Source organism: Rhodococcus sp. MS13, from assembly GCF_013277835.1.
Classification (GTDB): domain Bacteria; phylum Actinomycetota; class Actinomycetes; order Mycobacteriales; family Mycobacteriaceae; genus Rhodococcus_F; species Rhodococcus_F erythropolis.
Genome location: NZ_VBTL01000011.1, coordinates 453,883 through 509,622, shown reverse-complemented (window position 1 = coordinate 509,622; position 55,740 = coordinate 453,883). Strand labels below are relative to the sequence as shown.

Below are 55,740 nucleotides of genomic sequence, written 5' to 3'. Positions count from 1 at the left end.
GACGGCCGCGATGTTGCCCAGCAGCAGCCACATTCCCTCCAACTCCGGTTGCGCCGAAGCCAGATTGGTGAACGAGACCATGATGACGGCAAAGCCGATTCCGGCCATGAGCCCACCGAACAGCGCGCCGGTGACGTATCCGATTCCCGCGACGACGGTCAGCATGAGCAGCGAGAGGCTGACCATGATGGCAAAGCTCTCGCCCGAGACCGAACCCATCGCGCTCGACATCAGAATGCCGCCGAGACCGGCGATCCCCGAAGAGATCATGAAGACGCTCAGCTTGAGCCGAACCAGGCTCTGGCCGAGCATGGCCGAACCGGCCGGGCTGTCCTTCATCGCAGCGAGACGGCGCCCGTAGCCGCTGTTACGCAACGCGATGACGCCGACGCCGAGTACCGAGAACAGCGCGGTCACGGTCATCAGGAACACCGTCTCGTTGCTCAGATCGAGCGGGCCGATCTTCAGCGGAGGGAGAGCGATGTTGCCGTCTTTGAACAGCGAATACTTCATGCCGAACATCTCGTGTTCGGTGGTGTCGCGAAGGACCATGTTGGAGAGGAACACTCCGAATGCCATGGTCGCAAGCGCGAGATACAGCCCTCGAAGTCGCAGCGCCGGCAGGGCGACGAGGCCACCGATCACTGCGGTGACGAGGACTCCGACGACGATGCCCCACAGGTTGAGGTGCGCAGCCAACCCGGAACCTGAGATCCCGAAGTGGAAGGCCACGATGGTCGCGATAGCGCCGAAAGATACCGGCGCCAAGTTCAATTCACCCGCGTAGCCGGTGAGGAGTGTGAGCGAGAGTGCGATGATCGCGAAAGTCATTCCGATGGTCAGTGTCGTGACCGCCGACGTCACCATCAGCAGACGGATCAGGTACACGATGACGATCAGTGCCACGCCCCAGACGACGGCCTTGCGTACGCTCGGAACGTGGTACCGCTCGCGAGTGCGAGTGACCGCGCCGCGCAGGCGGTCCTGAGGTAGGACGATGAGTACGACGAACAGCGCGATCATCGGCAGGGAGACACGGAAATTCGACGTCCAACTCCAACTGGTCGGGAAGTACGCCAATACGTACGTACCGGCAAGCCCGAGAACCACGGCGCCGACAAACGTGCGTGGGATGCTGCGCAACCGGCCGAACATGGCCGCGGCAAACGCGTCGATCACCAAGAGCGTCAACATGTTCGCCTCGAGTGTGCCGCCACTGATCGGGGTGATCAGGATGCCGGCCAGGACTGCGAGCGTCGAACCCATCGCCCAGGACAGTGCCGCGAGACGCTCCGGATTGTGGCCGTTGAGGCGCAGTAGTTCCGGATCGTCGACGACGCCGCGCATCGCAACACCGGCACGGGTGCGCGTGAAAAGAATACGCAGACCGACGGCGATAGCGATCGCAACGAGGATGCAGATCAGCTCGTGGTAGCGGATGCTCGCGCCGAACACCGTGATCTTGGACTGGTCACCGAAGAACATCTGCATCGTTCGGGCGGTCTCGGGATGCCAGAACCAGTGAGAAATCGAGAGCATTCCGAGCAGGATCGATACCGTCACAACGATTTTGGTGACCTCGGCGGTATCGCGTAGCCCCTTCATGATCAGGACGTAGAGGCCGAGACCCATCAGCGGACCGACCAGGACCAACGAGATCAGCAAGGCAACGACAGTGGGAAGTTCCCAGCCGTAGCGCAACTGCCAGTAGATGAACGCACCGAGCATTGCCTGTGCACCGTGCGCGAAGTTGAAGATTCCTGACGTGTTGTACGTGAGCACCAGCCCGGAGGCAGCGATCGCGTAGACCGATCCCAGGACCAGGCCCAGGATCGTGAAAGTGACAAAAGTGTTCATGGCTGAACCCTCGTTAGGGACTCGGGCGGCGGTTGGCGCTCGCCGCCCGAGTCGGAAGAATCAGGACTGCGGCTTGATGACGTTGGCGTTCTGGTACTTCGTCGAGACGCGGTCAGCGCCGAGCTCGGTTCCCCAGGTGCTCTTGTCGGTCGCGACGAGATACTTGGGGTCGCACTTGAATTCGCCCGCGGTGGACGGGAAGGCCTGCGAGTAGGTACTGCCCTTCAGCGAGGTCATGAGTCCGCAGGTGGCCGGCATGTTCTTGCCGGGATCGGTGGCGGCATGCAATCCGCCGCCGTCCCACTCGTGAATGTTCGAGAGTTCGTCGACCATGCACTGACGCGTCAGATCGCTGCCGCACTCGTCCGCGGCGGCCGCCCACAGCAGGAACGACGACGCCGCCTGCATACCGAGAAGCGCAGTCTTGCCACCTTGCTCGGAGACAAGATCGACGTACTTCTTCACTGCGGGCACCTTGTCCGCGTTCTCGAGCATCTGGAAGGTCATGCCCGCGTTGAGGTTGTCGAGCAGTCCGGTGTCCTTGTTCCAATCGGAGACGGTCGCGCCGTACCAGGTGGCTTCACCGAAGAAGATGGGATCGATCCCGACCTGATCGAGGGCCTTCACGAAGTTCAGCTCCGACGGGCTTGCCGATCGTGACGTCCAGATACCCTTCGCACCGCACTCCTTGTACTTCTCGGCAAACGGCACGTAGCTCGATTCGCCCTCGTAGTTGAGTGTGACGCCGCAATCCTTGAGCTTGAAGCCCGCTGCCTCGGCGATCGAACGAATCTTCGTGGTGGAGCTGATGATCGTGGGCATCGTGCTGTTGACGACGTCGAAGTCGTTCACCAGATCGGGATGCATCTCGGCCATCTGGAACCACTGCGACCCGTTCGCGTAGTCGACGGGGAACGGAACTCCCTGGAACGTCATGGGTCCGTTCGCGGCGTCCGGTGAGACGGTGAAGCCTGGCACGGACACCAGGTTGCACGCGACACGCGTCTGCTCGGCGGTCTGATCCATCGCGAAGCCGTAGCCGACCATCATGAACTGACTCGCGCACGCTTCCTGCATGACCGAGTTGGCCTGCGTCATCGCGGCGTCGTAGTCGGTACCGACAACCTTGCGGCCGTTGATACCGCCTTGATCGTTGCACCACGAGATGAGCGCGTTCACCGCATCGCTCATTTCCTTGTTCAACCCGGGAGACTTCACGTACCCGCGGTCGTCACCGAACCCGATCTTGATCTCGGTGTCGCTGACGCCTTGATCGGTTGCGCCGGTGGCATCGCCTTCGCCACACGGCGAATCGAGGGTGCCGAACTTCGCGTCGGATGTGCTCGACGCAAGATCGGCGCTGGCGCCTGATCCGCCGACAGCGACGGCGTAGGGATCGTCACCACGATTCGATGTGCAGGCTGATGCCAGAACGGCGGTCGCTGCGAGTGCCACGATCAGCTTCGTGGACTTGTTGGGCTTCACGGTCGGAGCTCTCCTTCTCACTGACAGACACCGAGATACAGAGGTGAAACCCCTGTTCCGGTGCGCTCGGTGCCCGTAGGTAATCAGCGTTTAAAACGGTCCGAATGTGCCTTCCCGGTGAGTGAGACCAAAAAGTGAGGTCCCACACAGGGTTCGGATTTCGTGGCGCTGAACACATCGCGAACGGCAGCGCCGCAGCCCACGCGCGGGGACGTACTCCACGGAGGCCCTGTTCGCATCCCGTTCGCTGTACTTTTACGCGTTCGATACGCACAATTCACGTTGTGACCGCAGAGCTCGTAATCCTCCTGGTGGTAGTTGTCACCGCCCTCGCGTTCGATTTCACGAATGGTTTTCACGACACGGGTAACGCAATGGCTACCTCCATCGCGACCGGTGCACTCAAGCCCAAAGTTGCGGTCACACTTTCCGCGATCCTGAACCTGGTCGGTGCGTTCCTGTCCGTCGAGGTCGCCGCGACGGTAGCCAAAGGTGTCGTCAACCTGGGCGCCGTCAGTGGGCAGGATCTGCTGCTGATCGTGTTCGCCGGTCTTGTCGGCGGAATCATCTGGAACCTGGCGACCTGGCTGCTCGGATTGCCGTCGAGCTCCTCGCACGCGCTGTTCGGCGGATTGATCGGCGCCGCGATCGCCTCCATCGGTATGGGCGGAGTCGAGTGGGGCGGAGTGCTGACCAAGGTCGTCGTCCCCGCAATCCTCGCGCCGGTCGTCGCTGCTCTGGTCGCGGGCGTCGGCACCAAGCTCGTGTACCGCATCACCGCATCCGTCAAGGAAGACGAGCGCGAGCGCGGTTTCCGTTTCGGCCAGATCGGCACCGCCTCCCTGATCTCACTTGCACACGGCACCAATGACGCCCAGAAGACGATGGGCGTCATCTTTTTGGCCCTGGTCGCTCACGGCACCATCACCGCCGAGACCGAGATGCCGTTCTGGGTGAAGTTCACCTGTGCCGTCGCGATCGCCCTCGGCACCTACCTCGGCGGTTGGCGCATCATCCGCACCCTGGGCAAGGGTCTTGTCGAGATTGCCGCGCCGCAGGGTCTGGCAGCCGAAGCGTCGTCCGCCGCCATCATCCTCACGTCGAGCCACCTCGGACTCCCCCTCTCGACCACCCACGTCGCCACCGGATCGATCCTCGGTACCGGTATCGGTCGCAAGGGCGCCGAGGTCCGTTGGGGTGTCGCCGGCCGGATGGCCGCAGCCTGGCTGATCACATTGCCGTCGGCTGCCGTCGTCGGAGCTATCTGCTGGGCTCTTGCGCATCTGGTCGGCGGACTCGCCGGCGTGCTCGTCGTCTTCGCCGCGCTCATCGCCTTCGCGATCTTCATGTACATACGCTCGCGTAAGGAACCCGTGGACGCGGCGAACGTCACCGCCGAATGGGACGAGAATTCAGATGCGGCAATTGCCGAGATCCCGGCAGCCGAACCCACGCCGACCACCGAAGCCACCCGCAACTCCTGAAAGGGGCGCAAGAGAATGCATCTACTCACCGATACCCTCGATTCGCTCTGGCAGGTAGTGGCAGTAGGACTGCTCTTCGGAGCGGGACTGCCGGCGATCTTCGCATTCGGCCTCAAGTCGCTGAGCCTGCCGAATCCCGACGGCACCGAAGGACCGACCACCCTGGGTAAAATGGGTGCGTACCTCTGTTTTGCGATCGTGCTCGTCACGATCTTCGCCGGAATTCTGTTGTTGATGAAGAACTTCTTGGCCAGCACGTTCGGAATCCACGTCTTCTGAGTGGTCGTCGCGGCACACCACTGAAACCACCGAAACGAAAATGAGGCCGAGGATTTGAGCAAGTATTCATTGCGCAGCGTGCTCGACTGGCTACGCGCCGGGTACCCCGAGGGCATCCCGGACAAGGATCATTTCGCCCTGCTCGCGGTTCTCCGTCGACGTCTGACCGACGAGGAGATCGAGCAGGTCGTTTCGATGTCCATCGAGTCCGCGCACGAGGTACCGGACCGCCACGTCGACTACGACACGATTCGCGCCATCATCGAGGGGATCCTCAACGAGGAGCCGTCCGAGGACGACGTCGATCGTGTCACCGAAAGACTGCGCGCAGGTGGGTGGCCGGTTATCGAAGACGTGGACGCCGACAACGAAGTTCGAGATGTGAGCTGACGTCATGGCTCTTCCGCCCTTCCTCACGTCGATAGTCGGCTGGTTGCGGGCCGGCTATCCCAATGGCGTCCCCGAACAGGACTACATCCCGCTCTTCGCACTCCTCACTCGCAGACTCTCCGAGGCCGAGGTCGACGCCGTCGCCGACGCGTTGATCGAGGAAGGCGATCTGCCCATCGAGAAGACCGACATCCAGGTCCTCATCACGAAGATCACCAACGAGATGCCTCTCGAAACCGACGTCGACCGCGTGCGAAACCATCTGGCTGACGGTGGTTGGCCCCTTGCCGGGCCGGACATCCGGTGAACGTTCTTCGCACACTCGCGGTTCCGCAGGGCGAGGCGGCTTTCGAGGTATTGCCTGCCGTCGCGCAGATCCTGGGCGGCGAGCACGACGCCGTACTCCCCGTCCCGGCTGCCGACGCACGCGAGACGGCCCGACTGAGCGACGCTCTGCACCCCGATCAGCCCATCGACGACGGCGTCTCGCTGGTAGTCGCCACGTCGGGAACCACGGGAACGCCGAAGGGCGCGATGCTCGGTGCTGATGCCCTGCGGGCCAGCGGCGACGCGACCCACGAACGCCTCGGCGGCACAGGATCCTGGTTGCTCGTTCTCCCTCCGCACCACATCGCCGGTATGCAGGTTCTGCTGCGCAGTGTTCTCGCCGGAACGCAACCGGTGATCGTCGACGTCAGTGCGGGTTTCGACCCCGCAGCGCTTCCTGGCGCCGTGGCCGCGATGAGCGGACCGCGCCGCTACACCTCCTTGGTGCCGACGCAGTTGGTCAAGGCGCTCGGTGATCGCGCCGCGGTCGAGGCGTTGGCTTCACTCGACGCGGTTCTGCTCGGCGGCGCTGCGACTCCCGCGCCGGTACTCGCGCAGGCAACCGAAGCGGGCATCACCGTCGTCCGCACCTACGGGATGAGTGAAACCTCCGGCGGTTGCGTCTACGACGGAATCCCGTTGTCCGGAGCGCAGATTCGTATCGACGACGGGCGAGTGCTGCTGGGCGGACCGATGCTCGCGTCCGGGTACCGGGGGCTTCCCGACCACCCCGCTTTCGCCGAGCCCGGTTGGTTCCGGACCGACGACGCCGGAGCTGTGGTCGACGGAGTCCTGCGCATCAGCGGCCGGTTGGACGAGGCAATCTCCACCGGCGGGCTGACCGTCGTACCGCAGGTGGTCGAGGCCGCGTTGGCCGATCACCCGGCCGTTCGCGAGTGCGCGGTGATCGGCATCGAGGACCAGCGGCTGGGGCAGCGGGTGGTGGCCGTGGTCGTACCCGAGGGCGAAGCTCCCACGCTCGATGAACTACGCGCACATGCTCAGCGGACACTCGACGTCACCGCGGCGCCGCGCGAGCTGTTCGTCGTGGACGCACTGCCGCTCCGGGGGCCGGGCAAGCTCGACCGCGCCGCCCTGGTGGCTCGGTTCAGCTAGCAGCCGCAGCACGATTGTTCAGCCGCAGGCCTGATCAGCGCCGCGGCTGCACAATCAGCGCGCGGCTCCGCGGAGGCAAGCCCGCTCGAACCTTTCGCGGACACGTTCGAAGTCGCGAAGATCCGCCCATACCCACCGGAACACCTCGAACCCCGCGTCCCGGATCGCGTCCTCCCGCAGTTTCTCGCGCTCTACCGCCCTCCCCGGATTGTCGCCGCGATACTTGACCATCCCGTCGAACTCGCCCACCACACCGTGCTCTTTCCAGAAGAAATCGACTCTCCCGATGAACCGGCCACCGTGACGGATCTCGTGCTGCAGGGTCGGCATCGGCCAACCGTCGTCGCGCATGCGTACCCGGCTGATGGACTCCCCCGGACTCTCGGCACCTGGTTCGATGAACGTCGCCGCCACTCGAGCGCGACTCATTCCCAGCCGTCCGCGCGCATGATCGAGCGAAGCGTCGACGTTCTCACGCCTCATCCCACGTCGCAGGGCGCAATCACCGATCACCACGGCGGTCTCGAACGGCGTCGTCCGTGCGAGGTCGACGAACGTTCGCGCAAGCGACGTGGTTGCGACGCCGTCGATCAGCACGACCTCCTCGGCCGGGACCACTGCCGGATGAAGATGCAAGGTTTGACTCTTCCGCCCACCCGAGCACCGGTTACGCGTCATGTGCACGGTGCCCAATCGCAATCCGCCGCAATCCAATCCGTGCATGACCGCTGCCGAAGCGTGGCTCACGATTGCGCCTGGTCCACAGCTTTCGGTGGCTACCATGACAGCGCAGCGGTGGCGTGCTCTCGCATCGAGTTCGCGGAAGTGATCGGCGCGCATGTAGATCCCCGCTGCGATTCGGTGCAGCTCGCCGCGCCTGACCGCTCGCTGCAACTGCGCGTCGCTGGTGCCGTCGCGGTGAGCCTGTGCCCGCGTGAGAATCTCCATGCAGCGAGCGTGATGCCGCCGCGCCCGCACACCGACAAGCAAGATCCGTCTGGGGATTGTTTGCCGGTTGTGCAGCACCGACCTCGCGCGCTGTGCAAGTAACCGCAAGTTCCACGCAAGGTCCATGCAAGATCGATCTGCCAAGCTTCATCCCATGAACCACACAGCTTCGCCTCTTGCCATCGAGGCCGACGGACTCGTCAAGAAGTTCGGCGAGCACCGCGCGGTCGACGGCGTCAGCCTCACCGTCCCCACCGGCTCGGTGTTCGGCGTCCTCGGGCCGAACGGCGCCGGCAAGACCACCACTGTCCGCATGCTCGCCACCCTCCTTCGCCCCGACGGCGGTGAGGCGCGCATCTTCGGTCACGACGTCAGCCGTGAACCCACCGCGGTCCGCTCCCTGATCGGCGTCACCGGGCAGTACGCCTCCGTCGACGAGGATCTGACCGCGACCGAGAACCTCGTGATCTTCTCCCGGTTGCTCGGCCTGAGCCGCCGCGATGCGCGCACCAAGTCCCTCGAACTCCTCGAGGAGTTCGATCTGGTCGAGGCCGCAACCAAGCCGCTGAAGAACTTCTCCGGTGGTATGCGTCGGCGCCTGGATCTGGCGGCCAGCCTGATCGCTCGCCCGCCGCTGCTGTTCCTCGACGAGCCCACCACCGGACTGGATCCGCGCACCCGCGCCCAGATGTGGGTGACCATCCGGCGACTCGTCGCCGAGGGCTCGACGGTGTTGCTCACCACGCAGTACCTCGACGAGGCCGATCAGTTGGCCGATCGCATCGCAGTGATCGACCGAGGTCGCGTGATCGCGAACGGCACCGCCGACGAACTCAAGGCTTCGGTAGGGATCTCCTCCCTCCAGCTCAAGTTGGTCGACCGTGACCGAACCGAGGAAGCTCGCTCGCTCATCGCGGCTGCGCTGAGCGTCGAGGTGGGTGTCACCCCCGAAGTCGGGCGGATCACCGCACCACTGAGCGACCCGTCGATCACTGCGGACCTGTTGATCCGTCTGCGTGAGCAAGGAATTGCCGTCGACGAGATCAACGTACAGAAACCCAGCCTGGACGAAGTGTTCCTGACCATTACCGGGCACCAGCCCGAAGACGGTGGACGCAACGACGCCCAGTCCGACAACGACTCCGATCGGAGCGTCGCATGACAACCACCCTCACAAAACCCCGGTCGCCGATAGCCCAGCCGGATGCCGCACCCCGCCGCATCAGCCTGCAGCAGAGCTTCGCGAACACGTTCACGATGGCGTACCGCGGAATTCTCAAGATCAAGCACAACCCCGAGCAACTGTTCGACGTCGTCATCCAGCCGATCATCTTCACGTTGATGTTCACGTACATCTTCGGCGGCGCGATCGCCGGTGACGTGACGGCATATCTGCCGACGATCATCCCCGGCATCCTCGTCCAGACCGTCATCACCGGTTCCATCGTCACGGGCACTCAGCTTCGTGAGGACATGGACAAGGGCGTGTTCGACCGCTTCAAGTCCCTTCCCATCGCTCGTATCGCCCCGCTGTCCGGCGCATTGCTCGCCGACGTCGTGCGCTACGGCATCGCAACGACCATCACGTTCATCGTCGGTTTCGCGATGGGATACCGCCCCGCAGGCGGCGTGGTCGGCATTCTGTCTGCCGCGATCCTGGTCATGGTGTGCGCGTTCTCCATCAGCTGGATCTTCGCTCTCATGGGCGTGCTGATGAACAAAGCGTCCACGGTGCAGGGTGTTTCGATGCTCGTGCTGTTCCCGCTGACGTTCCTGTCGAATGCGTTCGTCGATCCTGCCACCATGCCGAGTTGGCTTCAGAAGTTCGTGAACGTCAATCCGGTCTCACACTTGGTGACCGCGGTTCGCGAGCTGGCCAACGACGGTCACTTCGGTATCCACGTCGTGTGGTCGTTGGTCGGCGCCGCGGTGATCGTTGCCGTCATGGCGCCCCTGACCGTCCGGATGTACATGCGCAAGACATAAGTCCCGCAACATCGTCCAGCTCTAATCCAGCACCGGTCCGCGAAGCGCAGCCAACACTGCTTCGCGGACCGCTCTGCGTGAGTAGCCCGACACCTTCTCGGTTTCCACAGACCACCTGTCGACTCCCACCACACCGACAGCGAAGTCGGAGAGACGCGCATGGTGGAGCGAGACGAAGTCCTGTCTCCCCGGCATTTTCAACGACAGAGCCATCAGTTCGACCCCTCGATCGATGTTGCCCGTGACAAGATCGAACGACCCGATCGCCGACGCCAAGGAACCCGCGAGCGGCAGGTCCGCATAACCCTTGGGATCGAACTTGAGAGCACTCGAATCCTTCATCTGCAGAACACGACTTGCCACGAGTTCATGTCGGCCGTGAACGACGTGAGCACACACGGCCGCAGCACCGAGCAGAACGACGAAGGGATCACCGAAGATGTTCTCGATCGCAGAGCCCAACAACTCCAGTGCTTCTCGATACCTGGCCAAGCCTTCTTCGACTCTGCCGTCCGCGAGATCCGCCTCGGCGATGCTCGCCATCAGCGCCGCGCGCCGTTGATCGGTTTCGATGGCACCGGTCCCACCCGAGTGCGCCAAGGCCGGACGTGCCCGATCGAGAAGTGTTCGCCCGCCGGCGGTGTCACCGGATGCGATCATTGCTCCGGCTTGAAAGCAGATGAGCTGCATCGCCTCGTCACGTGCACCGAGGCGTTCCATCGACGCCGCCGCAATCGCGTAGAACTCGATGGCTTCGCCATATCGCGCGGATTGGCTGTGGACCGACCCGACATGCTGGGCCGCCATCGCCAGGCCCCACTCGTCACCGGCATTGGTCGCGTAATCGAACAACGCTTCCCCGTCCAGCAAAGCGCCCCGCAGATCCCCGATGTTCTCGCGCATATTCGAACGCGCGGACAGCGCAGCCATTCGGGTCTCGGGGTCGGAACTGCGAACGCCTTCCGCAACCAAACGCGCAAGTCTGTGGTTGGCGATCCCACTCGTGGTCAGCTTGATCAGAAATGCGAACAACGGACCGAGATCATCGCGCTCACGCAACAGCTTTCGAAGACGAACCCGCGCGCGGGCATGGTTTCGATCGGTCTCCGCGAAAAACAGATGCATCGCCACCAGAATGAACGTCGCGCCCACCAATTCTGCATTTACATCGCGTAGATCGTTGTCCGCGGTCGCCCCGACGATCTTCGACGCCCAGTTCGAGACTTCCGAATTCGATCCTCGTACGGCCCACAGAATCGCGAGGACGGGAAAGACGTTGGCTACGGTCACCGCGTCGCCGCGCTCGACAGCCCAGCGAAGAACCGCGAGAAGGTTGTCGTGCTCGGCGTCGAGGTCGGCAATCAGGCGCAACTGATCCGTGCGTGCACGCACGACGGCGTCCTCTGCGATCGCGATTGCCCAGACATCCAGGCGCCGGATCACTTCCGGCCCCTCTCCGGACGCGGCGAGCTGCTCCTCGCCGTATTCACGGACCGTCTCGAGCATGTAGTACCGAAGCTCACCCTGACCGTCGCTGACGGAAAGAAGTGACTGATTGACCAGCGCTTCGACGGCGCCGGCCACATCGGTCAACTCGCCCCACCCGGCAACGGCCTGCGCCGAGGAAAGCGTGAAACCTGCCGGGAATCGGCACAACCGACGCAACGCAATCTGATCACCGCTGCCCAACAGATTCCAGCTCCAGTCGATCACTGCGTGCAGAGTTCGATGCCGATCTGGAGACGTCGGATCATCGGAGCGCAACAATGCGAACCGATCTCGCAGTCTCGAACCGATTTCGTCGACGCTCATCGTGCGGACCCGGGCAGCCGCGAGCTCGATCGCCAACGGGAGTCCGTCGAGCGTCGTACACAGCTTGACGACCGCATCGACGTCCAGATGAACGGACGGCCGCACCGCACGGGCTCTCGCCGAGAAGAGTTCGACTGCCGAGCCGGTTCCGTCGTCGATCGCCAACGGCGGCAACGGGTACACCGCCTCGGCACTGATCATGAGCGGCGAACGACTGGTGGTCAGTACCGTCAGCTGACGACCGGCCGCGATCATCTCGGCCACGATCTCCGAACACGCGCCGATCACGTGCTCGCAATTGTCGAGGATGAGCAACATCGGACCGGCGGACAACGCCTCTTTGAGTCGCTCTCGCGCCGAATGCGTCCGGCCGACGGTCAATTTGCCTGGCGCCAGATCGGATTCGCTGATTCCGAGGGTGCCGCCGATGGCCGCGATGACATCTTCACTGCTGCGCAACGACGCCAACTCCACGAGTACCACCGCGACGCCAGGCTGGTTCACGGATCCGCGCAGGCCCAATTCGTGTGCGAGACGGGTTTTTCCGGCGCCACCGGGTCCGAGAATGGTGACCACACGTGAGCGAGCCAGCAAGGATTCGATCTGGTCGATGTCGCTGTCGCGACCGAGCAAGGTGTTGGGGGCAGCGCGTAGACCGATCGCCCGTGCAGCTCGCGGTGTTGCCGCAGGTGCCCCGAGAAGTTCCGCGTTCAGAGCCACCAGTGCGGGTGACGGATCAGCGCCCAGGCGATTGGCGAGGTGGTTGCGGAACTCCGCGAATACTTCGAGTGCCTCGTTGACTCGGCCGGCTCCGGCGAGCGCACGCATCAACGCTTCGGCCGCTGTGTCGTCGAACGGGCTTGCCAGATGGCGTCCGCGCACCAGTGGAATGGCGGCCGCGTACTCCCCCAACGTGAGCAACGCGTCGATCTGCACCGTCTCCAGTTCGTCGTACACGCGGCCTGCGTCGAGCGCCAGACGATCTGCGACGTCGCCGACCACGTCGCTCCCGGGGGTACCGCGCCACAGGCGCAGCGCCGCGGTCGTGACGGCGAGTGCCTCGGACGCGTCGGCGCCGCCGGCGCGCAGACGACGGGCGGCGTCCGCTGCCCGCGCCAGGTCGACACGCTCCCGAGCGAGAGTGAGCCGGTATCCGGCCGCCGTGACTTCGAGCGCCCCGTCCGGAAGTGCAGATCGCAGGCGCGAGACCTGAGTGTGGAGGGCGTTCATCGGTGAGCGCGGCGGCTCCAGCCCCCAGACGTCGTCGATCAGGCTCTGCGCGGTACGGGGCTCACCCGGATTGCGAGCCAGCGCAACCAGCAGAGTTCGAGCTCGCGGACCCGGCAACGGAACCAGACGATCGCCCACTTTGGTCGAAATGGGTCCGAGCAAGGCAATGTCTGCCGGGTCTTCGCCCGACTGCGCGTACCTGGCGCGCTCACTCACGTCTCGAGTCATGTGCTGATCCACCGCGTTCGATCGTATTGCACAGTGCAAAGATCGTTGTATGGCAACAGCTGCTCAATGGATCGAAGGCGCGAGGCCGCGCACACTCCCGAACGCGATTGCGCCCGTGCTGGTCGGCACCGGAGCCGCGGCGTCCCTGGACCTCGCAGTGTGGTGGAAGGCGCTCCTGGCACTGATCGTCTCCTTGGCCTTGATCGTCGGGGTGAATTTCGCGAACGACTACTCCGACGGAATCCGCGGAACGGACGACGACCGCGTCGGGCCACTGCGCTTGGTCGGATCGAAGTTGGTCAGTCCCGGAGCTGTGAAGGCCGCGGCGATCAGCTGCTTCACCGTTGCCGCGGTAGCCGGGTTCGTTCTGGCGGCGACCACAGCCTGGTGGCTGGTTGCGGTCGGCGTGTTCTGCATCATCGGTGCCTGGTTCTACACCGGCGGCAAGAAGCCGTACGGATACAGCGGGTTCGGCGAGATCGCCGTGTTCATCTTCTTCGGACTGATTGCAGTGCTGGGAACTCAGTTCGTACAGGCCGAGCGGGTGGATCTGGCCGGGCTGGCCGGCGCGATTGCCATCGGTTCGTTCTCGAGCGCGGTGCTCGTTGCCAACAATCTTCGAGACATCCCGACCGACACCGAGTCCGGAAAGATCACTCTCGCAGTCCGGCTCGGCGACGCCAGGACCCGCACGCTGCACGTGATCCTGCTGGCCGTCCCGTTCGTCGCGACCCTGCTGCTGATCCTGCGTACTCCGTGGGCATTGCTCGGATTGCTGGCGTTGCCACTGGCAATCCGAGCCAACGCCCCACTGCGTTCGGGCGGGCAGGGTATGGCCCTGATCCCCGCGTTGCGCGACACCGGACTCGCCATGCTCGTCTGGGGTGCCGCGACCGCAGTTGCGCTCAGTCTCGCCTGAAAGTCGACGGACTCAACGGTTGTCCGGGACGAACGCGCTGAGCAGGAAGTTCACGATCGAGATGATCAGCGCGCCCCAGACTGCCGTCCAGAAGCCGTCGACCGTCAAGCCGTAGGACGTTCCGGACGAGATCCACGCCGTCAGCATCAGCATGAGGGCGTTGATCACGAGCGTGAACAATCCGAGAGTCAGGATGAGCAGCGGTAGCGAGAGAAGCTGCACTACCGGCTTGATGAACGCGTTGACCACCGTGAAGATCAAAGCGATCACCGCGATCACGAGAACCGTGCCCCAGGTGCCGTTGTCGTGGTTGGCGATCGTGATGCCGGTGACCCACGCCGACGCCAGCCAGATGGCTATGCCGTTGATGATGAGACGTGCCAGAAATGTCATGTCTGAATGCTGGCACATCCCGCCCCGTGCATGCGGAGCCGTGCCGAATCTAGGCGGCGCGATTCATCTTCGCTTCCAAGCGCTCACGGATCACCGACATCGTGACCTGCGTTTCGAGGGCCTGACGGGTAGGCCCGTCGGCGACACGCAGGATGCCGAGCAGGATGTGTTCGGCACCGATTCGATTGTCCTTGTGCGCGAGCGCTTCACGAAGCGAGAGTTCCAACACCTTCTTGGAGTCCTTCTCGAATCGTGAACGAGGAAACCCGAATCGGCCTTTCCGCGAAGTATCGACACCGTCCGGCACGGGCGTCTCGTCCAGCACACCTTCACCGAACGACTGCTCGAGACTCTCTCGAACCGCATCGAGATCGATCCCGATCGACTTGAGTATCTCGGCGTCGTCGTCGAGATTGTTCGAGTCAGCGCCTTTCGAGTCACCGCCCTTCTTGCCGGCGCCGGCACGGCGGATCGCGTCGAGGGAGACGCCCGACTCGGTGAGCACCTCGGTGGCGATGCCCCGATCAGAGGTGAGCAGCGCGGTCAGAAGTTCCATCGGCGTGACCGGACCGGATCCGGCGACAGCATCGACAACGACGCCTCGAGCCTGTGCGGAGAACCTTTCGAACATGGCAATTACCTGCCCTTCTCGCGCAGTGAACGCAGCATCGATTCCGACTGCGCGGACGCGTATTTCTTGTGGACGGCTTGACGGCTGACCTCGAGAGCTTCCGCGATCGCCTGCCAGGACCATCCGTGACGGCGCGCATTGGCGACCTGAATGGCCTCGAGTTTTTCGAGCAGACGACGCAGCGCTCGAACAGCACGCAATCCCTCGGTGGGATCCGGGCTGCCGGCGGCAGCAGCGAGAGAGGTTGCTTCGGTCATGATGTCAATTTAGGTTGACAACCGGAATCTGTCAACCAAAATTGACAGGCGCGTCTAGTATCCGGCGACGGCTCCGTTCACTGCCACCTGCAAGTCGGCCTGCACAGTTCGGGCGATATCCATCGGCTTGTCCGGAAGTTCGGTCACCGGCATTCCGACAAAGACACTCGCAGCCTTGACGTCGCCGGCCACCGGACCGTAATTGATGCCGATCGACACCAGGGCCGGTGAGCATCCCAACTTCTCGGCGCGCGCGACGATGTGGCCGATTCCGCTGTTGACGTGCTGCAGCCGCGTCGGATCTTCGGTGTTGCACGTCCCTTCCGGGAAAATCGCCAGACAATCCCCGTTGCCCAGCCGCTCGGCCGCGACGTCCATCATCACTCGGCCGGCATCCGAAACTGCACGGAGGCCGTAGTTCTTGCTGCGAAAAACCGGGATGCTGCCCATCATGTCGACCTTCTTGCGCTGTGAAGGATCAACGAAGAGTTCGTCTTTGGCGAGGACCCGGGTCCGTCCGATCACTCGACGCAACGGAGTCCGCCACGCGGTCGCGGCGAGCGTGAACTGGTCGCTCTCGGTCAGATGATTGACTGCCACGACCAACTGCGTCTTGCGTTCCAGCAGAGTCTTCAGCGCGGCTTCCGCACCCGGCGCGTACTTCACTCGCGGGCGGTACTTCAGCGCCAATGCGGCATAAGCGAGCTTCGCCACGAATCGGTTCTGCTGATGACTGCGGTAGTACTCGTACACAGCCTCGTAATTGTCGAGTGAAACTTCAGGATTGCCCATGATCCGCCCTCGCTGGAGAAGTGCCCCTTGACCAAACGATACACAACCTACGGTTGCGTAGGTTTGGGTTACAGAAGGCGTAGCGCTGGGAGAAACTCCGCTCTCGAGGTAAAACGGTTTCTGTGATCCGCTCGGCCATATCCACCGACCTACCCGCACTGCAACAGATCGAGATCGCCGCGGGCGAACCGTTCCGAGACATCGGGATGGACGCCATCGCAGACGATCCACCGCCGACGCTCGACGAGTTGAACGATTTTCTCGCAGCCGAGCACATCTGGGTTCAGACCGACGCAAACGACGTACCCGTTGCGTATGCGCTCGTCGAGATCGTGGACGGCGGTGCACATATCGAACAGGTCTCCGTTCACCCCGATCATGCCCGCAAAGGCCTCGGAGCTCAGCTGATCGACGCCGTCACCGAATGGGCGGCGGACCATCACCACGATCTCGTGACTCTGACGACGTTCGTCGACGTTCCGTGGAACGCGCCGTACTACGAGCGCCTCGGGTTCGTGCGCCTGGCCGAGAACACGCTCTCCCCCGGCCTGATACGCATCAGAACAGACGAGCAGTCGTCCGGGTTGGACGCCTGGCCACGCGTGACGATGAGCCGCCCGTCACACGGTCCGGCGCCGGCGATTCAGGAACTGACCGTCCACGCACCCGAACGTACGAACTCGTCCAGCACTGCCGTCGGACCGAGCAGGTCGATCCCTTCCGACGCCACCCATTCGTCGTTGTAGTACGTCCCCGAGTAACGCTCTCCGCCGTCACACAGCAGCGTGACGACGCTGCCGCTGCGCCCGGCTGCCATCATCTCGGCAATCAACGCAAAAGCTCCCCACAGGTTCGTCCCCGTCGAGCCACCTACTTTGCGCCCCAGGGCTGTGCTGGCGTGCCGGGCGGCCGCGATCGAGCCTGCGTCCGGCACCTTGATCATTCGGTCGACCACCTGACCGACAAACGACGGTTCGACGCGCGGACGGCCGATGCCCTCGATCCGGGAACCCCGTGTACCGACGATCGACGGATCGCTCGCTCGCCACGCGTCGAAGAACACGGAGTGCTCCGGATCTACCACGCACAGCCCCGTGTCGAATTTCCGATAGCGAAGAAAGCGGCCGATCGTGGCGCCGGTTCCGCCCGTCCCGGCTCCGACGACCACCCAGTCGGGAATCGGATGTTCCTCGTGCTCGAGCTGAGTGAAGATCGATTCGGCGATGTTGTTGTTTCCACGCCAGTCCGTCGCGCGCTCGGCGTGGGTGAACTGGTCCATGTAGTGACCGTTCAACTCACTCGCGAGCCGATGCGATTCCGAGTAGATCGAGGACGGATCGCTCACGAAATGACAACGTCCGCCCTGCGCCTCGATCAGTGCGATCTTGGCGGGACTCGTGCTCGCGGGCATCACCGCGACAAAATCCAGGCCGAGCAACTTCGCGAAATACGCCTCGCTGACAGCCGTCGAACCTGACGACGCTTCGATGACGGTGGTCTCTTCGGTAACCCAGCCGTTGCAGATCGCGTAGAGGAAAAGCGACCGTGCGAGTCGATGCTTGAGACTTCCCGTGATGTGGGTCGACTCGTCCTTCAGATAGAGCTGGACGGTCCAGTTACTCGGCAGCGGATAGCGCAGTAGGTGAGTGTCCGCGCTGCGTTGCGCGTCGGCTTCGATCAGCCGCACCGCGTTGTCGACCCACTGGCGCGAGGTCCGACGGTCGACGTCGAGCGACTCCGTGGTCACCGCCCGTCTCCGCGCAGCTTGGAGCGAAGATCGTCACGATCGGACCGACGCTGGGCGTCGACCGCCGCGATGCCCGCATTGACACGCTTGCGCAGTTTCGCGAAGAGCAGCAGCGACAGCGGCAGCGCGATCAGAACTGCGAACAGTGCCGCGACGATCAGGGGAACGTCGGTGCCGGCGAGCTTTCCGCCACCGATGATGACGGCACCGATCACGACGACAAGCAGCAGCCGAGCGACCGAGTACAGCACCACGTCGCGGGCCAGTTGACCCTTGGTCACCGGCCCGGCAGCCGACTTTGCTTGCCCAGAGTTTGCGGAGGGTTTACTGGCCTGGACCGGCTCAGAAGGAACATTTTCGGGGTTTTCAGACAACTGACTCACCCTCTCAGGTTACCCATTCCGAATACGGGTGGGACTGAGCCCGCTATATCCATTTTGTCCTTTACTTAAACATTACTTTATCTTGAAAGATCGACTACCCGGCTATATCTGTGCAAACATTGCGCTACCACTCAGAAAACGGTCGAATGTGAGCGAAGGACTTCGAAACAAACTCGACGCAGGTTTTTGGCAACTGGTCGACACAACGGTTCGGAACCAAAGTTCGGAATCACTGCTCGGTTCGGAATCACTGTTCGTCAAACGTTCGACATCAACATGGAGGACCTCACAATGAGCGCACCAACCTTCAATACCGCCGCAGACGCACTCATGACGCCCGGACAGGTAGCGGCATTGTTTCATGTCGATCCCAAGACCGTGACCCGCTGGGCACACGCCGGACGACTGGGCTCGCTTCGCACACCAGGAGGACATCGTCGATTCCGTGAGACCGAGGTCATGCAGCTTCTGCGCTCGCTGACCACCGAAGCGGACAACAACTGAGCAACTTCAGCTCACGTCGAAGTACATGTAGTACCCGACAGATCTTGCAGGACCCGACAGATACAGCACTAGCGCACTGAGCCGAAACGCTTGTCCGCACCACTTCTGGTGAAGCGGGCCGGAGACTGAGTAGGCTCGACTTCAGTTCCCTGAGGAGGTGCGCCGTGTTGTATCTGTTGGCGTTGGTGGGTTTAGTGACATTGATCGTTCTGATGTGGAAGGCGTTCGGGCCCGATCCGTCGACGCGTACCCCGGTGAGCGGCGTACGCGGGCCGGACGACGATCCCGAATTCCTGTGGAATGTGAACCAGCAAACACGACGCAAGCGCACGGAAGGGCCGGACGTACCGCCGACTGACACGTCGACGTAGCGTCCGGGCTCACCCGGCTATCCGATTACCGCCCCGGCAACGCGAACGGGGAGGCCGGAAAGTCCTGCGCAACCACCGCAGCCAACTCCAGCACCGCTTCCCGAGTACCTGGACGCAGCCGGTCCAGATCGATTTCGGCGCCCTCTTCCAAATGCGGATCGAACGGAATCAGTCTCACCGCTCGACAGCGCTGCTCGAAATGCTCGACGACCCGGGGTAGATCAACCTTGCCCGAGCGAGGCCGTACCGCGTTGATGACGGCTACGGACGTGGCGACCAGCCTGCTGTAACCGTGAGCGTCGAGCCAATCAAGTGTTGCGGAGGCGCTACGTGCACCGTCGACGGATCCGGAACTGACGACGATCAACGAATCTGCACCTTCGAGAATGGCCTGCATCGCCGAGTGCATCAATCCGGTGCCGCAGTCGGTCAGAACTATGCTGTAGAACTTCTCGAGCATGTCGACCGTGCGCGTGTAGTCCCCGCCGCTGAAGGCCTCTGAAACTGCTGGATCGCTGTCGGAGGCAAGCACTTCGAGACGGTGGCGATTCTGCGATGTGTAGCCACGGACGTCGCTGTACTTCTCGATGCTGTTCTCGTCGCGCAGCAGGTTTCGCACTGTTGCCGGAGTCTCGAGCGGGATCTTCTGGCTCAGCGTTCCCCGGTCGGGGTTTGCATCGACGGCGACGACGCGATCGCCGCGGATCGAGCCGAACATCGACCCCAGTGTCGCAGTGGTCGTGGTTTTTCCGACGCCACCTTTGAGACTGAGCACCGCAACCTTGTAGCAGCCCTGAAGCGGCTGGTTGATCTGGCGCGTCAACTCGACGAGGTGCTGCTCCTTTGCACCGTTTCCGAGGTTCACCGATCGGCCGGACAACGTGTACAGCGCCTTGCGCCAGCCACCCACCGGGGCAGGCCGGACAGGCCGCTTGACGAGGAGCGCAGCCGAGAGATCTTGCGCAGTCATCGGGAGAGCCGACTCGAAGCGACTGTCCGGAGCCGAGTTGAATCCGGTCTGCGGCATCGGAGCGCGAGTAGGTGGCGCTGTCGGCGGGGCCATCGGCATGGCCAACCCATTCGGCACGGCCTGACCATTTTGCAGGGCGTGGCCGTTCTGCACCGGCGCAGCGCCGGGGTGCCCGAACTGCCGAATCACGGGATTGGGCGGATGCACGCCGGGCGCAAAAGGCGCCTGCGGGTGCTGGAGCGGTCTCGCGGATCCATGCGCGGTCGGACTGGGCTGCGAATTCTGGACAGGCTGCGGATTCTGGACAGGCAGCGGATTCTGGACAGGCTGCGAATTCTGGACAGGCTGCGGAGCTCCAGTTCGCGAATCCGGAACCGACCCTGCACGATTCGTAGGTTCGTAGGTCTGCATCGGCATCGCGGGCGAGGTCGAGAACTGGCCGTTGATCGGGCCGGGCTGTGCTGCCGGATACTGGATGACCGGCGTCTTGGGACCTGGTACCGGCGCCGCTGGGGTCGTCGTCGGCGGCGGAGCGGCAGGTGCACTGGGCGCCTGGCCGGCGACTTGCTGGAGCGGGCCGGAGTCGACCGGGGCCACGAAGAGACTGCGAACATCACTGGGAACCGAGTCGGATGACGGCTCGGGCGCGGATGTGCGCAGCTCGCGCCGCGTCGGCTCGGCAGGACGCACCGGCTCCCACAATCCTGCTCCGGCGTCTTCGATCTTGTCGGCCATCTCGCAGTTCCCCCTCGTCGATCCCGCAGCTACCAGACAGCTAGTAGTTCACCAAGCTGCATCGTAGCTGGCGCCGCCCCTGACTTACCCACCGGTAATACCTACAGACCGGTCGGCAGCCACCCACGGTACCTCGAGAGGATCAGTTGAGTCCCGCGTAGGAGTGCAAGCCGGACACGACCATGTTGATGATGAAGAGATTGAACAGCATCGCAACGAATCCGGCGATGTTGATCCAGGCAGCCTTCGTCTCCCGCCAACCAGACGTTGCCCTCGCATGCAGGTAGGCCGCGTAGATCACCCAGGCGATGAAGGACATCGTCTCTTTGGGGTCCCAACCCCAGAAGCGTCCCCATGCAGCTTCCGCCCAGATCGCACCGAGGATCACACCTGCGCCGAACAGCGGAAATGCGATGATCGTGCTCTTGTATGCCAAGCGGTCGAGCGTCTGGGCGTCCGGCAGTCGCTCCGCGATCCGGCCGCCGATGCTCGTGCCTTCGTCACCGGGCGGGAACTTCAGTCGCAACAGGAACAGGAGGCTGGCGATACCGCCGATCATGAAGATGCCGGAGCCGACGCTGACGATCGTCACGTGAATCGGCAGCCAGTACGAGCGCAGCGCCGGAACCACGGGAGCCGCGTCGGCGTAGAGAACCGTGCCGGCGAGGAACATCAAGATCAGAACCGGTACCAGCAGGAAGACCCACATCGGACGGTACGCCGGCTTGATCAGCAGGACGTGCCCGACCAGCAACGACGCCGCACACGCCATCGCCACGAATTCGTACATGTTGCCGAGTGGGAATCGTTCCGTCGCAAATCCGCGGAGCACGATCGACGCGATGATCAGTACTGTTCCGACAACCAAGACAGCTCGGCCCATTCCGCCGAATCGCTCCGAGAGCGACTTGGTCGGAGTCTCCGCGACCCGGCCAGGCACGGACGCGTCGACTCCACCGGCAGAGACCAGTTCCTTGTCCTGAACCGCCTTTGCTCTGGCCGACGCGTACTGCACGATGAGCAGCACAAACGCCAGCACGAGCACGGTGAAGGCGGACTTGAAGGCCCAGTCGCTGTACTGCGCGAGTGTCTCGTTGGTTGTCATCGGGCATTCTCCTGCGCGTGCGGTTGGTTCACCGCGGTGGTCGGATTGCTTTTCAGCAAGCGGTCGGCGAGGCGGTCGAACTCGTCGCCCCAGCCTGCGTGGTCGGTGCGGGCAAGCCCACCAAGTTCTACTACAGTACGTCGTTCGTCATCTGGATAGATACGTGCCCAGACGCGGCGACGCTTGATCACGAGCGAGACGAGTAGCCCCGCCATCATCGTCAACGCTGAAACCAGTACCCACACCTGAGCGGGATCGTGGGAGACCTGCAGGTTGACGAAGTCGACGGCACCATCGAATCGCACCTGAGTTCCGTCGGCAAGCGTCGCGCTCTCACCCGGGAACAGATTGACTCGATCCTGCTTGACCAGCCGGCCCTGATTGATCAGTTCGGTGTTGAGTTCGAACAGCGATTGCGGGTTACCGGTATCGAGTCCGGTATCACCCTTGTAGATGTCGATGGCGACTGCCGGATCGTTCATCGCCGGGTAACTCGACGACAGCAGGTTGCCGTGGAACAGCGCTGTGGGCGCGAACAATCCTTCGATGGCAATCTGGTTCTTCCGGCGCTCGTCCGTATCGGGATACATGCCGCCCGGCGGGTCGAAACGCATCGCGCCACTACTCAGGAACGTCGTGGCGTCGTCCGGACGCCACTGGAGCGTCTCGGTGCGGGTCTCACCGTTCGGGAACGTGACGGTGAATGTCGGCGCGTATCCGTGTCCCTGCAGGTACACACGATCGCCGGCGATCCGCAGCGGGTGGTTCACCTGGATGGTCGTGTCCCGCCAGGTATCGGACTCGAGGTCGTCGCCTGCCTGGTACGAGATGTCCGAGGTGAACATCTCGGCCTGACCGGTCTCGAGGTAGTCGGCCTGGAAATTCTTCACACGGACACACAGCGGGGTCATGCCGGTGCCGTCGAGGCTCAGGCCCGCGACGAACGAGTCGAACACTGCCGGCGAAGTCGTGCAGAATCCGGGGCCGTCGTTGGCGATGACGATGCGGTTGCCCTCGTAGCCGAACAACTTGCCCGCGGCGATCGCGATCAACAACCCGACCAGGGACAGGTGGAACACGAGGTTGCCGAATTCGCGGAGGTATCCCTTCTCCGCCGAGATGGTGATCTCGCCTTCGCGTCGTGATTTCGTATCGCCGCGACGCGTTTCGACGCGCCACCCACGCAGTTCTTTCGACACCCGGGCAGCAAGTTCGTCGGGAGTCTCGCCGTCGACGACGCTCTTGGTGTGGTGCGGCAGGCGAGCAAGATTGCGCGGCGCATTCACCGGACGGGTGCGCAGCGCCTTCGCGTGCTCCACGCAACGCGGCAGGATGCAGCCGACCAGCGAGATGAAGAGCAAAGCGTAGATCGCGGTGAACCAGAAGCTGCTGAACACGTCGAACAGTTCGAGGCGGTCCATCCACGGACCGAGCGTCGGACGCGCGGCGATGTAGTCGGCGACCTTGCCCTCGTTGAGGGTTCGCTGTGGCAGCAGGGCACCGGGGATCGCAGCGAGTGCGAGGAGGAACAGCAGAACCAGTGCGGTCCGCATCGAGGTGAGCCCGCGCCAGGTGTTGCGCCCGAGTGCAACGACTCGACCGATCACCGACTGCTTCGGCAGCACGGGTGTCGGGTTGTCGTTATTGTCGTCAGCTGTCATATCGGCAGCGTCACCTCCGAGATAAATGCGTCGCGAACCCAGCCGACGAACTGGTCCCACGCGCCTGTGACGAGGGCGATTCCCACTGCCACCAACATGATTCCGCCGAAAATTTGAATGGTGCGTGCATTACGACGCAACCAGCCGACGCCGGTCAGCGCACGCGCCGATCCCAGCGCCAAGATGATGAACGGCAGGCCGAGTCCGATGCAGTACGCGACGATCAAGGTGACACCGCGCGCGGCGGTCATCCCGTCGGTTCCCGCGGCTACGGACATCACGCCTGCCAATGTCGGCCCGAGGCATGGCGTCCACCCCAGCGCGAACACTCCCCCGAGCAGCGGCGCCCCCACCAGCGACGACACACGACGCGGTTCGAAACGGACGTCTTTCTGCAGCGCCGGGATGAGTCCGATGAACACCAGGCCCATCGCGATCGTGACCACACCGCCCACGCGCATCAGGACCTCGCGGTTGACGAGCAGAGTCGAGATCACGCCGAACACCGACGCGGTCGCGAGAACGAAGACGACGGTGAAGCCGGCGACGAACAGTCCGGCCGCACCGGCGACCCTCAGGCGGCTGCTCCGGGAGATCGTCCGGGTCCTCGCCTCGTCGGCGGTGATCGCGGGGGCGTCGGCGCCGACGACGCCGGCCAGGTAGGACAGGTAGCCGGGGACGAGCGGCACGACGCACGGTGAAGCGAACGACACCAGACCGGCGAGCACACAGGCGCCGAGGGCCAGCAGAAGCGGACCGGACGACGCCGCGTTCTGAAACGCTTCGCCCACACCGGCACTCAGTGTGTCGCTGCCTGCCAGCAGCGTGGTGGTCGTGGTTGTCATCTTTACTGCGCGTCTTCCTGAGCTACTCGCTGGACGACGGGCAGCAAATCCTCGGCGAGAAGTTCTTGGAGGAACACCGCGGCAACGCGATGCTGGCGGTCCAGGACGATCGTCGTCGGAATGACCGACGTGGGGTAGCCGTCACCGAGGGCGATCAGCGAACGCATCGACGGGTCGTAGATCGACGGGTACGAGACCTTGTTGTCGACCACGAAGTCTTGCGCTTTGTTCTTGGTGTCGTCGCGGACGTTGATGCCGAGGAACTGCACGCCCGAATCCTTGGTCTGCTCGTAGACCTGTTCCAGGTCGTCGGCTTCGGCGCGGCACGGCCCGCACCACTGACCCCAGACGTTGAGGACGACGACCTTGCCCTCGAAGTCGTCGACGCCGACCTTCTGACCTTCGTTCATCAGATCGGGCCCGGAGAGCTTGCCGATGGTGCCTCGGTCGGACGGTGGATCGTAGAAGATCTTGGTCTGCCCGCCCGGTGAGACGAAGTCGAAAGTTCCGCCCTGTGCGACGGCGTCGTCGCCGGTCGCGCAGGACGAGAGAAGAAGCATCGCCGACGCAGCGGCTGCGAATGCTGCGGCGATGCGGCGCGAAATCATGCTCCTGTCACTCTCGGGTCGGAGGCACCGGCAGGTTCGGAGTAGACGATGTCGACCAGGGTGTCGCCTTCGTAGACCAGTGAGGTCAACGAGGCCAGTCCACACTGACGGTGACGGGGATCGTGCCAGAGACGCTCGCCCTGCAGGAATCGACGCAGTGTCCAGACCGGAAGCTGATGGCTGACGACGACGGCTTCGTGTCCGACTGCCGCGACGCGTGCGGCGTTGACGGCTGCGAGCATGCGATGAGCGATCTGCAGGTAGGGCTCGCCCCAGGACGGGGTGAACGGGTCACGCAATTTCCACCAGTGACGCGGACGTGAGAGCGCACCGTCCCCGACGGCAACCTTGAGACCCTCGAACTCGTTGCCTGCCTCGATGAGGTTTTCGTCGGTGACGATGTCGAGCTTGTGTGCCTCGGCGATCGGCGTCGCGGTCTCTTGTGCGCGCTGCAGCGGCGACGCGACCACGTGGGTGATGTCGTGATCGGCGAGCACCGACGCGACCGCACGAGCCTGGGCTTCGCCCGCCACCGACAACCGGAAGCCCGGGAGCCGTCCGTAGAGGATCCCGCGCGGGTTGTGAACTTCGCCGTGGCGAAGGACGTGGACGATGGTGCGGGTGGACGTGTGGTCGGGGTGATCGGCGTCGGTCACAGTCGAGGGTCCTCGCTGAAGAAGATGGATGTCGGAAGCGTGCGGTTGTTGCTCGAGCTTGAACGTGTCAGGGCTTGACGGCAGCAGCTGCGGCCTTGGCGGCGTGCGGCATGGCGTCGGCGATGATCGAGAATGCTCGATCGTCGAGTGCAGCGGAGACGAACCACGCTTCGAACGCGCTCGGCGGCGGGTACACGCCGCGGGAGAGCAACGCGTGGAAGAAGGCGGGGAATCGCCAGGTCTGCGCGGCTTTGGCTTCGTCGTAGTTGGTCACCGTGTTCTCGGTGAAGAACACGCTCACCAAGGTTCCGGCGTACTGCACACGGTGTTCGACGCCTTCGGCGGTGAGGGCTTGGGTCATGAGGTCGCCGAGGGCGGTCGCGTTCCGGCCGAGCTTGACGTACACCTCGGCGTCGGCGGCGCGCAGACTCGCGAGTCCGGCGGCGACGGCCACGGGGTTACCCGAGAGGGTGCCGGCCTGGTACACGGGACCGTCCGGCGCGAGGTGACCCATGATGTCGGCGCGGCCGCCGAAGGCTGCGGCAGGCAGGCCGCCGCTCATGACCTTGCCGAAGGTGTAGAGGTCGCCGGCGACGTTGTCGATGCCGTACCAACCCGAGGCGCTGACGCGGAATCCCGTCATCACCTCGTCCATGATCAGGAGTGCGCCGTGCTCACGGGTGAGACGACGCAGACCCTCGTTGAAACCGGGAAGCGGTGCGACGGCGCCCATGTTTCCGGCGGCAGCTTCGGTGATGACGCACGCGATGGCGCCGGGGTTAGCGGCGAACGCCGCGGCGACTGCATCGAGATCGTTGTAGCGGACGACGATGGTGTCTTCGGCTTGAGCGCCGGTCACGCCGGGTGAGGTCGGCAGCCCGAACGTCGCGAGGCCCGATCCGGCGTCGGCGAGAAGGGCGTCGACGTGGCCGTGGTAGCAACCGGAGAACTTGATGATCTTGGTGCGTCCGGTGAATCCGCGGGCGAGGCGGACTGCGCTCATCGTGGCTTCGGTTCCGGAGTTGACCAGGCGAACCTTTTCCACGGGCGCGACGCGGGCGACGATTTCCTCGGCGAGGGCAACTTCGCCTTCGGTCGGCGCACCGAAGGAGAGACCGCCGAGCGCTGCTTCACGAACGGCTTCGACGACTGCCGGGTGAGCGTGCCCGAGAATCATCGGACCCCAGGACGACACCAGGTCGACGTAATTGTTCCCGTCGACGTCGGTGAGGGTGTAGCCGGATGCTTCGCGAATGAATCGCGGTGTTCCACCGACCGAACCGAACGCGCGGACGGGCGAGTTGACGCCACCCGGAATCACGTTGCCGGCACGTTCGAAGAGCCGAGCGGAGTTCGTTGCATGCACGTCGGGATCACCGGAAGACACAGTCACGGCTTCCAGTGTCCCAGTTCTGTCGAATCTGACAACGACAGGGTGTAGGACTTCGGTGCTCGAGGCGAGTTTTCCGGTCGAACCGGGCCCCGCGTGAGACGATTCCGAGCATGAAGCGACTGTTGACGACGCTGATGGTCTCGGCTGCGATTCTTCTCACATCGTGTGGTTCGGACGCTTCGAACGACGACAAGGCGACAGTTTCGTCGCCGCCGAGCGCCACAGACTCGGCTCGAACCACCGCGACAACGAGCACCGACCCGGCGTTTCTCGGCGGGTGTTCGGCAGTGTCCGTCTACGTTCAGCAGCGTGTTCAGAGCGGCGACACGTCGACACAGACGGCGGGCGCCGACTTCCTGAAGATCGTCGAGAACGACCCTTCGTACCAGGCTATGTCCGAGAGCGAGAAGGAACTCTTCCGCCAAGGAATCGAAGCGGGTGCCGCGGGCTCCTGCTGAATGTGAGGTTGGGATCGAACCGGGTTGCCCGCGGTGCGCTACGCGCTATCGTCGGTTCCATGGCCACCACAGCGGACCACCTCAGGACAACACTCGACGGACGCTGGCGGGAGGTGCGTGAGCGCGTTCGCGGCGAATTGAACGACGAACGTTTTGCTCCGCACTACACACCCAACACCGCCATTGCGCGCTCCAAGGCTCTCGAACAGATGCGGGTCCTCGCCGATCTCGGCTACGCCGCAAACGGTTTCGCGGTCTCTCACGGCGGAACGGGCGACGCGGGTGGCGCCGTCACCAGCATCGAGATGCTCGCGATGTCCGACCTCTCCCTGATGGTCAAGGCCGGCGTGCAGTGGGGACTGTTCGGCGGCGCCATCGAAAACCTCGGCACCGAGCGTCACCACCAGGCGTACGTCAAGCCGCTGATCGACCTGGACCTGCTCGGTTGCTTTGCGATGACCGAGACCGGTCACGGCAGCGACGTCCAGGAACTCGAAACCACGGCAACCTACGACGTCGAGACGGGCGAGTTCGTCGTCAACTCCCCCACTCCGTCTTCTCGCAAGGACTACATCGGCGGCGCTGCCCAGCACGCCACTGTCGCGGCAGTGTTCGCACAGCTGATCACCGGAGGCGAAAGCCAGGGCGTCCACTGCTTTGTCGTGCCGATTCGTGACGACGCCGGCAACGACCTCCCCGGAGTGACGACGTCCGACTGCGGGCTCAAGGGTGGACTGCCCGGAGTCGACAACGGCCGCATCGTCTTCGACCAGGTCCGCATCCCGCGGGAGAACCTGCTCAACCGTTACGCCGACGTCGCCGAGGACGGCACGTACAGCTCGGCGATCGAGAACCCGAACCGTCGGTTCTTCACGATGGTCGGCACATTGGTTCGTGGACGTGTCACCGTCGGTGGTTCGGCGGCTGCGGCCGCCCGCGTGGGATTGGCCATTGCCGGTCGATATGCCCTGCAGCGCAGGCAGTTCAGCGCTCCGAAGAGTGACGACGAGGTCCTGATCATGGACTACCTCGTCCATCAGAAGCGTCTGCTGCCGTTGATCGCCCGCTCGTACGCTCTGCAGTTCGCACAGAACGAACTGGTCGCCGCGATGCACGACATTCAGAGCAGCGACGACCCGGACCCGCAGGAGCAGCGCGAACTCGAGGGTCGCGCCGCCGGACTCAAGGCCGCCAACACGTGGCATGCCACTCGGGCAATCCAGGAAGCACGCGAAGCCTGTGGTGGCGCAGGCTATCTCGCCGAGAACCGCCTCACCGCACTCAAGGCTGACACCGACGTCTTCACCACGTTCGAGGGTGACAACCACGTTCTGACGCAGTTGGTCGCAAAAGAACTCCTCACCTCGTACGCCGACGAAGTCCGCGGCATGAGCCCGGTCGACTGGATGCGTTTCGCGGCTACGACGGTCTCCGACGTGGTCAAGAAGCGCACGGCGGCGCAGCAGATCCTGCAGACGATCGTCGACACTCGCCAGGACAACGAAGAGGACGGCAGCCTCTTCAACCGCGGCACCCAGATGAAGATGTTCGAAGACCGCGAAGAGTACCTACTCGCCACTGCGGCAAGGCGATTGCAGGCAGCGCAGAAACGCGAGGAGAACCCGTTCGACGCGTTCAACTTCGTGCAGGACCACGTACTCAAAGCCGCTCAGGCGCACATCGAGCGCGTCATCCTGGAAGCATTCGTCGCCGGCATCGACTCGTGTGAGGACGAGACCGCGAAGGAACTCTTCGGCGAGGTGTGCGACCTCTACGCACTGTCCGTCATCGAGGAGGACAAGGCCTGGTTCATGGAACATAGGCATCTGTCGGTGGAGCGTTCGAAGGCCGTGACGCGCGGGATCAACGAGCGGTGCCGCACCCTGCGTCCCCACGTCGAGACACTGATCGACGGGTTCGGCATTCCGGACATCCTGCTGGGGTCCGCGATGCTCGACGGACCGGGCACGGACGCCGTACGGCTGAAGTAAAGGGTTCGGGTGGGGTCGGCAATCGCCGGCCCCACCACATTTATTGCGCTGCCGTCTTTTTCGACTGCCGAGAGGCAAGCAGTCCGGTCAGGCCGAGTGCCGCGACCAGCCAGATCCCCAGAACGAGCAGGTGCGGTCCGGCGCCGTTCCCATCGAAGTAGATGACGGAGCGGATGGGCTCCATGGCCGCTGATCCGAGCCAGAACGAATGGATGTGCTGCCAGAATCCGGGCAGGAACGACACCGGGATCGCACCACCCGAACTCGGGAAGTTGATGAAAACGAGCACCGTCAGCACCGCGAAGATCGCGGCTTGGCCGAGCAGTCGATTGAGCAGGATGCTCACCGCACCGACGGTGAACGTGTAGAGCATCGAGATCCCCAGCAATTGCAGGATCTGACCGACCGACGCCCCGAAGGCGTGCATGAAGATGCTGGTGATGCCGAAGGCTATGAGCGGGGTGAGTATCGCCGCACCGGCCAGGATCGAATACTGTTCTCGCAGCCGCATTCTCGGCGCAACCTGACTGAGCACCGTGATGGTCAGGTAGCCACCGAGGGTGCAGACGATCAGGAAGTAGAAGAGCCCGACGGTAGAGGAGTCGCGCGCCGTGACGGGCGCCGAGTCGATCACCGTGACCTGCTGCCCCGTCTGCTCCGCGACGGAATGCGCCAAGCTGCTCACCACGGAAACCGTCGAGGCACCCGCACCGGTGGCGATATGGGCGGTCACGGTGTCACCGATCTCGACGGCGCCGATAGCGTCACGGTTGTCGATGCGCGAGATCGCGTCAGCCGAGTTCTCTGTGGCGACGAAGTCGAATTTGTCGCCAGACGTGGCTTCGATTCCCTCGATCAACGACGCCGTCACAGATGCTGGACCAACCACCACGATCGGTGCCTGGTTCGGCAACGGCGAGTGGAACGCGCTGACGTAACACAGGCAGAACATGATGACGAAGAACAGCGGAAACGCGAGTCCACTGCCCACCATCTTCCAGTTGGTCGGCGGATCGACAACCTCTTCACTGGGAACGCGGACATCGGTATCTGTCATATTTCACACTCTCTTCACTAACCGCATCTAGCTGTCAACACCGTTGACAGACTCAACAGTCAACACTGTTGACACGTTAGAGTCAACGCCGTTGACAACGAGGTCGGCGAGCGAGCACAGAGGTCGATGTCGTGACATCCACGAGGCACACACCAGAGCAGGAACAGCCCTCGACGTCCGAGGCGATTCGCGCCGCAGCGTTCCAACTATTCGGTGAGCACGGGTTCGGCGGCACGTCAGTTCGCGCCATCGCCAAAGTTGCCGGAATCGATCCGGCCCTGGTCATCCGGCATTTCGGGTCGAAGGAAGCGCTGTTCCTGGAAACCACTCCGGTTGCGGACTACTTCGAAGGTCAGTTCGACGGCCCACTCGACACCCTCGGTGAGCGGATCGCAGCCTTCGTCCTGGGCAAGGCCGACGCCCGGATGCTGTCGGTGTACACAGCGCTCATGCGAGCGTCGGACAGTCCACGCATCCGGGAGCGACTGCGCGAGATGACAGGCACGTTTGCCACCAATCTCGCCGCTCGCCTCGACGGTGAAGACGCGTACACCCGCGCACTCCTGGTCTCCGCCCAGGTGTCCGGCCTGTTGAGCGTCCTCAGCGACGAGAGCATCCCCCAGTCCGCAGATCGCGACGAGTTGGCAAAACTCTACGGCCGGGCGATGCAGACGCTGATCGATCAGTACTGAGTGATGACCTCCTCGGCAAACCGTCGAATGGAGTCGAGTCGCCCCTGACGATCACCGGCGTCAACTCCGTAGCGATACCAGGGCAACACTCTGATTTCCGTGACTCCGAGAGTCTCGAGTTCGCGATATCCGTCCAGATCACGAACATCCGTCGGCGAGACGTTGACGCCGAAAGGAACATCGGCACGACCGTACTCGACCCGCAATTCCGTGAGGCGATCGATGGCGGAGGCCAATTCGGCATTGGTCGCGTTCACCGACATCCAACCGTCAGCCAGCCTGGCTGCACGACGCAACCCCGGTTCGCTGTGCCCACCGATGTAGATCGGAACCGGAATCTCCGGAGCCGGACTGATCATCAGAGCGTCGAAATCGTAGTGCTTGCCGTGGTATTCGACCCATTCCGGCCCACGTCCCGCACACACCGCCTTGATGATCTCGATGGCTTCGTCGGTACGCGCACCGCGGGTGCGCATCTCGGTACCGGTGAAGGTGAATTCCTCGGGAATCCAGGACAAACCGACGCCGAGGGCGACGCGGTTCCTCGACATCACGGCCATGGTCGCGACCTGCTTGGCTGTCAACAGCGGATCGCGCAGTGGAAGTTTGAACACGTTGGTGTAGAACTGAATTCGCGATGTGACGGCCGCCATCGCCGCCATGGCAATGAACGGATCAGGCATCGGCGTCTCGGGCGCCCACATCCGCTTCCCGTCAGCAGTGTACGGGTACGGCGCCGACACCTGCTCGGGATAGAACACGGAATCCGGCATCGCGATTCCGTCGAACCCCACCTCTTCGGCGACCTGCGCCAACTCGCACAGTTCCAGGGCGTCGATCATCGCACCCGCCAAGGACCACTTCATCGTTCCACCGTTTCGCCGTTGGGCGAGATCCAAGCGCCGCCCAAGAACATGATGTCGGTGATGTTGCGTACGACGCCGTGAACATTGCCGTCCCATGCGGTCAACACCGACGCCGGCCCCCAGATCACGTAAGGCACAGTCGCGTTGGCGTACTCCTGCACCTTGCTGATCGCCTCACGGACAGCATCGTCCGTCGATGCCGTCTGCACAGCTGTGATCATCGCGTCCATCTCCGGGTCCGCGAAGCCGGACGGGTTGTTCTTCGAATCACTGGCCATACTGTTGTACAAGTTGAGGTACGGCGCTTCTTCTCCGACCGGAGCGCCACCTCTGGTCATGTCGAAATCGTGGTCCTTGTATACCCGTCGAACCAGATCGGTCACATCGGTCGCGTAGTCGATGGTGACGTCGAAACCGATCGCGTTCAGCGACGCCTGAACCGTCAGTGCCGTCGCCTGTTGGCTGGGCTCCGGGGTGGTGAGGTAGCGGAGTTTCCCGTCGTACCCGTCGGACTTTGCTTGATCCAGCAGCGCCTTTGCCTTCACCTGATCGAACGGAATACCTGCTGTGTTGTTGAACCAACGTGACGTCTGCGGGACCAGATCGGAACTGGCGGTGCCCAATCCGTTGTTCGCACGAGTATTGACCGCCGCCGGATCCACCCCGTAGGCGATCGCCTGACGGACGCGTACATCGGCCCCGGGCTTGCCCTCGCGATTGTTGATCGTGCCGATCCCGTTCTGTCCGGTCGGACTGAGGTAACCCGAGTATCCGTCGTCGAGAGCTTGTTCGATCACGGCCTCGTCGCGGAGGATGTACGTCATGTCGATCTGGCCGCTCTTCAACGATTCGTACTGAGACTGCGCACCCGACGTGGGAACAAACCGCACTGTGTCCAGTGGAGGTTTACCGCCCTGATAATCCGTGCGTGCGGCGAGTACCAGTTCTTCGTGCGGGGCGAACTTGGCCAAGGTGAACGGACCCGCCCCGATCGGTGTGAACGCTCCCTCCCCGGTTCCTGAAACCGACCCTGCCCCTCCCCCTGAACTTCGCGCAACGATCATTCCGGGCCCGAGCGACAACAGCGCCGGGAATTGACGCCAGGGCCGCTCGAGCACGAATTCGACTGTGGTGGCGTCGAGCGTCTCGATCCGATCCACGATGTTGAGCCAGGTCTGCGATACATCACCCTTGCCTGCCACGAATCGATCGATACTCCACTTCACCGCTTCCGCGTCGAGCGGACTTCCGTCACTGAAGGTGAGGCCATCAGCCAAAGTGACGGTGTACGAAGTGAAGTCGCTGTTGTTCGACAGTGTCTTCGCGAGTTGTGGCACGAAGCTCCCGTTTGTGGAGTCGCTGTGTACCAGCGTGTCGTAAATCGCGGCCATTTCGGTTCCGCCGGTCGAACCGGCGGCTTGCGTTCTCATGGGGTCCAACGAGGAAGGGAACGAATAGGACCCGAAGGTGAGAACACCGCCGTCGATCCGCTCCCCCACATCTGGGGCGCCCACAAAACCAGCTGCGCCACTACTGCTCGGTGAAACCGATCCCGAGGTGCCCCCACTACTGGAGGCACACCCGGCCAACATCAATGCACCGGCGAGCCCGAGCGCGACAAAGCGAGGGCCGAACCTAATCTTCCTGGTGTACATACGTTCCCAATCTCCGTCGGCGTGTCAGATCTTGACTACCTTGGACGTCGGGATCGGGTGCGAGTCCGCCTTGATCCAGCGCAGCGCCCATGTGCCCTCGGCATGCGAATCGGTGTCGATCCAGTTGCCGTAACCCGGATCCTTCGCCGCTACGACGATTGTCATGGTGCCGTCGTCGTTGAGCTTCGCGGTGTGATTGTTGATGTAGATGTTCGTGCGGTTGTAGTCGAGAGACTCGACCCAGAAGTTCTGCAGCACGAAGTTGAAGTACTCGCAGTTCGGAACCTCGGTCTCGATGACCCACGCCTCGTCCTCGGCGAGCTTCCAGTAACCGTGGAAGTAGAAAATCGTCGGATCGCCGCCGGCGTCCTGGAAGTAGTCCTGTCCCCAGTCGAAGATCTCGTTGGTGTGCGGCTGGAATTTGCGCGACCACTCCAGGAAGGTCTCCGCCATCCCCTTCACGATCCCGACGGACTTGGTGAGACGCTCGCCGATCTCTTCCGGACTCAGCGGGACGAACTCGCCGTCCGGGTTCAGGCATTCGATGGTCAGATCACCGATGACCTCGTTGCGCCGATCCTGGTGAGTTTGCCGAACGGAGATGAGGTTGCTGTCGGGCGCCAAAGGCAGCCAAGCGCCCTCAGCGGGCTTGTCGACGCTCGCGATGAACTCGAAACGGCCGTTCTCGTCGACCTCGAGGTCGTGGATATGCAGATCTCCGGTCTGCAGCATGGTGCCGTCGATGTGGTACCGATTGACGCGCGAGCCGAAGGTGATCAGCGGGACGGTGCCTCGGGTGCCGATGATCCGGTAGTTGTACTTACCGGAAATGTTGGCGCGCATGTAGACGTTGTCCGGGTTGTCGGCACCGATCTTCGTCATCATGTTCGGGTTCGGAGCCGACGAGAACTGCGGCCACCGCGGATCGGTGTACTCGACACAGTTGATCGTGCCGTACCGAAGCAACCGACTCAGGTAGCGGACGCCCTCGGCTTGAGTCAGCGGATCCTGAGGGACGATCTCGTCTTCCAGGACCTTTCCGACCTCGAGCAGATCTGCGCAGAACTTTTCCCAAACAGCATTCATGTGAATCTCCTTGTTTCAGTTGGGGCTTCGCCCTGTGCGCCTTTTTGGTAGTCGGCACTACCAAAAAGGCGCACAGGGCCGGAGGGCTTCAGGGTGTGGTGGCGAACTTCGCTTCGACGTCGGCAGCGCTCACGCCAAACTCCTCGAGCGAATAGCGATGCGACGGACGGCGGTGCTCGGCAAGGCTCGCCTGATGCGACGCCTCCACCGCTGCGCGAGCCTCGTCAGTGAATGGCAGGTCGAACTGCGCGTAGATCTTCTCGACGGTGCCGACCGCATCGGCGATGAAGTCCTTGTAGTCGACGTCGATGAACTGATCGGGGTTGTAACGGCTACGTGCATTGTTGAAGTTCGCATTCCCTCGCGCCCACAACTCCAGTTGCGTGCGCCCGATGGCCGGACGATCGAAGGCCCTCGACATGTCGTGTCCGCCCTGCTCGACGAGGCTGAAGGTGGACGCCATCGATGTCAACGGGTCACGGAACGTGCGAACGAACAACGCGTCGGGATAGACCGCCATGATCTCGTCGACCGCGAAGACATGGCTCGGGCTTTTGAGCACCCACCGTCTGTCCTGGTCGTGCAGCCCGATCAACTGCAGGTTCTTCTTGTGCCGCGCATATGTTTCGGTCCAATCCTGCTCCGCCAGCCACTGCGTGTAACTCGGCACGTACGCAACAGTTTCGAACGCGGTGGAGAGCAGCGTCTGCTGCAGCAGACGCCAACATTCCTCGACCTCCTCCGCCCCCATGAAATGCACCTTCATCAGGTCCGCTTCGTTGCGCTGGCGAGCACGGTAGAAGGCGTCGGAGCGAACGTAATCTTCGTTCTCCGACCACTTGTCGCGCTCGGGGCGCGGCTGCGGCGTCTCGGCGAGCCACATCTCGGCGCCCTGATGCGCCGGGTCGGCACCGAGCAAACGGTGCAGAGCGGTGCTGCCGGTGCGGGTCAACCCGACTACGAAGATCGGGCGTTCGATCGGAACATCGACGTGCTCTGGATATTTCGCGAATCCGGCCTCACTGGTCAGGCGACCCGCGAGCGCTCCGACGATCATCTTGCGAGCGATCACCGCGCCGTGAGGAGTGAGGTCGGCCTCGTTCTGGAACGACTCGAGGAGAACTCGAAGTCCTTCGAGATAACTGTCGCTGCCGAAGTTTTTGTACCCGGCCGCCTCGCGCGCAGCCTGGTGCAGGTCATCGATGGAACCGATGCCGTCGTAATCCTGTGTCATGGCTAGTCCTTGTATGAGTTGATCAGTGGTGCGTGTGACCGCAGTTGACGTCGAGACATTGCCCGGCGATGGCCCTGGCTGAATCGGACAAGAGGAAGACGACAGCGTTCGCGATGTCATCTGGCTCCGGCAATCGGCGCAGATCGGCGCCCGCTGCGATCTCGTCGTAGATCACCTTGGGGTCGACTCCTGCCGCCGCCGCCTTCTTCTCGAACATGTTCTTGACCGAGTCCGCCCAGATATAGCCGGGAGCAACCGAATTGACTCGAACGCCCTTGGGACCGAGATCGATCGACAAACTGCGTGCCATTGCCAGGAGCCCGGATTTCATGATGCGGTAGGCCCCGAACCCGGGAAGCTGGTTGCGCAACACCATGGACGTGACCATCACGACGGACCCGTGCGACTCGATCAATGCCGGAGCAAATTCTCTGGTGACGTTCAACGCCGCGAGCAAGTTGATGTCGATGCCCGACTGGATGGACGCCACGTCGGCGTCCAGGAGCGAGACCTGCGCCGGTTGGACAAAGGCGTTGTTCACGAGGCAGTCCACGCCGCCGAACTCTGCGAGCGCAGTCTCAGCCAACGAGGAGATCGAATCGACGTCGGTGAGATCGGTCGGAATGGCCAGTGCAATTCCGCCGCGGTCTCGGATCTCGGTTGCCACAGATTCCAAACGCTCGGGTGTGCGGGCGGCCAGAACAACTTTTGCTCCGGCCGCCGCACTCTGCACCGCAATCGAACGACCCAGCGCCGGGCCCACTCCGGAGACCACGACAACCTTGCCTGCCAGCAGGCCCTGATGGGTCAGCACAGTGCCTGCGGATCGAGAACAACACTCAGAGAAACGATCTTGCCGTTCTCGTCGAACTCGAACAGGTCGGAGGCAGCGAAGTCGGCCATCCCGACGCGCTGTACCCGAAGCTGCATTGCTGCGTATTTTCCCGTCACCGAAATCGGGCCGAGCAGGCTGACTGTGAAATCGACCTGCGCGTTCGCGGTATCGAATTCGCGAATCTCGTCGATTCCGCGGTAGGTCTGGACCCCCAGCGGTTCGTGTTGAACTGCGTCGGGCGCAAACAGCGCAACCAGGCCGTCGACGTCGTGACTTCCGAGACACTTGACGTAATCTTCTACGGCAGAAACTATTTCAGCCCTGTCAGGCATGGACGCTCCTCGTGTTCAGGCGGATCAAGAAATGGTTCCGCGGGCGCGGAGATGGTCGACGATCGCGATCGCAGCGTCCTCGGTCGTCGTGACACTGGTGTCGATGTGAATGTCAGGGTTCTGCGGCGGTTCGTACGGCGAATCGATTCCGGTGAAGTTCACCAACTCGCCACGTCGAGCCTTCTTGTACAGACCCTTGGGATCTCGCTCCTCTGCGACGGCAAGAGCGGTGTCGACGAAGATTTCGACGAACTGTTCGTCGCCGATCAATTCACGGGCGGCATGACGCTCGGCCTCGAACGGTGAAATGAAGGACGCGAGCACGATAAGACCGGCGTCCGCCATCAGTCGGGTGACCTCGGTGACGCGACGGATGTTCTCGACGCGGTCGGCTTCGGTGAATCCGAGGTCTCGATTCAGCCCGTGACGGACGTTGTCTCCGTCGAGGAGGTAGGTGTGTGCGCCCAGTGCGTGCAGTTGACGCTCGACATCGTTCGCGATGGTCGACTTTCCCGAACCGGAGAGACCGGTGAACCACAGAACTGCGGGTTGGTGTCCCTTGAGCCTGGTGTGCGCGGCCTCGTCGACGTCGACGGATTGCCAGTGAATGTTGTCCGATCGACGCAGCGAGTGCGTGATCATGCCCGCACCGACAGTGCCGTTGGTAAGGCGGTCGATGAGGATGAAGCTACCGGTGTCACGGTTGCCGACGTACGGGTCGAACGGGACCGGTCGATCGAAACTGAGGTTGCAGACACCGATTTCGTTGAGCGCGAGAGTAGTCGTTGCGGTCTTCTCGAGAGTGTTGACGTTGATCTTGTGTTTCGGTTTGGTGATGCGCGCAGTGACTGTCACGGTACCGATCTGGCACAGGAACGGCCGTTCGGGCAGCATGGGAGCCTCACCCATCCAGACGATGCAGGCCTCGAACTGATCGGCTACGGCCGGCGGATTGTCGCCGATGGACAGCACATCACCGCGACTGATGTCGATCTCGTCGGCGAGCGTGATGGTGACCGAGCGGCCCGCACCGGCAACGTCGAGGTCGCCACCCATGGTCACGATGCGCTCGACTGTGGACGTCTTTCCACTGGGGAGCACGCGGATGGGATCTCCGGGAGATACGGTGCCGGAAACGATCTGGCCGGAGAATCCGCGGAAGTCGAGGTCCGGCCGGTTGACCCACTGCACCGGCATCCGGAACGGAGCCGCGGCGGCAGCATCGTCGATGTCCACGCTTTCGAGATGCTCGATCAGGCTTGGTCCGGAGTACCACGGGGTATTCGCACTGCGCTCGGTGAGATTGTCACCCATGTATGCCGAGAGCGGGATGGCGACGAACCCGTCCAGACCGATCTCGTGAGCGAACTCTGCGTAATCCGCGGTAATGGCATCGAAGACCTCTTGCGAGTAGTCGACGAGGTCGAGCTTGTTCACGGCAAGCACCACGTGCTTGATCCCCAGCAACGACACCAGATACGAGTGCCGGCGGGTCTGAGTCAGTATCCCCTTGCGGGAATCGACAAGGATCACAGCAAGATCGGCGGTCGACGCGCCCGTCACCATGTTTCGGGTGTACTGCTCGTGCCCTGGAGTATCGGCGACGACGAACTTGCGTCGCTCGGTCGTGAAGTAGCGGTAGGCGACGTCGATCGTGATGCCCTGCTCACGTTCGGCGGCGAGACCGTCGACCAGGAGCGCGAAATCGAGCCCCTCCCCCTGGGTTCCGCTCTTGCGCGAATCGGCTTCGAGCGCCGTCAGCTGGTCGTCGAAGACGAGTTTCGATTCGTAGAGCAGACGGCCGATCAAGGTGCTCTTGCCGTCGTCGACGCTGCCGCACGTGATGAATCGCAGCATGCTCTTGTTTGCATGACGTTCGAGGTACGCCTCGATGTCGTCAGCGATCAGATCCGAGGAAACAGTCATCAGAAGTACCCCTCTTGCTTCTTCTTTTCCATCGACGCACTGGAGTCGTGGTCGATGACCCGTCCCTGGCGTTCGGAAGTGGTGGTGAGCAACATTTCCGAGATGATCTCGGTCAGGCTCGTTGCGGTCGATTCGACGGCTCCGGTCAGCGGGTAGCAGCCGAGGGTGCGGAAACGAACGCTCTTGAGTTCCGGAGTCTCTCCCGGCAGCAACGGCATCCGGTCGTCGTCGACCATGATCAGCGCACCGTCCCGCTCGACGACGGGCCGCTTGTCGGCAAAATACAGCGGAACGATCGGAATCTCTTCCTGGCGTATGTATTCCCACACATCCAGCTCGGTCCAGTTCGAGAGGGGGAAGACGCGCAGGCTCTCGCCCGGCGCTTTGCGGACGTTGTACATCCGCCACAGTTCCGGTCGCTGCTGCTTGGGATCCCAACGGTGCGCAGCTGATCGGATCGAGAAGATGCGTTCCTTGGCGCGGGATTTTTCTTCGTCACGGCGGGCGCCGCCGAATGCAGCGTCGAACTTGTAGTGATCGAGGGCTTGTTTGAGGCCTTCGGTCTTCCACATATCGGTATGGACAGCGCTGCCGTGAGTGAACGGGTTGATCCCCTGCTTCACGCAGTCCGGGTTGGTGTGGACGATCAGATCGAGATCGCCTGCAGCAGCGGTACTGTCACGAAGTTTGTACATTTCACGGAACTTCCACGTGGTGTCGACGTGCAGAAGCGGAAACGGCAGCTTCGACGGATAGAAGGCCTTGCGCGCCAGATGCAGCATCACGGCGGAGTCCTTGCCCACCGAGTACAACATCACCGGGTTCTCGCTCTGGGCAACAGCTTCACGCATGATGTGAATGCTCTCGGCTTCGAGTCGGTCGAGGTGCGTCAGTGTCGCGGTCATCGGCCCAGTTCCTCCAGTGCTTTCGGGGCGAGTTCGGGTCGGCAGATCAGCAGATCCGGCAACCACGGGTTTTCCTGGTTGTAGCGAAGTTCACTGCCGTCGATACGCGAAACATGCAGTCCCGCAGCGCGTGCGACGGCAACGGGCGCCGCCGAATCCCACTCGTACTGTCCTCCCGCATGTGCATAGATGTCTGCTTCTCCGGATACAACCGCCATCGCTTTGGCGCCGGCAGAGCCCATCTCGATCAACTCCGCGCCCATCGAGTCGGCCATGCGCATGACCGGTTCCGGACGCCGCGTCCGCGACACGACGACTCGAACCGGCGTCGCGGCATCCCACCCGGTTCGATGATCGCTGCTGGAATAGGTGACGCCAAGGGCAGGCATCGCGACCGCACCTGTTGTGAGGACACCGTTTTCGGTCAGTGCAACATGCACCGCCCAGTCCGATCGGCCGGCCTCGCCGTACTCGCGGGTGCCGTCGAGAGGGTCGACGATCCACACCCGATCCGCCTTCAACCTCGCGAGGTCGTCGGAGCCTTCCTCCGACAGCACTGCATCCGCAGGAAAGCGTCGGGCAAGTTCGGCGACGATGAATTCGTGACTGAGCCGATCGGCCGCGTTCTTGAAAGTCGCGACATCACCGTCGTTTTCGCCGAGGGATTTCCGATGGTCGAGCAGAAGTTCTCCAGCCGCAGCGGCGATATCGATCGCCGCGCGTTCATCGTTAGTGCGTGTCATAGGTACTCCACAACTGTGTAGACCTCCCGATCGATACGGGAAGAAAGGTCAGGCCGACCGCAGTGTCCAGCGCTTTGCACTGGCCTCGATGTGGTCTGCGCCATACCGTAACACCAGAATGAACGATGTTCATTCTATTTCGAACAATGTTCATTCTATGATCTGAGTCACATTGGATTCTGGGCCGCGTTCAACAACGAACAGTGTTCGATGTGAATTGAGGATGCCGACCACCGCGACTACGGTGATCAAATGAGCAGTACCAGCAGCAAGTCGATCTACGGCGACGCCGAAGTGCGTCGGCGCCGAACTCTCGACGCGGCGATCTCGCTTCTGGACGAAGGAGGCTACTCCGCGCTCACGATCCGCGCTGTCGCCAAACGAGCCGGCACCAGCACTGGCCTGATCTACCAGTACTTCGTCGACAAGCAGGACATCTTCGCCGCCCTCCTCAGCGAAAGTCAGCTGGAAATGGCGGACTTCGTGAACTCGCTCCCCCGCGAGCAGGGACTGAGCGCCTTACTCGAGTCCATGATTTCCGAGTTTGCTCGGCACTGGGCACGGGTGGGACGACTCACCACCACTTGGCGCGACATCGAAGGCATGGCCGGGTCCGACCGAGAAAGCATGCGGGAACTTCACGCATCCGTAGCGGTCTACAACTCGGCATTGATTCGAGCGCTCACCGAATCTGCTGCAGCCGAAGGGAGCCGGTTGATCGACGACCCTGCGTTGATCCATCTCGTGCTCTCCGGACTCAAAGGCCTGTCGGACACCATCGTCATCAACATCGCCAAAGAAGTCACACCCGAGTATTTCGTGAGCTTCTCCGCCCGGGCGCTCGCGCGGTCCATCACGGAGTGACGGACCGGCACCTTACGAACGAACGAGGCGAGCGATGGCCGCCTGTGCTTCCTTGATCTTGACGTCCGCTTCTGGACCACCCTGCTTGGCAGCTTCGACGACGCAGCCCGCAAGGTGCGCGTCGAGAAGCTTCAGGGATACGGACTGCAACGCGCTCGTCGCGGCGGACACCTGGGTGAGCACGTCGATGCAGTACCGGTCGTCTGCGACCATGCGCGAGATTCCGGCTACCTGACCTTCGATACGACGAAGGCGTTTGAGCAGATCGTCCTGCTCGGGGCTGTAACTACTCATACCGCAACTATACCCCCTACCCGTATGAGGGCTACCGCGATGCGACGAAGCCCACCCGGACGCGGCGCACGACATCGATGGCCATCAGCCCCGCAACCAGAATCGACAACCCGGCGCCCGAGATCCAGAGACCGTCGTAGTGCGTGCTCTCGAACGGTGGAGCGCCCTCCAATATCGGTCCGAAGTCGGACGTCGTCGTACCCGCTCGCCAGCACACGACCGCCAGAATCGTTGCGGCGACGATACCGAGTACACCGATCCACGTCTTCACGTCGACGAGCGGAGTTGGCTGCGCCTCAATCATCGGCAGACCCGTCCGGTTCCACACCGACCGTGACAACCTGGCTCAACGCCTCGCGAAGTGCCCGATCGTCTTTCGCCCACGCCCGCACCAATCCCCCGGTGGTCAGACGCAAGCCGATACCGTGCCGACGCCGGGGCACTCCGGACAGCTCACCCAGCGCGCGTGCCGTTTCCCACGGCTCCATTTCGTCTTCATAGGCGGCGTCGTCGGACTCCGGGAACACCTCGGAGATCTCGGTGATCGGCACCTCTTCGGTTCCCTGACGCAACGTGGTCGCGGTCAGAAGCACGCTCGCATGCCGGCGCGCGGCAATCACCTGCACGTACACCAACCCGGTGAGGATCACGGCGAACATCGCCAGACCGAACCAATGCACCACCGGGCCGGTGAACAGCTCGATGACCAAGGCGATCAGGCAGAAGATCGGCCCGAACGCGATGGCCCACCACCGAGATCCCGGTTCGTAGTACAGAACGTCCGGGCCGATTTCAGGAGCACGGTCAGCCACGGGCAAACCAACTTCGGGTGGTGTCGCGGTAGATCGCGACGCAGGCACAGATCAGCATGACGGGAACAACCAGCGCGAGCACGGTACTGATCCCGGCAACGACCAGCGCGATCTGCAGCACCGCGAACACTCCGGACACGATCACCAGGATCCGTCGGCAGAGAGGTTTTCCGGCGCGAGTGGGACCGGCGAGGCCGCCGATCGCGAGGCCGGTCAACAGCAGAACCAGCCCGGACACCCGCACGAAGGTGACGTAGATGTCGATGTTTCCGGCCGATACGCCTTGATCGGTGAATTGCTCACGCAGCGAATACGAGGCGCTGGTGACATTGATCAGGCCGAAGAGTATGAGTAGGAACGCGCTGGCGATCCACAGCCAGAATGCTGCCTCGACGGCCGTCGGGCGCCTGACCTTCGTAGAGATACTCACGGGTTCAAGTGTGCGCTATCCGCTGACGATGCCCGGAATCATGAGCACCAGGAGTGTCACCAGAACAGAGGCTCCAAGGATCGCGAACAAGATCACTTCGGTCCGTGAACCACGTTGGCGCAGTGGAGCGTCGTGGGTGCTTTCCGTGCGCAGGGCTTCCTGAGAACTCATTGTCTACGACCTCTCCCCTACTACTGCAGTGACCCGTTTCACAGTACCCCGAGCTACCTATCGGTTCCCCGCCGGGGGGAAACGAAGAAAGTACGGATTGGACTCTTTTCGGTGCATCATCACGATGGCCCCGACAGCAGCAACTGCCTGCAGGATTTCCGCTCCGCCGAACAGCAGAGTGGCCGCGCCGCCGTCGCCGCCGAGCCCGAAGATCACGGGGATCGCAGAGACCAACATGAAGACTCCACAGAACGTCAGCAACATTCGAGCCCAGTTCTTGCCACGACTCATCGAGCGCACGAACAAAAGGAACACCGCGGTGACGATCACCACCAGGACAGCGGAGAACACGATGACCAGTGGGAACATTCCCTCCACGTCGGAGCGTGTCAGACCGGCGTCGACAGCCGCCTGGTTCCTGAGCATCTCGTCGACGAACATCGACTTCTGCCCGAGCAGCATCCAGATCATCGCGCCGCCCTGGACCAATCCCAGCGCCGTCACGGCCCACCACAACTGAATCGCGGTCACGACGTCCGTCGGCGGCTCGGGTTTCGGCTGGGGGCCCGGGTATCCGTTGTAACCGGGGCCGTATCCCGGGATCTGACCCGTCGGCATCGGTCCGAGTTCGCGGTACGGCTGATTCTCGAACGGCTGGTTCTCGTAGGGAGGTTCCCGGCGGGGCGGTTCCTGGCGCGACGGCGGCCACTGCTCGGTCATGACACCAGCGTATCGGTCGATACCGGTGCAGCCACCATGCGTGACTCCGTCACAGCCATCCGGCAACTTCCGACGCCCAGTACGTGAGGACCACGTCGGCACCGGCGCGGCGAATGCTGGTGAGCGATTCGAGAATCGCCGCGTCCCGGTCGATCCACCCGTTCTGCGCGGCGGCCGTGATCATCGAGTACTCACCCGAGATCTGGTACGCCGCGACCGGAACCGGAGACCGGTCGGCGGTCTCACGCAGAATGTCGAGGTAGGACATTGCAGGCTTGACCATCACCATGTCGGCGCCCTCGGCGATGTCGAGGTCTACCTCGCGCATCGACTCGCGGCGGTTGGCGCCGTCCTGCTGATAAGTACGACGATCACCTTGCAGTGAGGATCCGACGGCTTCACGGAACGGTCCGTAGAACGCTGACGCATATTTCGCGGCATAGGCGAGCTGACCGACCTTGACATACCCCGAAGCATCGAGTGCACCGCGGATCGCAGCCACCTGACCGTCCATCATGCCGCTGGGACCGAGCAGGTGCGCACCCGATTCAGCTTGCGCGAGAGCCATTTCGACGTATCGGATCAAAGTTGCGTCGTTGTCGACGGCGCCGGTGGCGTTAAGCACGCCGCAGTGGCCATGATCGGTGAACTCGTCGAGGCAGGTATCGGCCATGATGACCGTTGAATCACCGAGTTCTTCTGCCAGAGCGCGCAATCCGACGTTGAGGATGCCGTCGGGATCGGAGGCACCGGAGCCCTGAGGGTCCTTGTCCTCCGCCTTGGGGACGCCGAAGAGCATCAGACCACCGACGCCGGCTTCCACTGCTTCCACCGCGGCGGACCGCAGCGAATCGAGCGTGTGCTGGAAAACGCCTGGCATGGAACTGATCTCACGCGGCGCATCGATGCCGTCTGCAACGAACATCGGCAACACGAGGTGCCGGGGTTCGAGCGAGGTCTCTGCCACGAGTCGCCGGAGCGCTGGGGTGCGCCGGAGCCGGCGAGGGCGATGAGTGGGAAACACGAGAAGTAGCCCTCCTTCGTCGGAACCTGTGAGTGGTTGAGGAGTCCACAGACTCCTCAACCACTCACGGGTGCGCTAGCGCCTGCGGGACTTCTTACGCGGCGGCGGCAAAGCACCTTCGGCGCGCAGACGAGCTGCGTGCTCGGCGAGAGCCTCCACCAGCGGTCCCACCTGCGAGGTCTCGGGCTGCACGTCGACGCGCAGACCGAACTCGATAGCGGTTTCGGCCGTCTTCGGGCCGATGCACGCGACCAACGTGCGGGCGTGCGGCTTGCCGGCGATGCCGACGAGGTTGCGCACGGTCGAGGACGAGGTGAAGCAGACGGCGTCGAATCCACCGGTCTTGATCATCTCGCGGGTCTCGGCCGGCGGCGGCGCTGCCCGGACGGTGCGGTAGGCGGTGACGTCGTCGATCTCCCAACCGCGTTCGCGCAGGCCCTCGGCGAGGGTTTCGGTTGCAATGTCCGCGCGCGGCAACAGAACCCGGTTGACCGGATCGAAAACGTCGTCGTACGGGGCGAATTCGGCCAGCAGGCCTTCGCTGGACTGCTCACCGGTCGGGATCAGCTCGGGGTTGATGCCGAACGAGCGGACCTTGGCTGCGGTTGCTTCGCCGATGCAGGCGATCTTCACGCCGGAGAAGGCGCGAGCGTCGAGACCGAACTCTTCGAACTTCTCCCACACTGCGCGAACAGCATTGGTGGAAGTGAAGACGACCCACTGGTAACGACCGTCGACGAGGCCCTTGACCGAACGCTCCATCTGAGCCGGGCTGCGGGGCGGCTCGACGGCGATGGTCGGAACCTCGATCGGGATCGCTCCGTGAGTGACCAGACGGTCGCTCATCTCGCCGGCCTGATCCTTGGTGCGCGGCACGAGGACAGTCCAGCCGTACAGTGCACGCGATTCCCACCACGACATCTTGTTGCGCTGCGCGACAACCTTGCCGACGGTGACGATGAGCGAGCCCACCAGTTCGGATCCGGCTTCGTTGAGCGTCGCGAGAGTTGCCTCGACGGTTCGCTGCTGACGAGTGGTGCCGCGGACGGTGATGGCAGCAGGCGTCTGCGGAGCCAAGCCGTTCTCGACCAGCGCGCTGGCGGTCTCGGCGAGATGTCCCGACGTCGCGTGCAGAACAAGTGGTCCCGGTGCAGCGGCCAGAGCAGCCCAGTCGACTTCACCGCGAACGTCGGCCTCGGTGTGACCCGAGCCGAGAGCCATACCGGCGTAGCTCGGCACTGCCGAACCGGAAGGCAGACCCGGGAGAACCTCGAACTGAACCTGCGTGCGGGCCACTGCGGTGACCTCTGCGATCACGGAATCCGTGGTCAACGGGTCACCGGAGACCAGACGCACGACGTCGTGGCCGTTCTTGGCCTCGTGCACCAATGTCTTTGCAACCTCGGCAGGCTCACCGAGTGCCGGACGCACGTCCGCGATCAGCTCGCCGGTCTCCTCGTCGCGGCCCATGTCGATGCCGACGAGCGCGACTACGCCCTTGTCGACGTCCGGATCGGTGAATGCCATTGCGGCGCCGGTGAGGACGTCACGTGCGCGAACGGTGAGCAGGGCGGGGTCGCCCGGTCCCGATCCCACGAACAGGATCCGTCCGGGAGTGTTCTTTCGGACTCGGGTCATCGGTGATTCTCCAGTGCGCTGTATCGAAATGGGAACTTGGTGCAAGTGCAAAGTGGGGCGTCAAACATCGGCTGCCTCGCCTGTAGTCACGTTCATCAACTCTCGGGCGCCGAGTTCGAGTAACTCGCGCGCTACCGCTCGGCCGAGTTCCTCGGCCTTGTCCGGCGCACCGACGGCGCCGGTACGGATGACGTCCGAACCGTCGATGGCGGCTGCGCAGCCGCGTACCGACAGTTCGTCGAAGATTCTGCCGTCGTCGTCGAGGGATTCGACGATCTCCGCGATCGCTCCGACCGGAGCGGTGCAGCCCGCTTCCAGCTCGGCGAGAAGTGCACGCTCGGCAGTGACTGCCGCCCTGGTCCCGGCGTCATCGTGCTCAGCCAGGATCGCCGCCAATTCTGCATTGGCAGAAAGGCATTCGACGGCCAGAGCACCCTGCGCCGGAGCGGGGAGCATCTGCACGGGCTCGATGTTCTCGGTGATGAGATCGAGCAGACCGATACGGGACAAGCCGGCGCGAGCGAGGATCACGGCGTCGAGTTCACCGGATTCGACCTTGCCGAGACGGCGCTGCAGGTTGCCCCGCAACGGCACGATGTCGAGGCCGAGCCCGAGCGCCTTGAGCTGCGAAACACGGCGCGGCGCCGAGGTTCCCACCTTGGACCCGGCCGGAAGCTCCCCGAGGACCAGACCGTCGCGGGCGACGAGCGCGTCACGCGGATCCTCACGAGGCGGAATCGCCGCGATGACGAAACGCGGATCCTGCGCGGTCGGTAAGTCCTTGTAGGAATGCACAGCGACGTCGACGCGGTTGTCCAGCAAGGCTTCTCGAAGCTCTGCCGTGAACACTCCGACGCCGATCTTCTGGACGGGATCGGTGGACTGGTCGCCCTTGGTCTTGATGATGACCAACTCGGCGGGATGTCCCGCTGCAATGAGGGCATCGCGCACGGTACCGGCCTGCGTGGTCGCGAGAAGACTTCCGCGAGTGCCGATCCGCAGCGGGCTCCCCGATCGAGGGGTGGTGACGCTCATGCCTGCAGGTCCCTTCCAGTGCGGTCGCCGTCCACCAGATCGGTGGGTGTGGCCACGGCCGCGGGAGATCCGGGGCTGAGTTCGAAGAGTTCGCGCAGCGCTGCTGCGTAGGAGTCGCCGCCGGGGGCCGACGCCAGTTGCTTGACGCGCACGGTCGGGGCGTGGAGAAGCTTGTCCACGACGCGTCGCACGGTGCGTGCAACCTCGTCGCGCTGCGGATCGTCCAGGCCGGGCAGACGCGAATCGAGCCGCATCAGTTCAGCTTCGACGACGTCGGCGGCGCGCTGACGCAAAGCCGTCACGGTCGGAGTGACCTCGGCGAGGCGCTGTCCGGCAAGGTAGGTCGCAAGTTCGCCGGCGACGATGGTGCGTGCGGCATCTGCGTCGGAAGCGGCTGCGCCTGCCGCCGGATCACGCTGCAGCGTCTCCATGTCGAGAACGGTGACGCCCGGCAGGCCGGCGACGGCGGGATCGATGTCGCGAGGGAGCCCGAGGTCGCAGATGACCAGATGCTTGGTGTTGTCGCGATCGGGCTCGGCGAGTGCGCGGTGCACATCCGCCAGGGTGACCACTGCCCCGACCGCGCCGGTACAGGTGACCATGACATCTGCCTGCGCCATCGCGGCCGAAAGCTGATCGAAGGCAACACCGTCGGCGTCGACGCCGTTGGAGCGTGCCGTCTCTGCCAGGTGCTCGGCGCGTTCCTGTGTCCGGTTGACGACGACGATGCGTGCGATTCCGGCGCGGGTGAGATGCGCAACCGACAGACCGCCCATCGAGCCTGCACCGACAACCACGGCAGTGCGGCCGACCAGGCCGCCCTCACCGATGATGCCCGCTGCACGATCGAGAGCCACGGACACGACTGATGCTCCGGCTGAGTCGATTCCGGTTTCGGAATGCACTCGCTTGCCGACGCGCAGTGCCTGCTGAGCCAGTTCGTGGACGACGCGTCCGGCGGCCTGCTGCGCATCCGAAGATGCGTAGGCCGAACGGATCTGGCCGAGGATCTGCTGTTCGCCGATCACCATGGAATCGAGGCCGCTGGCCACCGCGAAGAGGTGCTCGACGGCTGCTTCGCTGTAGCGGACGTACGCGTGAGCGTGCAGCGCTGTCAGGTCGAGACCCGAATGGTCGGCGAGGATTTCACCGACCTCGGTGAGTGCACCGTGGAACGCGTCCACCACCGCGTAGACCTCCACCCGGTTACAGGTGGAGACGATCATCGCTTCGGAGATGTGCGAAGACGCCAGAAGCTTGTCGATCAGCTTCGGACGATCGGTGTCGGTGACAGCTACTCGCTCGAGCACCGGGACGGGCGCGGTTCGATGCGAGACCCCGACAAGCAGAACACTCACGGCGCGATCACTGATCCGTTTCTTGTCGAACCTGCTCCGACCGGAGCGGGTGAACTGGTGGATGGGACTGACGAAGCGGATGCGGCGTGAGCCACTCGTACTCGCGGCGCGCTGGATGCCTGATCGGCATTGCGCGCACTGTTGAAGGAGAGAACCTGCATCTCGACGGCTAGATCGACGCGTCGCAGTTCCACGTGATCGGGAACGTCGAGGGCGATCGGCGAAAAACTCATGATGCAGCGCAGTCCGGCGCTGACGAACTGGTCGCACACGCCCTGAGCTGCCTCGTCCGGTGTGGAGATGACGCCGATGGTCGCATTCAGTTCACGGCAGGCGACGGTCAGTTCCTCGGTGCTGCGCACGACGAGATCCCCGACTCTGCTTCCGATTCGATCTGCGTCACTGTCGAAGAGTCCGACCATCTCGAAACCGCGGCGGCTGAATCCGCCGTAGCCGACCAGCGCCTTGCCGAGGTTTCCGACTCCGACGAGAACGACCTTGTGCCCACGATCGAGTCCGAGTGCACGCTCGATGCGGATGCGGAGCCTGTTGACGTCGTACCCGACGCCGCGGACACCGTTGGGTCCGAGGAACGACAGATCCTTACGCAACTTCGCTGATCCGACACCGGACGCCTGCGCAAGTTCCTCGCTCGAGACGATGGAGGTACCCCGGTCGGACATCACTCCGAGGACCCGCAGGTATGCGGCCAAGCGCGTCACCGTAGCCTGGGGGATGACGCGATCCTGAGCGATCGAGTCGGTGACAGAAGAGCCCGCAGCGCCGGTGACGCGCTGAGCCACAGGCTCATGCGTCTGGTGCGGTTCGGTCACGTCGCTGGCTCCTCGTCCGGTCGACACGACTGTCGACCTCCACGATGCTCCGGGGGAATGTTCACACCACGGTAACCGCTTGTGAACCCATGCACAAAGTTGCTCGAGACGGGTTCGATGTGCCGTTCACCTGCAAAGCGGCTCCGCGGACAACTTTGAGGGTTGCCTTACTTGCGTAAATCGTCACGAAGGCGCTCTTCGTCAACTTCCCAGTAACCGTGCTCGCGTCCGTCGAGAAGAATGACCGGCAATCTGTCTCCGTACTCCGCTCTCAGCTCTGGATCCGTCGCGGCAGCTTCGTCTACGTCGATGCACGTCAATTCCAGCTCGAACTCGGAACAGACCCGTCGTAGTACCTCCGCCGCGCCGACGCAGGACGCGCATCCTGCGCGTGTCAACAAGGTCACTTCATGCGTAGCTGCAGTCATCGACGCATACCTTTCTTCTACTGGGACGCCATCTACTTGATCGGTCGAGTGTGCCTCCGGAGCCCCACTCGGTACCAAATCGGCGGAGAGGAACGTCACACACCACAGGGAAGGTCACCATCCAACCCATCGGGCCTCATCGCGGAGGATAGGCTGACTCGAAGAGTTCTCTGCTCGAGAATGCAACACGGGAGGTGCGGGTGCCTGCGCGATCACTACCGAACGGCTCCGGATTCGGATCAGGGCTTGCCGGGGTCATTCTCCCCGGACGTCGCCATGTAAAGAATCCGCTGGGCCCGAGTGAGTCGGAAGTTCGAGCCAATCTCGCCGGCGAGGCGAGCGCTGATGCAGCTCTGGCATTGCACGAAGCTGCCAACCCCACAGAACCGGAAACCGGCGAAGAGCCCCCGGCCGTTCCGCGCGACCTCACGGCCGCCGCATTCTTCGACGTCGACAACACCATGGTGCAGGGTGCATCGATCATCCACTTCGCCCGTGGTCTCGCTGCACGCAAGTATCTCAAGACCTCGGATCTGGTGGATTTCGCGTGGAAGCAGATCAAATTCCGAGTCACCGGCCGAGAAAGTAGTGACGACGTCGCCGAAGGCCGCGAGAAAGCACTGTCTTTTGTGGCCGGTCGATCCACCGCCGAACTCGCCCGCCTCGGCGAGGAGATCTACGACGAGGTCATCGCCGACAAGATCTGGCCAGGCACGAGGGCGTTGGCCCAGATGCACCTCGACGCCGGACAACAGGTGTGGTTGGTGACGGCAACTCCGGTCGAACTGGCTCAGGTCATCGCCGAGAAACTGGGACTGACCGGCGCGTTGGGCACCGTCGCCGAAAGTGAGGACGGAGTCTTCACCGGCCGACTCGTCGGCGACATCCTGCACGGAATGGGCAAGGCTCACGCCGTGCGGACGCTGGCGGTGCGTGAAGGCCTCAATCTCAAGCGCTGTTCCGCCTACTCGGACAGCCACAACGACGTACCGATGCTCTCGTTGGTGGGGACACCGGTGGCGATCAACCCCGACGCAGACCTTCGTGAACTCGCGAAGAACCGCGGTTGGGAAGTTCGTGATTTCCGCACCGGACGAAAGGCTGCCAAAATCGGCGTTCCCACAGCGCTGGTACTCGGAGCAGTCGGCGGTGCGCTCGCGGCAATTCTCGCCAGGCGCAAAGAACAGAACGCCTGAGCGGGTTCGGTCCGGATCGAGAAGCGATCCGGACCGAACTCAGCCGAGAAAGACGTTGCGACGCTTGGCCAACAGTCGATACAGCGTCTGCTGAATGGTTTCCCGGACGTGGTCCGTGACCTCGAACAGGACCATCGGATCGTCGGCTGCACCGCTCTCGAAGGTGTCGGTGACGATCGGCTTTCCGAACTCGATGTACCACTTCGACGGCAATGGAACCAGGCCGAGTGGCCCGAGGTGCGGAAACAAAGGTGTGACCGGGAAATACGGCAAACCGAGAACGCGTGCGAGTGTGGTGAGATCACCGATCTTCGGATAGATCTCCTCCGAGCCCACGATCGAGCACGGAATGATCGGAACACCGGTTCGCATTGCGGCCGACACGAAGCCACCGCGCCCGAACCGCTGCAACTTGTACCGCTCACTGAACGGTTTCCCGATGCCCTTGAATCCTTCCGGGAACACGGCCGCGACTTCACCGTCGTTGAGCAGACGCTCGGCGTCGGGGTTGCACGCCAACGTATGGCCGGCTTTGCGCGCCAGCCCGCCCACCACCGGCATTTCGAAAGCCATGTCCGCAGCCAACATTCGCAGTGGACGATGCGCCGGATGATGATCGTGCACGGCAACCGACGTCATCAGCCCGTCGAGTGGGATGACACCGGCGTGATTGGCAACCACCAACGCTCCCCCGGTGAGGGGAATGTTCTCGATCCCACTGACCTCGACGCGGAACCATTTCTCGAACAACGGCCGCAGCATTGGCATGACGACGTTGTCCGCAAAATGCGGGTCGAATCCGAACTCGTCGACCTCGTAGTCGCCGGACACCCGACGTCGGAAAAATTCTGCTGCCGAGGCGATCTGGTCGACGATCGCCGACCTGGCCGCATCGACGAACGTGCTCTCACCACCATGGTCGGCCGCCGACGGCACTCCGGACGGATGCCGACGCTGACTTTGTTCACGGACGTCACGCTCCGCGCCGGTGACGGACTCACGCGAACGAGAAGCTTCCGACTTTCCGGTGTGAGTTGCGCTGGGCCGCAGGGGAATTACCTTCGCCACGTCAGTCACCCCTTCACCGCACTTCGTCCCGACAACGGCATATGCATCACGTCTGCACTTGCGCTCGCCTCGGCAGTGTCACCGCCGAGGATGGTGGTCAACGCATTCTCTGCCCGATCGATCCACTCGGACTTGATGATCCGGCGCGTCTGCATCGCACGCATGAAATCGTCGAGTGCCTGCATGGTGGTCCATCGCGGCTCGAAACCCAACTCGCTGCGCATGCGAGTGGTGTCGAGTCCGCAGCCGAACCGGAAATACTCGAGTTGCTCGTCGGTGTAGAGCCTCATGGAGGACCCCACCAACGCGCTCCCGACACTACGGAACAGAGCGAGCGGCATCGGAACTTCCACCCTGCCTGCCCGGCGGATCGCCTGCGACATCATCACCACTCCGTCGCCGGCGATGTTGTACGTACCCGAGGCGTGGCCGATGGTCGCCTTCTCCAACGCTGCGAGCGCATCCTCGACGTGGAGCAATTGCAGACGCGCGTTGCGCCCGACGATGGTCGGCACGAGCGGGGCGGTGACGTAGTGCCCGACAGTTGCAGTCAGCTGAGGTCCGATCAACGGCGCCAACCGCAGAATCCCGACCGAGATGTCGGGACGCCGACGCCCCATCCCGCGAAGATATCCCTCGATCTCGAGGCTGTCGCGGGCATATCCGCCCGGCGGCCGGCGGCGCGCACTCATTTCTTCGGTGAACTGAGCGGGATCCTTCGCACTGCACCCGTAGACGACCGAAGCCGAGCGCAGGACCACCTTGCGAACCGTCGGAGCTTTCTGGCAGACCGCGAACAGTTGCATGGCGCCGATGACGTTCATGTCCTTCATCGCGGCGCGACTGCCGGCTTTGGGGGCTTTCTGAAGCGTCGACGCGTGCACGACGGTGTCGACCTCGGCGTTTCGGATCACTTTGCCGATCAGCGGATTGCGGATGTCTGCTCGCACGAATTCCGCGCGGCCCATTCTGCGCATCATGTCCTTGCTCGGACTGACGGCGTCGACGGCGATGACACGCTCGATCGACGGATTCTGCGCAAGCCTGGTCACCAGGTAGCCGCCGAGGAATCTGCTCGCCCCGGTCACCAGTACGACGCGAGGCGTCGTGCCCCCTGAAGTGTTGTCACCTTCAACCACCAAGTACCCCCATATCCAGTAGAAACGCGCTCTGCCGAAGCGTTCCTCCCGCGATTTTCCCCCACTTTACGGGCAGAGGGGGTCCCGCGCTGACTACCCAAAATTCGGCCATTCAAGACAAACCGCCCAGACAATGAGACGGCCGACACATCTCTCCCCTGAGATACGTCGCCCCTCCCCTGAAATACATCGATGCCCGCCACCCCGGAAGGGGCGGCGGGCATCAACAGGTACTGCTTATTTACCGAGTTTCCTGCGCTGTACTCGGGTACGACGAAGCAGCTTGCGGTGCTTCTTCTTCGACATGCGCTTGCGACGCTTCTTGATCACTGAACCCATAGCGGGTGTCCCTCACGTTCTTCTCTAGCGTTCCTGCGCACGCCGGTCACGTACGCCTGCGCCAAGCAATTGGCGCCTGGCCCTCGTTTTAACTAGCTCAGCGCCTTACGACACCAGCTTGCTGGTACGACAGTGACTCATCGTACCGGTGTGGACTCACTCGGCATAAACCGAGCCTCCGGCACAGCAACCGCTGTGCCCGCGACTCGGCTCACGCCGAGGTCATCCTCTTCGAACCGGCTGGTCAGCCGGCATCGAAGTACGAGGTTTCGAGGTAATCGTGTACCGCCTTCGCGTGTACACGGAACGAACGGCCCACTCGTACAGCGGGCAATTCGCCACTGTGTACCAACCGGTACACAGTCATTTTCGACACCCTCATCAAAGTTGCTACCTCAGCAACAGTGAGGAATTGCGTGCCGGCCACTGCCGGCTTTCCGTCGTGGGACGAACCCATGGACGGCTTGTTTGCAGACACCATTAATCCACATACCTCCAGCACGACTCGCGCCGCCGGCTTCCCCTCCGGCGGAACAGACACGTACGTACTAAGTCGAGCTTAGCTGTACTGGTGGGGTTAAAGCGACGGGTGTGGCTAAACGGACGACTATTCCGCAGCTGAACCCATCGCGGCCGAGCGCGACTTGGCGGCATCCAAGGCATCGAAGAACGCCGTCCGCAGGCCGCCCGCTTCGAGCTGACGCAGTGCCGCAGCCGTCGTTCCACCCGGTGACGTCACCGCGGCGCGAAGATCCGTCGCGCTGTCGCCGGTGCGATCGAGCATCGCTGCGGAGCCGACCATCGTCTGCACCACTAATTCGGTAGCGACCGGGCGCGTCAGGCCGAGACCGACTCCCGCATCGATCATCGCTTCGGCAACCAAGAAGAAGTAGGCCGGGCCGGAACCGGAGACAGCAGTGACCGCGTCGATCTGCGATTCGGGAACCGTGACCACCTTGCCGACGCTGCCGAGGATGCCGCGTACGAGCTCGAGATGCTCGGCCTTGACGTGCCGTCCGGGCGAGAGAACGCTCACGCCCTCCCCGACCAGCATGGGGGTGTTCGGCATGACGCGGATGACCGGGAACCCTGCGGGCAGACGCGTTTCGAAGAACCCGGTCGGGATACCCGCCGCAAGGGAAACGATCAATTGCTCGAGGTCGCCGTCCAGATCGACCTTCGTCAACGCGGTGAGCGCCGATTCGACGTCGCCGGGCTTGACCGCGATGACGATGACGTCTGCGCCCTCGGCGGCGTCGGCAATCGTGCTGACGCGGATGGAGTATTCGGCGATCAATTCGTCTGCGCGAGGTTGATACTGCTCGGCGACAACCAGATCCTTGATGGCGTGGCCGGCCTGCAACAGCCCGGAGATCAGCGCCTCGCCGATCTTGCCGCCACCGATAATCGCAATTCTTGTCATGGCGAACAGCCTGCCACGACCGCAGCGATCGACCCTAGCGGGGCATCATCGCCAATTGACGACTCTGTACGACGAC

General features: G+C 63.1%; 61 protein-coding genes (2 of these 61 cut by a window edge). 16 read left to right on the top strand and 45 right to left on the bottom strand.

The window, feature by feature from the left end; translation table 11 throughout:
- Positions 1-1,857, bottom strand: the 5' portion of a protein-coding gene (locus tag FEZ59_RS24140; RefSeq protein ID WP_172933310.1) for an ABC transporter permease. 402 nt of this gene lie to the left of the window's left edge; 1,857 of the gene's 2,259 nt are visible here — the first part of the coding sequence; it begins with the start codon at positions 1,855-1,857; its stop codon lies beyond the left edge, outside the window.
- A 60-nt stretch (positions 1,858-1,917) separates the two neighbouring features.
- The gene (locus FEZ59_RS24135) at positions 1,918-3,342 is read right to left on the bottom strand and encodes an ABC transporter substrate-binding protein (RefSeq protein WP_134999276.1); all 1,425 of its coding nucleotides are present in this window, start codon (positions 3,340-3,342) and stop codon (positions 1,918-1,920) included.
- A gap of 284 nt (positions 3,343-3,626) precedes the next feature.
- Here FEZ59_RS24135 and FEZ59_RS24130 point away from each other — a divergent pair, with 284 nt between their 5' ends.
- From FEZ59_RS24130 to menE, 5 genes are read left to right on the top strand one after another with little or no spacing between them, the layout of a single operon-like run.
- The gene (locus FEZ59_RS24130; protein WP_172933309.1) at positions 3,627-4,826 is read left to right on the top strand and encodes an inorganic phosphate transporter; all 1,200 of its coding nucleotides are present in this window, start codon (positions 3,627-3,629) and stop codon (positions 4,824-4,826) included.
- 15 nt (positions 4,827-4,841) lie between these two features.
- Positions 4,842-5,105, top strand: coding sequence for a membrane protein (locus tag FEZ59_RS24125; protein ID WP_019744334.1), 264 nt, complete (start codon positions 4,842-4,844; stop codon positions 5,103-5,105).
- 54 nt (positions 5,106-5,159) lie between these two features.
- The gene (locus FEZ59_RS24120; RefSeq protein ID WP_019744335.1) at positions 5,160-5,495 is read left to right on the top strand and encodes a DUF3349 domain-containing protein; all 336 of its coding nucleotides are present in this window, start codon (positions 5,160-5,162) and stop codon (positions 5,493-5,495) included.
- A 4-nt stretch (positions 5,496-5,499) separates the two neighbouring features.
- Positions 5,500-5,802, top strand: coding sequence for a DUF3349 domain-containing protein (locus FEZ59_RS24115; RefSeq protein WP_134999274.1), 303 nt, complete (start codon positions 5,500-5,502; stop codon positions 5,800-5,802).
- Positions 5,799-6,938, top strand: a complete 1,140-nt coding sequence (menE, locus tag FEZ59_RS24110) for an o-succinylbenzoate--CoA ligase (protein ID WP_021334073.1) — start codon at positions 5,799-5,801, stop codon at positions 6,936-6,938. The genes FEZ59_RS24115 and menE overlap by 4 nt, the downstream gene beginning before the upstream one ends.
- Positions 6,939-6,992: 54 nt before the next feature.
- Here the strand turns inward: menE and FEZ59_RS24105 are convergent, their stop codons facing one another.
- On the bottom strand, positions 6,993-7,886 hold the full coding sequence (locus tag FEZ59_RS24105; RefSeq protein ID WP_220095786.1) for a hypothetical protein: 894 nt from the start codon (positions 7,884-7,886) through the stop codon (positions 6,993-6,995).
- Between the two features lie 154 nt (positions 7,887-8,040).
- Here FEZ59_RS24105 and FEZ59_RS24100 point away from each other — a divergent pair, with 154 nt between their 5' ends.
- Positions 8,041-9,048, top strand: a complete 1,008-nt coding sequence (locus tag FEZ59_RS24100) for a daunorubicin resistance protein DrrA family ABC transporter ATP-binding protein (RefSeq protein ID WP_003941960.1) — start codon at positions 8,041-8,043, stop codon at positions 9,046-9,048.
- A complete protein-coding gene (locus tag FEZ59_RS24095) occupies positions 9,045-9,872 on the top strand; it encodes an ABC transporter permease (protein ID WP_003941848.1) in 828 nt (275 codons plus the stop codon). Before FEZ59_RS24100 ends, FEZ59_RS24095 begins: the two co-directional genes overlap by 4 nt.
- A 21-nt stretch (positions 9,873-9,893) precedes the next feature.
- Here the strand turns inward: FEZ59_RS24095 and FEZ59_RS24090 are convergent, their stop codons facing one another.
- The gene (locus tag FEZ59_RS24090; protein WP_172933308.1) at positions 9,894-13,142 is read right to left on the bottom strand and encodes a BTAD domain-containing putative transcriptional regulator; all 3,249 of its coding nucleotides are present in this window, start codon (positions 13,140-13,142) and stop codon (positions 9,894-9,896) included.
- Positions 13,143-13,191: 49 nt separating this feature from the next.
- Between FEZ59_RS24090 and FEZ59_RS24085 the strand changes: the two genes are divergently transcribed.
- Complete coding sequence (locus FEZ59_RS24085; RefSeq protein ID WP_007728497.1) at positions 13,192-14,061, top strand: 1,4-dihydroxy-2-naphthoate polyprenyltransferase; 870 nt, start codon at positions 13,192-13,194, stop codon at positions 14,059-14,061.
- A gap of 12 nt (positions 14,062-14,073) precedes the next feature.
- Here the strand turns inward: FEZ59_RS24085 and FEZ59_RS24080 are convergent, their stop codons facing one another.
- Genes FEZ59_RS24080 through FEZ59_RS24065 form a run of 4 tightly spaced genes read right to left on the bottom strand, consistent with a single transcriptional unit; the run spans position 14,074 to position 16,134 of the window.
- Entirely contained in the window at positions 14,074-14,454 is a 381-nt protein-coding gene (locus FEZ59_RS24080) for a phage holin family protein (RefSeq protein WP_003941998.1), read from the bottom strand.
- Positions 14,455-14,503: 49 nt separating this feature from the next.
- On the bottom strand, positions 14,504-15,085 hold the full coding sequence (locus FEZ59_RS24075; RefSeq protein ID WP_172933307.1) for a Clp protease N-terminal domain-containing protein: 582 nt from the start codon (positions 15,083-15,085) through the stop codon (positions 14,504-14,506).
- Positions 15,086-15,090: 5 nt separating this feature from the next.
- Entirely contained in the window at positions 15,091-15,342 is a 252-nt protein-coding gene (locus FEZ59_RS24070; RefSeq protein ID WP_003941869.1) for an HTH domain-containing protein, read from the bottom strand.
- Between the two features lie 54 nt (positions 15,343-15,396).
- Positions 15,397-16,134 (bottom strand): 1-acyl-sn-glycerol-3-phosphate acyltransferase, encoded by a 738-nt coding sequence (locus tag FEZ59_RS24065; RefSeq protein WP_021333944.1) that lies wholly within the window; start codon positions 16,132-16,134, stop codon positions 15,397-15,399.
- 122 nt (positions 16,135-16,256) lie between these two features.
- Here FEZ59_RS24065 and FEZ59_RS24060 point away from each other — a divergent pair, with 122 nt between their 5' ends.
- The gene (locus FEZ59_RS24060) at positions 16,257-16,880 is read left to right on the top strand and encodes a GNAT family N-acetyltransferase (protein WP_113682365.1); all 624 of its coding nucleotides are present in this window, start codon (positions 16,257-16,259) and stop codon (positions 16,878-16,880) included.
- Here FEZ59_RS24060 and FEZ59_RS24055 read toward each other — a convergent pair.
- Both FEZ59_RS24055 and FEZ59_RS24050 read right to left on the bottom strand, forming a co-directional pair.
- Positions 16,778-17,881, bottom strand: coding sequence for a PLP-dependent cysteine synthase family protein (locus tag FEZ59_RS24055; protein WP_021333942.1), 1,104 nt, complete (start codon positions 17,879-17,881; stop codon positions 16,778-16,780). The genes FEZ59_RS24060 and FEZ59_RS24055 overlap by 103 nt on opposite strands.
- Positions 17,878-18,162 carry a DUF4229 domain-containing protein gene (locus tag FEZ59_RS24050; RefSeq protein ID WP_007728513.1) on the bottom strand — a complete coding sequence of 95 codons (285 nt, stop codon included), beginning with the start codon at positions 18,160-18,162 and terminating at the stop codon, positions 17,878-17,880. Before FEZ59_RS24050 ends, FEZ59_RS24055 begins: the two co-directional genes overlap by 4 nt.
- A gap of 393 nt (positions 18,163-18,555) precedes the next feature.
- Here FEZ59_RS24050 and FEZ59_RS24045 point away from each other — a divergent pair, with 393 nt between their 5' ends.
- Entirely contained in the window at positions 18,556-18,768 is a 213-nt protein-coding gene (locus tag FEZ59_RS24045; protein WP_003942029.1) for a BldC family transcriptional regulator, read from the top strand.
- Between the two features lie 164 nt (positions 18,769-18,932).
- Positions 18,933-19,139: a hypothetical protein gene (locus FEZ59_RS24040; RefSeq protein ID WP_019744349.1), complete on the top strand. Its 207-nt coding sequence runs from the start codon at positions 18,933-18,935 to the stop codon at positions 19,137-19,139.
- A gap of 25 nt (positions 19,140-19,164) precedes the next feature.
- On the opposite strand, the gene FEZ59_RS24035 is transcribed toward FEZ59_RS24040, so the two are convergent.
- From FEZ59_RS24035 to hemL, 7 genes are all read right to left on the bottom strand, one after another.
- Entirely contained in the window at positions 19,165-20,844 is a 1,680-nt protein-coding gene (locus FEZ59_RS24035) for a MinD/ParA family protein (RefSeq protein WP_172933305.1), read from the bottom strand.
- Positions 20,845-20,986: 142 nt separating this feature from the next.
- Positions 20,987-21,949, bottom strand: a complete 963-nt coding sequence (gene ccsB, locus FEZ59_RS24030; RefSeq protein WP_019744351.1) for a c-type cytochrome biogenesis protein CcsB — start codon at positions 21,947-21,949, stop codon at positions 20,987-20,989.
- Positions 21,946-23,610 carry a cytochrome c biogenesis protein ResB gene (locus tag FEZ59_RS24025; RefSeq protein WP_021333939.1) on the bottom strand — a complete coding sequence of 555 codons (1,665 nt, stop codon included), beginning with the start codon at positions 23,608-23,610 and terminating at the stop codon, positions 21,946-21,948. Before FEZ59_RS24025 ends, ccsB begins: the two co-directional genes overlap by 4 nt.
- Complete coding sequence (locus tag FEZ59_RS24020; RefSeq protein ID WP_172933304.1) at positions 23,607-24,455, bottom strand: cytochrome c biogenesis CcdA family protein; 849 nt, start codon at positions 24,453-24,455, stop codon at positions 23,607-23,609. Before FEZ59_RS24020 ends, FEZ59_RS24025 begins: the two co-directional genes overlap by 4 nt.
- Before the next feature lie 2 nt (positions 24,456-24,457).
- Positions 24,458-25,063: a TlpA disulfide reductase family protein gene (locus FEZ59_RS24015; RefSeq protein ID WP_003942071.1), complete on the bottom strand. Its 606-nt coding sequence runs from the start codon at positions 25,061-25,063 to the stop codon at positions 24,458-24,460.
- Positions 25,060-25,719 (bottom strand): histidine phosphatase family protein, encoded by a 660-nt coding sequence (locus FEZ59_RS24010; RefSeq protein ID WP_003941868.1) that lies wholly within the window; start codon positions 25,717-25,719, stop codon positions 25,060-25,062. Before FEZ59_RS24010 ends, FEZ59_RS24015 begins: the two co-directional genes overlap by 4 nt.
- Before the next feature lie 67 nt (positions 25,720-25,786).
- A complete protein-coding gene (hemL, locus tag FEZ59_RS24005) occupies positions 25,787-27,112 on the bottom strand; it encodes a glutamate-1-semialdehyde 2,1-aminomutase (protein ID WP_069146229.1) in 1,326 nt (441 codons plus the stop codon).
- Between the two features lie 110 nt (positions 27,113-27,222).
- Between hemL and FEZ59_RS24000 the strand changes: the two genes are divergently transcribed.
- Together FEZ59_RS24000 and FEZ59_RS23995 are read left to right on the top strand one after the other, a co-directional pair.
- Positions 27,223-27,570 (top strand): hypothetical protein, encoded by a 348-nt coding sequence (locus FEZ59_RS24000; RefSeq protein WP_029254849.1) that lies wholly within the window; start codon positions 27,223-27,225, stop codon positions 27,568-27,570.
- Positions 27,571-27,629: 59 nt separating this feature from the next.
- The gene (locus tag FEZ59_RS23995; protein WP_024487810.1) at positions 27,630-29,561 is read left to right on the top strand and encodes an acyl-CoA dehydrogenase; all 1,932 of its coding nucleotides are present in this window, start codon (positions 27,630-27,632) and stop codon (positions 29,559-29,561) included.
- A 40-nt stretch (positions 29,562-29,601) separates the two neighbouring features.
- Here FEZ59_RS23995 and FEZ59_RS23990 read toward each other — a convergent pair whose 3' ends face one another.
- Positions 29,602-30,618, bottom strand: coding sequence for an ABC transporter permease (locus FEZ59_RS23990; RefSeq protein ID WP_019744356.1), 1,017 nt, complete (start codon positions 30,616-30,618; stop codon positions 29,602-29,604).
- Between the two features lie 131 nt (positions 30,619-30,749).
- Between FEZ59_RS23990 and FEZ59_RS23985 the strand changes: the two genes are divergently transcribed.
- Positions 30,750-31,310, top strand: a complete 561-nt coding sequence (locus FEZ59_RS23985; protein WP_019744357.1) for a TetR family transcriptional regulator — start codon at positions 30,750-30,752, stop codon at positions 31,308-31,310.
- Here FEZ59_RS23985 and FEZ59_RS23980 read toward each other — a convergent pair.
- The 9 genes from FEZ59_RS23980 to FEZ59_RS23940 form a co-directional block, all read right to left on the bottom strand.
- A complete protein-coding gene (locus tag FEZ59_RS23980; RefSeq protein ID WP_019744358.1) occupies positions 31,301-32,176 on the bottom strand; it encodes a TIGR03619 family F420-dependent LLM class oxidoreductase in 876 nt (291 codons plus the stop codon). The two genes, FEZ59_RS23985 and FEZ59_RS23980, sit on opposite strands and share 10 nt — an antisense overlap.
- A complete protein-coding gene (locus FEZ59_RS23975) occupies positions 32,173-33,831 on the bottom strand; it encodes an ABC transporter substrate-binding protein (protein WP_172933303.1) in 1,659 nt (552 codons plus the stop codon). The genes FEZ59_RS23980 and FEZ59_RS23975 overlap by 4 nt, the downstream gene beginning before the upstream one ends.
- Positions 33,832-33,855: 24 nt before the next feature.
- On the bottom strand, positions 33,856-34,917 hold the full coding sequence (locus tag FEZ59_RS23970) for a DUF1214 domain-containing protein (RefSeq protein ID WP_019744360.1): 1,062 nt from the start codon (positions 34,915-34,917) through the stop codon (positions 33,856-33,858).
- 88 nt (positions 34,918-35,005) lie between these two features.
- Positions 35,006-36,151 (bottom strand): sulfotransferase, encoded by a 1,146-nt coding sequence (locus FEZ59_RS23965; protein ID WP_172933302.1) that lies wholly within the window; start codon positions 36,149-36,151, stop codon positions 35,006-35,008.
- Positions 36,152-36,173: 22 nt separating this feature from the next.
- Positions 36,174-36,965 (bottom strand): SDR family oxidoreductase, encoded by a 792-nt coding sequence (locus FEZ59_RS23960; protein ID WP_172933301.1) that lies wholly within the window; start codon positions 36,963-36,965, stop codon positions 36,174-36,176.
- Positions 36,959-37,318, bottom strand: a complete 360-nt coding sequence (locus tag FEZ59_RS23955) for a nuclear transport factor 2 family protein (protein WP_021333930.1) — start codon at positions 37,316-37,318, stop codon at positions 36,959-36,961. Before FEZ59_RS23955 ends, FEZ59_RS23960 begins: the two co-directional genes overlap by 7 nt.
- Before the next feature lie 24 nt (positions 37,319-37,342).
- The gene (gene cysN, locus FEZ59_RS23950) at positions 37,343-39,244 is read right to left on the bottom strand and encodes a sulfate adenylyltransferase subunit CysN (RefSeq protein WP_060939074.1); all 1,902 of its coding nucleotides are present in this window, start codon (positions 39,242-39,244) and stop codon (positions 37,343-37,345) included.
- A complete protein-coding gene (cysD, locus tag FEZ59_RS23945; protein ID WP_070384598.1) occupies positions 39,244-40,149 on the bottom strand; it encodes a sulfate adenylyltransferase subunit CysD in 906 nt (301 codons plus the stop codon). The genes cysN and cysD overlap by 1 nt, the downstream gene beginning before the upstream one ends.
- Positions 40,146-40,892 carry a 3'(2'),5'-bisphosphate nucleotidase CysQ gene (locus FEZ59_RS23940; protein WP_070384597.1) on the bottom strand — a complete coding sequence of 249 codons (747 nt, stop codon included), beginning with the start codon at positions 40,890-40,892 and terminating at the stop codon, positions 40,146-40,148. The genes cysD and FEZ59_RS23940 overlap by 4 nt, the downstream gene beginning before the upstream one ends.
- A gap of 252 nt (positions 40,893-41,144) precedes the next feature.
- On the opposite strand from FEZ59_RS23940, the gene FEZ59_RS23935 reads away from it, so the two are divergent.
- Positions 41,145-41,756, top strand: coding sequence for a TetR/AcrR family transcriptional regulator (locus FEZ59_RS23935; RefSeq protein ID WP_003942004.1), 612 nt, complete (start codon positions 41,145-41,147; stop codon positions 41,754-41,756).
- A gap of 12 nt (positions 41,757-41,768) precedes the next feature.
- Here FEZ59_RS23935 and FEZ59_RS23930 read toward each other — a convergent pair whose 3' ends face one another.
- From FEZ59_RS23930 to FEZ59_RS23875, 12 genes are all read right to left on the bottom strand, one after another.
- Positions 41,769-42,050 (bottom strand): metal-sensitive transcriptional regulator, encoded by a 282-nt coding sequence (locus FEZ59_RS23930; RefSeq protein ID WP_003942012.1) that lies wholly within the window; start codon positions 42,048-42,050, stop codon positions 41,769-41,771.
- Between the two features lie 31 nt (positions 42,051-42,081).
- On the bottom strand, positions 42,082-42,354 hold the full coding sequence (locus tag FEZ59_RS23925) for a hypothetical protein (protein ID WP_019744368.1): 273 nt from the start codon (positions 42,352-42,354) through the stop codon (positions 42,082-42,084).
- A complete protein-coding gene (locus FEZ59_RS23920; RefSeq protein ID WP_172933300.1) occupies positions 42,347-42,862 on the bottom strand; it encodes a hypothetical protein in 516 nt (171 codons plus the stop codon). Before FEZ59_RS23920 ends, FEZ59_RS23925 begins: the two co-directional genes overlap by 8 nt.
- Positions 42,855-43,292: a hypothetical protein gene (locus FEZ59_RS23915; RefSeq protein WP_019744370.1), complete on the bottom strand. Its 438-nt coding sequence runs from the start codon at positions 43,290-43,292 to the stop codon at positions 42,855-42,857. The genes FEZ59_RS23920 and FEZ59_RS23915 overlap by 8 nt, the downstream gene beginning before the upstream one ends.
- Before the next feature lie 15 nt (positions 43,293-43,307).
- Entirely contained in the window at positions 43,308-43,463 is a 156-nt protein-coding gene (locus tag FEZ59_RS23910; protein ID WP_019744371.1) for a hypothetical protein, read from the bottom strand.
- Between the two features lie 57 nt (positions 43,464-43,520).
- On the bottom strand, positions 43,521-44,183 hold the full coding sequence (locus FEZ59_RS23905; protein ID WP_019744372.1) for a hypothetical protein: 663 nt from the start codon (positions 44,181-44,183) through the stop codon (positions 43,521-43,523).
- A gap of 49 nt (positions 44,184-44,232) precedes the next feature.
- Entirely contained in the window at positions 44,233-45,207 is a 975-nt protein-coding gene (gene hemB, locus FEZ59_RS23900) for a porphobilinogen synthase (protein WP_172933299.1), read from the bottom strand.
- A 75-nt stretch (positions 45,208-45,282) separates the two neighbouring features.
- Positions 45,283-46,845 (bottom strand): bifunctional uroporphyrinogen-III C-methyltransferase/uroporphyrinogen-III synthase, encoded by a 1,563-nt coding sequence (locus FEZ59_RS23895; RefSeq protein ID WP_003941969.1) that lies wholly within the window; start codon positions 46,843-46,845, stop codon positions 45,283-45,285.
- Between the two features lie 60 nt (positions 46,846-46,905).
- The gene (gene hemC, locus FEZ59_RS23890; RefSeq protein ID WP_019744374.1) at positions 46,906-47,880 is read right to left on the bottom strand and encodes a hydroxymethylbilane synthase; all 975 of its coding nucleotides are present in this window, start codon (positions 47,878-47,880) and stop codon (positions 46,906-46,908) included.
- Positions 47,877-49,238 (bottom strand): glutamyl-tRNA reductase, encoded by a 1,362-nt coding sequence (locus FEZ59_RS23885; RefSeq protein WP_003941867.1) that lies wholly within the window; start codon positions 49,236-49,238, stop codon positions 47,877-47,879. Before FEZ59_RS23885 ends, hemC begins: the two co-directional genes overlap by 4 nt.
- Positions 49,235-50,098 (bottom strand): redox-sensing transcriptional repressor Rex, encoded by an 864-nt coding sequence (locus FEZ59_RS23880; RefSeq protein ID WP_021343418.1) that lies wholly within the window; start codon positions 50,096-50,098, stop codon positions 49,235-49,237. The genes FEZ59_RS23885 and FEZ59_RS23880 overlap by 4 nt, the downstream gene beginning before the upstream one ends.
- Positions 50,099-50,238: 140 nt before the next feature.
- On the bottom strand, positions 50,239-50,499 hold the full coding sequence (locus FEZ59_RS23875; RefSeq protein WP_003941953.1) for a glutaredoxin family protein: 261 nt from the start codon (positions 50,497-50,499) through the stop codon (positions 50,239-50,241).
- Between the two features lie 200 nt (positions 50,500-50,699).
- On the opposite strand from FEZ59_RS23875, the gene FEZ59_RS23870 reads away from it, so the two are divergent.
- The gene (locus tag FEZ59_RS23870) at positions 50,700-51,695 is read left to right on the top strand and encodes an HAD-IB family hydrolase (protein WP_020968932.1); all 996 of its coding nucleotides are present in this window, start codon (positions 50,700-50,702) and stop codon (positions 51,693-51,695) included.
- 39 nt (positions 51,696-51,734) lie between these two features.
- On the opposite strand, the gene FEZ59_RS23865 is transcribed toward FEZ59_RS23870, so the two are convergent.
- From FEZ59_RS23865 to FEZ59_RS23840, 6 genes are all read right to left on the bottom strand, one after another.
- Positions 51,735-52,772, bottom strand: coding sequence for a lysophospholipid acyltransferase family protein (locus FEZ59_RS23865; RefSeq protein WP_134999264.1), 1,038 nt, complete (start codon positions 52,770-52,772; stop codon positions 51,735-51,737).
- Positions 52,769-53,902, bottom strand: a complete 1,134-nt coding sequence (locus FEZ59_RS23860; RefSeq protein WP_084325119.1) for an NAD-dependent epimerase/dehydratase family protein — start codon at positions 53,900-53,902, stop codon at positions 52,769-52,771. The genes FEZ59_RS23865 and FEZ59_RS23860 overlap by 4 nt, the downstream gene beginning before the upstream one ends.
- Before the next feature lie 237 nt (positions 53,903-54,139).
- Entirely contained in the window at positions 54,140-54,241 is a 102-nt protein-coding gene (locus FEZ59_RS23855; protein ID WP_003402602.1) for an AURKAIP1/COX24 domain-containing protein, read from the bottom strand.
- 244 nt (positions 54,242-54,485) lie between these two features.
- A complete protein-coding gene (locus FEZ59_RS23850; RefSeq protein WP_263284141.1) occupies positions 54,486-54,698 on the bottom strand; it encodes a helix-turn-helix domain-containing protein in 213 nt (70 codons plus the stop codon).
- A gap of 150 nt (positions 54,699-54,848) precedes the next feature.
- Positions 54,849-55,664 (bottom strand): pyrroline-5-carboxylate reductase, encoded by an 816-nt coding sequence (proC, locus tag FEZ59_RS23845; protein WP_019744381.1) that lies wholly within the window; start codon positions 55,662-55,664, stop codon positions 54,849-54,851.
- A gap of 34 nt (positions 55,665-55,698) precedes the next feature.
- Positions 55,699-55,740: the end of a thioesterase family protein gene (locus FEZ59_RS23840; RefSeq protein WP_172933298.1), read on the bottom strand. 804 nt of this gene lie beyond the right edge of the window; only the last 42 of its 846 coding nucleotides appear in the window; its start codon lies off the right edge, out of view; its stop codon occupies positions 55,699-55,701.

Bases quoted from the DNA above. Each gene is read 5' to 3' on its own strand.
- FEZ59_RS24125 (WP_019744334.1), top strand. From the start codon at position 4,842: ATGCATCTACTCACCGATACCCTCGATTCGCTCTGGCAGGTAGTGGCA.
- FEZ59_RS24115 (WP_134999274.1), top strand. From the start codon at position 5,500: ATGGCTCTTCCGCCCTTCCTCACGTCGATAGTCGGCTGGTTGCGGGCC.
- FEZ59_RS24105 (WP_220095786.1), bottom strand. From the start codon at position 7,886: ATGGAGATTCTCACGCGGGCACAGGCTCACCGCGACGGCACCAGCGAC.
- FEZ59_RS24100 (WP_003941960.1), top strand. From the start codon at position 8,041: ATGAACCACACAGCTTCGCCTCTTGCCATCGAGGCCGACGGACTCGTC.
- FEZ59_RS24095 (WP_003941848.1), top strand. From the start codon at position 9,045: ATGACAACCACCCTCACAAAACCCCGGTCGCCGATAGCCCAGCCGGAT.
- FEZ59_RS24090 (WP_172933308.1), bottom strand. From the start codon at position 13,142: ATGACTCGAGACGTGAGTGAGCGCGCCAGGTACGCGCAGTCGGGCGAA.
- FEZ59_RS24085 (WP_007728497.1), top strand. From the start codon at position 13,192: ATGGCAACAGCTGCTCAATGGATCGAAGGCGCGAGGCCGCGCACACTC.
- FEZ59_RS24080 (WP_003941998.1), bottom strand. From the start codon at position 14,454: ATGACATTTCTGGCACGTCTCATCATCAACGGCATAGCCATCTGGCTG.
- FEZ59_RS24075 (WP_172933307.1), bottom strand. From the start codon at position 15,085: ATGTTCGAAAGGTTCTCCGCACAGGCTCGAGGCGTCGTTGTCGATGCT.
- FEZ59_RS24070 (WP_003941869.1), bottom strand. From the start codon at position 15,342: ATGACCGAAGCAACCTCTCTCGCTGCTGCCGCCGGCAGCCCGGATCCC.
- FEZ59_RS24065 (WP_021333944.1), bottom strand. From the start codon at position 16,134: ATGGGCAATCCTGAAGTTTCACTCGACAATTACGAGGCTGTGTACGAG.
- FEZ59_RS24045 (WP_003942029.1), top strand. From the start codon at position 18,556: ATGAGCGCACCAACCTTCAATACCGCCGCAGACGCACTCATGACGCCC.
- FEZ59_RS24035 (WP_172933305.1), bottom strand. From the start codon at position 20,844: ATGGCCGACAAGATCGAAGACGCCGGAGCAGGATTGTGGGAGCCGGTG.
- ccsB (WP_019744351.1), bottom strand. From the start codon at position 21,949: ATGACAACCAACGAGACACTCGCGCAGTACAGCGACTGGGCCTTCAAG.
- FEZ59_RS24025 (WP_021333939.1), bottom strand. From the start codon at position 23,610: ATGACAGCTGACGACAATAACGACAACCCGACACCCGTGCTGCCGAAG.
- FEZ59_RS24020 (WP_172933304.1), bottom strand. From the start codon at position 24,455: ATGACAACCACGACCACCACGCTGCTGGCAGGCAGCGACACACTGAGT.
- FEZ59_RS24015 (WP_003942071.1), bottom strand. From the start codon at position 25,063: ATGATTTCGCGCCGCATCGCCGCAGCATTCGCAGCCGCTGCGTCGGCG.
- FEZ59_RS24000 (WP_029254849.1), top strand. From the start codon at position 27,223: ATGAAGCGACTGTTGACGACGCTGATGGTCTCGGCTGCGATTCTTCTC.
- FEZ59_RS23995 (WP_024487810.1), top strand. From the start codon at position 27,630: ATGGCCACCACAGCGGACCACCTCAGGACAACACTCGACGGACGCTGG.
- FEZ59_RS23990 (WP_019744356.1), bottom strand. From the start codon at position 30,618: ATGACAGATACCGATGTCCGCGTTCCCAGTGAAGAGGTTGTCGATCCG.
- FEZ59_RS23980 (WP_019744358.1), bottom strand. From the start codon at position 32,176: ATGAAGTGGTCCTTGGCGGGTGCGATGATCGACGCCCTGGAACTGTGC.
- FEZ59_RS23975 (WP_172933303.1), bottom strand. From the start codon at position 33,831: ATGTACACCAGGAAGATTAGGTTCGGCCCTCGCTTTGTCGCGCTCGGG.
- FEZ59_RS23970 (WP_019744360.1), bottom strand. From the start codon at position 34,917: ATGAATGCTGTTTGGGAAAAGTTCTGCGCAGATCTGCTCGAGGTCGGA.
- FEZ59_RS23965 (WP_172933302.1), bottom strand. From the start codon at position 36,151: ATGACACAGGATTACGACGGCATCGGTTCCATCGATGACCTGCACCAG.
- FEZ59_RS23955 (WP_021333930.1), bottom strand. From the start codon at position 37,318: ATGCCTGACAGGGCTGAAATAGTTTCTGCCGTAGAAGATTACGTCAAG.
- cysN (WP_060939074.1), bottom strand. From the start codon at position 39,244: ATGACTGTTTCCTCGGATCTGATCGCTGACGACATCGAGGCGTACCTC.
- cysD (WP_070384598.1), bottom strand. From the start codon at position 40,149: ATGACCGCGACACTGACGCACCTCGACCGACTCGAAGCCGAGAGCATT.
- FEZ59_RS23940 (WP_070384597.1), bottom strand. From the start codon at position 40,892: ATGACACGCACTAACGATGAACGCGCGGCGATCGATATCGCCGCTGCG.
- FEZ59_RS23935 (WP_003942004.1), top strand. From the start codon at position 41,145: ATGAGCAGTACCAGCAGCAAGTCGATCTACGGCGACGCCGAAGTGCGT.
- FEZ59_RS23930 (WP_003942012.1), bottom strand. From the start codon at position 42,050: ATGAGTAGTTACAGCCCCGAGCAGGACGATCTGCTCAAACGCCTTCGT.
- FEZ59_RS23925 (WP_019744368.1), bottom strand. From the start codon at position 42,354: ATGATTGAGGCGCAGCCAACTCCGCTCGTCGACGTGAAGACGTGGATC.
- FEZ59_RS23910 (WP_019744371.1), bottom strand. From the start codon at position 43,463: ATGAGTTCTCAGGAAGCCCTGCGCACGGAAAGCACCCACGACGCTCCA.
- FEZ59_RS23905 (WP_019744372.1), bottom strand. From the start codon at position 44,183: ATGACCGAGCAGTGGCCGCCGTCGCGCCAGGAACCGCCCCGCCGGGAA.
- FEZ59_RS23895 (WP_003941969.1), bottom strand. From the start codon at position 46,845: ATGACCCGAGTCCGAAAGAACACTCCCGGACGGATCCTGTTCGTGGGA.
- hemC (WP_019744374.1), bottom strand. From the start codon at position 47,880: ATGAGCGTCACCACCCCTCGATCGGGGAGCCCGCTGCGGATCGGCACT.
- FEZ59_RS23875 (WP_003941953.1), bottom strand. From the start codon at position 50,499: ATGACTGCAGCTACGCATGAAGTGACCTTGTTGACACGCGCAGGATGC.
- FEZ59_RS23855 (WP_003402602.1), bottom strand. From the start codon at position 54,241: ATGGGTTCAGTGATCAAGAAGCGTCGCAAGCGCATGTCGAAGAAGAAG.
- FEZ59_RS23850 (WP_263284141.1), bottom strand. From the start codon at position 54,698: ATGGGTTCGTCCCACGACGGAAAGCCGGCAGTGGCCGGCACGCAATTC.
- proC (WP_019744381.1), bottom strand. From the start codon at position 55,664: ATGACAAGAATTGCGATTATCGGTGGCGGCAAGATCGGCGAGGCGCTG.